The 57,671-nt window shown below is 58.2% G+C and carries 42 protein-coding genes (1 of these 42 running past the window's edge); 7 read left to right on the top strand and 35 right to left on the bottom strand.

Features of this window, described 5'->3' with window-relative positions:
* From HA630_RS16585 to HA630_RS16475, 23 genes are all read right to left on the bottom strand, one after another.
* A protein-coding gene (locus HA630_RS16585) for an STY4851/ECs_5259 family protein (RefSeq protein ID WP_166836096.1) crosses the window boundary here: on the bottom strand, positions 1–2,957 show its 5' portion. The gene continues 553 nt to the left of window position 1, outside the view; only the first 2,957 of its 3,510 coding nucleotides appear in the window; the start codon lies at positions 2,955–2,957; its stop codon lies beyond the left edge, outside the window.
* 178 nt (positions 2,958–3,135) lie between these two features.
* Positions 3,136–4,665 (bottom strand): SIR2 family protein, encoded by a 1,530-nt coding sequence (locus HA630_RS16580; protein WP_166836094.1) that lies wholly within the window; start codon positions 4,663–4,665, stop codon positions 3,136–3,138.
* Complete coding sequence (locus HA630_RS16575; protein ID WP_166836092.1) at positions 4,662–5,159, bottom strand: TIR domain-containing protein; 498 nt, start codon at positions 5,157–5,159, stop codon at positions 4,662–4,664. Before HA630_RS16575 ends, HA630_RS16580 begins: the two co-directional genes overlap by 4 nt.
* A 174-nt stretch (positions 5,160–5,333) precedes the next feature.
* Complete coding sequence (locus HA630_RS16570) at positions 5,334–7,181, bottom strand: hypothetical protein (RefSeq protein WP_166836090.1); 1,848 nt, start codon at positions 7,179–7,181, stop codon at positions 5,334–5,336.
* Complete coding sequence (locus HA630_RS16565; protein WP_243855493.1) at positions 7,178–9,559, bottom strand: AAA family ATPase; 2,382 nt, start codon at positions 9,557–9,559, stop codon at positions 7,178–7,180. The genes HA630_RS16570 and HA630_RS16565 overlap by 4 nt, the downstream gene beginning before the upstream one ends.
* 11 nt (positions 9,560–9,570) lie before the next feature.
* Entirely contained in the window at positions 9,571–11,013 is a 1,443-nt protein-coding gene (locus tag HA630_RS16560; RefSeq protein ID WP_166836088.1) for a hypothetical protein, read from the bottom strand.
* Entirely contained in the window at positions 11,003–14,350 is a 3,348-nt protein-coding gene (locus HA630_RS16555) for a DEAD/DEAH box helicase (protein ID WP_166836086.1), read from the bottom strand. The genes HA630_RS16560 and HA630_RS16555 overlap by 11 nt, the downstream gene beginning before the upstream one ends.
* A gap of 7 nt (positions 14,351–14,357) precedes the next feature.
* Positions 14,358–15,734: a protein kinase domain-containing protein gene (locus HA630_RS16550; RefSeq protein ID WP_371809270.1), complete on the bottom strand. Its 1,377-nt coding sequence runs from the start codon at positions 15,732–15,734 to the stop codon at positions 14,358–14,360.
* Between the two features lie 59 nt (positions 15,735–15,793).
* Positions 15,794–16,492: a PP2C family serine/threonine-protein phosphatase gene (locus HA630_RS16545; RefSeq protein WP_371809269.1), complete on the bottom strand. Its 699-nt coding sequence runs from the start codon at positions 16,490–16,492 to the stop codon at positions 15,794–15,796.
* A complete protein-coding gene (locus HA630_RS16540) occupies positions 16,493–17,278 on the bottom strand; it encodes a VWA domain-containing protein (protein WP_166836080.1) in 786 nt (261 codons plus the stop codon).
* Positions 17,279–17,301: 23 nt separating this feature from the next.
* Positions 17,302–17,634, bottom strand: a complete 333-nt coding sequence (locus HA630_RS16535; RefSeq protein ID WP_166836079.1) for a DUF4258 domain-containing protein — start codon at positions 17,632–17,634, stop codon at positions 17,302–17,304.
* Between the two features lie 155 nt (positions 17,635–17,789).
* Positions 17,790–19,067: a hypothetical protein gene (locus HA630_RS16530; RefSeq protein ID WP_166836077.1), complete on the bottom strand. Its 1,278-nt coding sequence runs from the start codon at positions 19,065–19,067 to the stop codon at positions 17,790–17,792.
* Between the two features lie 164 nt (positions 19,068–19,231).
* On the bottom strand, positions 19,232–20,983 hold the full coding sequence (locus HA630_RS16525; RefSeq protein WP_166836076.1) for an ATP-binding protein: 1,752 nt from the start codon (positions 20,981–20,983) through the stop codon (positions 19,232–19,234).
* Positions 20,984–21,037: 54 nt separating this feature from the next.
* Positions 21,038–22,018, bottom strand: a complete 981-nt coding sequence (locus HA630_RS16520; RefSeq protein WP_166836075.1) for a hypothetical protein — start codon at positions 22,016–22,018, stop codon at positions 21,038–21,040.
* Positions 22,015–23,706 carry an AAA family ATPase gene (locus HA630_RS16515; protein ID WP_166836073.1) on the bottom strand — a complete coding sequence of 564 codons (1,692 nt, stop codon included), beginning with the start codon at positions 23,704–23,706 and terminating at the stop codon, positions 22,015–22,017. The genes HA630_RS16520 and HA630_RS16515 overlap by 4 nt, the downstream gene beginning before the upstream one ends.
* 7 nt (positions 23,707–23,713) lie before the next feature.
* On the bottom strand, positions 23,714–24,871 hold the full coding sequence (locus tag HA630_RS16510) for a restriction endonuclease subunit S (RefSeq protein ID WP_166836072.1): 1,158 nt from the start codon (positions 24,869–24,871) through the stop codon (positions 23,714–23,716).
* Complete coding sequence (locus HA630_RS16505; protein WP_166836070.1) at positions 24,871–26,415, bottom strand: class I SAM-dependent DNA methyltransferase; 1,545 nt, start codon at positions 26,413–26,415, stop codon at positions 24,871–24,873. Before HA630_RS16505 ends, HA630_RS16510 begins: the two co-directional genes overlap by 1 nt.
* Before the next feature lie 607 nt (positions 26,416–27,022).
* On the bottom strand, positions 27,023–30,424 hold the full coding sequence (locus HA630_RS16500) for a DEAD/DEAH box helicase family protein (RefSeq protein ID WP_243855492.1): 3,402 nt from the start codon (positions 30,422–30,424) through the stop codon (positions 27,023–27,025).
* A gap of 85 nt (positions 30,425–30,509) precedes the next feature.
* A complete protein-coding gene (locus HA630_RS16495; RefSeq protein ID WP_166836067.1) occupies positions 30,510–32,042 on the bottom strand; it encodes a sigma-54 dependent transcriptional regulator in 1,533 nt (510 codons plus the stop codon).
* A 120-nt stretch (positions 32,043–32,162) separates the two neighbouring features.
* Positions 32,163–33,353 carry a DUF3322 domain-containing protein gene (locus HA630_RS16490; protein WP_166836066.1) on the bottom strand — a complete coding sequence of 397 codons (1,191 nt, stop codon included), beginning with the start codon at positions 33,351–33,353 and terminating at the stop codon, positions 32,163–32,165.
* Positions 33,350–36,745, bottom strand: a complete 3,396-nt coding sequence (locus HA630_RS16485) for an ATP-binding protein (RefSeq protein WP_166836110.1) — start codon at positions 36,743–36,745, stop codon at positions 33,350–33,352. Before HA630_RS16485 ends, HA630_RS16490 begins: the two co-directional genes overlap by 4 nt.
* Positions 36,738–37,361 (bottom strand): DUF4194 domain-containing protein, encoded by a 624-nt coding sequence (locus HA630_RS16480; protein ID WP_166836108.1) that lies wholly within the window; start codon positions 37,359–37,361, stop codon positions 36,738–36,740. The genes HA630_RS16485 and HA630_RS16480 overlap by 8 nt, the downstream gene beginning before the upstream one ends.
* A 123-nt stretch (positions 37,362–37,484) precedes the next feature.
* A complete protein-coding gene (locus tag HA630_RS16475) occupies positions 37,485–38,960 on the bottom strand; it encodes a DUF3375 domain-containing protein (protein ID WP_166836065.1) in 1,476 nt (491 codons plus the stop codon).
* 282 nt (positions 38,961–39,242) lie between these two features.
* Here HA630_RS16475 and HA630_RS16470 point away from each other — a divergent pair, with 282 nt between their 5' ends.
* From HA630_RS16470 to HA630_RS16460, 3 genes are all read left to right on the top strand, one after another.
* Positions 39,243–39,539 carry a hypothetical protein gene (locus HA630_RS16470; RefSeq protein WP_166836063.1) on the top strand — a complete coding sequence of 99 codons (297 nt, stop codon included), beginning with the start codon at positions 39,243–39,245 and terminating at the stop codon, positions 39,537–39,539.
* 12 nt (positions 39,540–39,551) lie between these two features.
* Positions 39,552–40,487: a ParB/RepB/Spo0J family partition protein gene (locus HA630_RS16465; RefSeq protein WP_166836062.1), complete on the top strand. Its 936-nt coding sequence runs from the start codon at positions 39,552–39,554 to the stop codon at positions 40,485–40,487.
* A 131-nt stretch (positions 40,488–40,618) separates the two neighbouring features.
* Positions 40,619–42,037, top strand: a complete 1,419-nt coding sequence (locus tag HA630_RS16460; protein WP_208300126.1) for a hypothetical protein — start codon at positions 40,619–40,621, stop codon at positions 42,035–42,037.
* A gap of 128 nt (positions 42,038–42,165) precedes the next feature.
* On the opposite strand, the gene HA630_RS16455 is transcribed toward HA630_RS16460, so the two are convergent.
* Genes HA630_RS16455 through HA630_RS16445 form a run of 3 tightly spaced genes read right to left on the bottom strand, consistent with a single transcriptional unit; the run spans position 42,166 to position 44,506 of the window.
* Complete coding sequence (locus HA630_RS16455; protein ID WP_166836059.1) at positions 42,166–42,825, bottom strand: hypothetical protein; 660 nt, start codon at positions 42,823–42,825, stop codon at positions 42,166–42,168.
* A gap of 37 nt (positions 42,826–42,862) precedes the next feature.
* On the bottom strand, positions 42,863–43,870 hold the full coding sequence (locus tag HA630_RS16450; RefSeq protein WP_166836057.1) for an AAA family ATPase: 1,008 nt from the start codon (positions 43,868–43,870) through the stop codon (positions 42,863–42,865).
* Between the two features lie 30 nt (positions 43,871–43,900).
* Entirely contained in the window at positions 43,901–44,506 is a 606-nt protein-coding gene (locus HA630_RS16445; protein WP_166836056.1) for a hypothetical protein, read from the bottom strand.
* A 134-nt stretch (positions 44,507–44,640) separates the two neighbouring features.
* Between HA630_RS16445 and HA630_RS16440 the strand changes: the two genes are divergently transcribed.
* A complete protein-coding gene (locus HA630_RS16440) occupies positions 44,641–44,916 on the top strand; it encodes a helix-turn-helix transcriptional regulator (RefSeq protein WP_166836054.1) in 276 nt (91 codons plus the stop codon).
* A 1,429-nt stretch (positions 44,917–46,345) separates the two neighbouring features.
* On the opposite strand, the gene HA630_RS16430 is transcribed toward HA630_RS16440, so the two are convergent.
* The gene (locus HA630_RS16430) at positions 46,346–48,088 is read right to left on the bottom strand and encodes an autotransporter outer membrane beta-barrel domain-containing protein (RefSeq protein WP_208300125.1); all 1,743 of its coding nucleotides are present in this window, start codon (positions 48,086–48,088) and stop codon (positions 46,346–46,348) included.
* Positions 48,089–48,150: 62 nt separating this feature from the next.
* On the opposite strand from HA630_RS16430, the gene HA630_RS16425 reads away from it, so the two are divergent.
* Positions 48,151–48,858: a response regulator transcription factor gene (locus HA630_RS16425; protein WP_166836050.1), complete on the top strand. Its 708-nt coding sequence runs from the start codon at positions 48,151–48,153 to the stop codon at positions 48,856–48,858.
* 52 nt (positions 48,859–48,910) lie between these two features.
* Complete coding sequence (locus HA630_RS16420) at positions 48,911–50,479, top strand: ATP-binding protein (protein WP_166836049.1); 1,569 nt, start codon at positions 48,911–48,913, stop codon at positions 50,477–50,479.
* A gap of 217 nt (positions 50,480–50,696) precedes the next feature.
* On the opposite strand, the gene HA630_RS16415 is transcribed toward HA630_RS16420, so the two are convergent.
* Together HA630_RS16415 and HA630_RS16410 are read right to left on the bottom strand one after the other, a co-directional pair.
* Complete coding sequence (locus tag HA630_RS16415; RefSeq protein WP_166836047.1) at positions 50,697–51,362, bottom strand: nucleotidyl transferase AbiEii/AbiGii toxin family protein; 666 nt, start codon at positions 51,360–51,362, stop codon at positions 50,697–50,699.
* Positions 51,359–51,841, bottom strand: a complete 483-nt coding sequence (locus HA630_RS16410) for a helix-turn-helix transcriptional regulator (protein WP_166836046.1) — start codon at positions 51,839–51,841, stop codon at positions 51,359–51,361. The genes HA630_RS16415 and HA630_RS16410 overlap by 4 nt, the downstream gene beginning before the upstream one ends.
* On the opposite strand from HA630_RS16410, the gene HA630_RS16405 reads away from it, so the two are divergent.
* Entirely contained in the window at positions 51,840–52,163 is a 324-nt protein-coding gene (locus tag HA630_RS16405) for a hypothetical protein (protein ID WP_166836045.1), read from the top strand. The two genes, HA630_RS16410 and HA630_RS16405, sit on opposite strands and share 2 nt — an antisense overlap.
* A gap of 47 nt (positions 52,164–52,210) precedes the next feature.
* Here HA630_RS16405 and HA630_RS16400 read toward each other — a convergent pair whose 3' ends face one another.
* From HA630_RS16400 to HA630_RS16375, 6 genes are all read right to left on the bottom strand, one after another.
* Positions 52,211–52,444 (bottom strand): hypothetical protein, encoded by a 234-nt coding sequence (locus tag HA630_RS16400; protein WP_208300124.1) that lies wholly within the window; start codon positions 52,442–52,444, stop codon positions 52,211–52,213.
* Positions 52,437–53,048 (bottom strand): DUF6088 family protein, encoded by a 612-nt coding sequence (locus HA630_RS16395; RefSeq protein ID WP_166836044.1) that lies wholly within the window; start codon positions 53,046–53,048, stop codon positions 52,437–52,439. Before HA630_RS16395 ends, HA630_RS16400 begins: the two co-directional genes overlap by 8 nt.
* A gap of 53 nt (positions 53,049–53,101) precedes the next feature.
* Positions 53,102–54,871, bottom strand: coding sequence for an integrase family protein (locus tag HA630_RS16390; RefSeq protein WP_166836043.1), 1,770 nt, complete (start codon positions 54,869–54,871; stop codon positions 53,102–53,104).
* Between the two features lie 515 nt (positions 54,872–55,386).
* Complete coding sequence (locus tag HA630_RS16385; RefSeq protein WP_166836041.1) at positions 55,387–56,082, bottom strand: SOS response-associated peptidase; 696 nt, start codon at positions 56,080–56,082, stop codon at positions 55,387–55,389.
* Positions 56,083–56,481: 399 nt separating this feature from the next.
* On the bottom strand, positions 56,482–57,186 hold the full coding sequence (locus tag HA630_RS16380; RefSeq protein ID WP_166836039.1) for a glutathione S-transferase: 705 nt from the start codon (positions 57,184–57,186) through the stop codon (positions 56,482–56,484).
* A 9-nt stretch (positions 57,187–57,195) separates the two neighbouring features.
* On the bottom strand, positions 57,196–57,642 hold the full coding sequence (locus HA630_RS16375) for an HIT family protein (RefSeq protein WP_166836037.1): 447 nt from the start codon (positions 57,640–57,642) through the stop codon (positions 57,196–57,198).
* Positions 57,643–57,671: the final 29 nt, after the last annotated feature.

The raw sequence follows: 57,671 nt of genomic DNA, 5'->3' as shown, positions 1-57,671 counted from the left end.
TTGTCGAAGATATCATCCACGACTTTTTCCACCACGCCTTGACTTCCAGGTCCTCCGAGCTGCTTCAACAAAGATGCAGACAGACCGTCATGAGCCTTCTGCAAAGTCGCTCGCGACGTGAATTCCCACATCACGCCCAGTTCGTCTCTCATGCGCGATATCAGCTCGTGGATATCGGCAGGGAATTTGAGTGCCGCCGTGAGGCTCGCCTCTTGGCTACGTCCTATCACGCGCCAATAGTCCAGGGTGCTCAATGGGAGATGTTTGAGGTGCTTGTAATGATGAAACACCAGCTTCCATGAGGGGTGATCCATGTCTTCCGTCATGGCAGCCACGACCTTGATCAAATCTCGTTCTCGGTCATGTGGAGTAGATAAGCTCATCGCTCTGGACAATGGACACGCGCCATCGCCAAGCGCCTGCAACGCCCCGAGTCGGTCAAAGGCAGACGTCGACCAAAGCGTCGGTCTTACCAGCAACGACGACATCTGGCTCGGGTATATAAGCCAAGGGCTGTGTCCAGCTGTCAAACCAACCATGCTCCAACGTCCCACAGGCTGTTCACCAGACAGCAGTTGCTCAAGAACCTGGGGCTCGATGGTGCTTTCAAGCAGAGGGATCGCATGCAGGACTATGCCTTCCAATTGATCGACCGACACATTGGCCAGCTGCGAATCCAGCAAGGCTAAGGACTGCTGCTCTCTTTCCAGCTCAACGTCGTAGCGGTTGATGCGCAAGGTTCTGATGATCGCTGATCCCGCAACCAAGTTGACCTCCAGGCAGGCATCAAGATAGTCGCTCTGGCAGAACAGTCCATTCAACGTCGATTCGATCTCAAAGAACCTGAGATCACCCACTCCATTCCCGTCCAAGGGAACCGCAATCTCTGCACGTCGCATTCGGTTGCCTTGGCTTTCGCCGGACAACTGCAGCTCGAGCCGATACCGCTTGGGTGCGCTAGGGTTTCGATCGAATACCTGAACATGCACTTCGCGCGCTCGCTTTAACGTCAGCGTGGTCGAGTTCGGCAATACGCTTCCGTCCGACCTAGCAAAGCGCCCCCCTGTGGCTGGAAATGGCACATCAATATGCAATACCGGCAATGCCGGTGACCATTCGGCTGTCACCGTGACGTTCACAGGGGGTTGCCCGCTAGCCTTCATGGCCAACTTGGCGACCGAGGCATCCGGCGCAAAGACAGGTGACAACGCAGAGCTGGCATGCAGAGCCATGACTCCCCAACCGTGGAGCTCGATGCTGCCGTCGCACTCCGTATCGCCAGATTTGAAAGCAAGGCGAGCATCGGGTGCGACGATTGCCATACGAAACCGCCTCTGACGCTTGCCGTCGACCAGCCACCATGCGTCTACAGGACCGCGATGAGATTTGACGTTCACCAAGCGCTCACCTTTGCGAACCGCTTGCACCCACTCTATGTCCTTGTCGGCAATCGGAAGCGGCTGCCCCTCTTCGTCCAACCGGTACAGGCGAGGCACACCCTGATAAACCGGGAACGGTGAAGAGTGACACCAGAGCCGGTTGCCCTTCCATACGAACTGTTCCTCGACTCCCGTTGGAGCGTGAGTTTGTACGGTGTACAAGTCGTCGTCGGCGAAGATTGAAACGCGTCCTACAACCTTATGTATCCACCGTGGCTCAGGCAGATCTTCCACAAGCCCGATCAGTTCGACGGATGCGTCGTCGACCGGAACTAGCCTGAAACGGTCAGGGGCCAGAACGTGCGCCGATGCATTTGCAACCTTGCAAGAGCCAACACCCACCAGGGTGAGTACCCCCTCAACCGCGTCAAAGACCCAGGGCGCAGAGTCGTCCATCGCTTCGCCGCCTGGCACTGAGGCGGGTGAGACAACATCAGCCCCCACGCTGCGCAAGGCAAACAACACCTCCTGGCACGCATCCTTGCCCAGGAAACGTCTCGGGCGCCCTGAAAGCAACACCGTGCTGTACTGAGCCCCCAGCAACTGCCTCCCCTGCCCTAACGGCAAGCGCTGATCTCCCGCCATCTCCAGTACGAATGACTGAGGGACTTTTGAAGGCGCGACTTGCAGTACAGAAGCCAGTGCATCGACCGAAATGGTGCTCGGCATGCTCAAGGACATTGACAGCGCGTAGCTGTCAGCCTCTGCCAACTTAACAAGGGTGCGCAAGACAGAGACCGGGTACGCCGTCACCATCTTGACTTGGCGTGATACCTCACGCACCAATCCCACCAGCAATGGATCAACAGACTGGTCGTCCACCGCGATGGGGAAACGCTCCCGCCATTTGGGCTCCATCTGCTCCAAAACTGCCACAGGGTTGCCCACACCCGCGAGCTTGTATTCCCCCCGCAGCGTCAAGACGGTCAACACCATCTCGGACAGCAGTCGGTACATCTCTGCGATCCGAACGTGCTGAACCATATCTTCACGATGGCTCTCGAAGTACCCGGCCAGTTGCTGCTCGCCCCAACTCAGCGACTGAGCCTTGCGTGTGGCGCTCAGCAAGAGGCGCGAAATCACCCCATCTCTACGAGCCAGCAACTGGAGCGGCAATCCACCATGAGCGACGATCGCTCCGAGGTAACGATGTCCGTCATCGCTCGGTCGATGCCCCCAGACACGAAGACCCAGTTCTACGATTACAGATCGCTCCAGCGGATCGACTCGGTAGGGAGTTTTTGTCAGCGACTCGAAGATGCTGGTCCATCGCCAAGCTCCCCCAGCGTACTCGCGCCGCCACCATTCAGAAGCGTACAGGACGAACAACGCAGACTCCGCGTTGGACTCATGTCGCCAAGGCATGCCCGCCAAAGCCTCAAAGCGTGCAGAAAAGATTGCTTTGAGTTCTAGATACTCGGCTTGTGTTGCTCGGTATCTGAAGAGCATCTGGCCATTGGCCTTGTCCATGCCGCGTGCCCGCAAAAACGCATGGAACCAATCTTTGACTTCCTGCAAGTCCCGCCTCCCTAGTGGCTTATCAATCTTCAAATGCAAAGGCCAACACGACAGTGTAAGCAGATCCACGGCCAAATCTTCACGGCGAGGTCACCGTTGCAGAAGGTGCGGTAATCCCATGAAAAACCATCGGTGTGAGAAGTAGAAGTTTTCGAAGGAGAATTTCCACATAAAGAAGTCAAGTTTTAGCGACAGTCAGAAAATGGGTGCGCTCAAGCGGGTCGAGACCATCCCGTCCACACGCAATGGCTTCTGCCCGCCTCAACAAATTCATCACGGCATCCAGTAGCTGTGATGTGGTGGCACTGACATCTCCGAGAGTTTTCAACTCTGCCGCGGCATTTAAGCTAGGCAGGTATTTTTCTGGGTTCTGGGCGGCAGCCTCCCAGACTTCCCGGGCCACATGACCAGACACGCCGATTGGAATGACCGGCTTGCCGAGCTCCAGCGCGATCTCGACCTCCTCCCTGACGCCGGGAGACGGAGTCACCTCACCTGTATCACCAGCCTTGTTGCCCGCCAACACAATCAGTGCTCCAACGCGGCAGATCATGTCCACTCGATGCTTCCTGAAAGCCGCAGACCGCGTACGTTCGGGTGCCTGACCCGGGAACGGCCGAATCAAGACGCGTTCTGCGGGCTGCGATTGGGTCGATTCATATACCCCTCTGTAGGCCCCGATGATGGTTTGCTCTGCAATCCCAACCCCGAAGCCAGAGACCAGGTTGAAGCCATTGACGATGAGCTCACGCCCAAGGGCTCGACTCAGTTCATTCAAACGCGCCTCGCCCAAGGGCGCTGCATCCGCAGCCGCCCCCGAAACGAAGACACCGCGCCGCATGACGTACGCCTCCAACGCCCGAAGCAACTCAGGAATGTGCTCGTACTCATCAACCCAGACCGTTTGGATCCCGTAGCGCTTGAGATCGCCGCTGTGCAGATCGGCCCGGCGGCGCTCATAAGAGAGTTCCTCCGCATTGCGTCGCCCTTCTGGACACACGGCCGGCGTCCGACGCGTGATCCAGAAGTGCTGCCTGCACCTCTGCTCGAGTTGCTCCCGGACCTTTGACAAGATCCGTTCGACGTTGGGGTCTGAGAAGCTGAAGCCAATGAAGAGCAAAGTCTTTTCGATGAAGTCACCTTTCAGGCTGTCTGTGAACAGCCTGCGCTTGACGTCATAGAGCTCATAGTCTTGCTTGGTCAGCACCGCTTCATGCGGGTGCGTCACGCAGCCATGCATCTTGTAGATCGTGACGTCGCGGCCTTTACGAGCCTGGGCCAGATTCTGGATGGACAGCTTGACTTCCACGCGCCGCCCTGCCGCCTCATAGGCTTGCTCCAGCAGCTGCTCGTAGTTAGTGGTCCACACCGTGTCGATGGGCAAGCGCGCCAAGACCTCATGCACTGGCGTTGGCACCGCATCCTTGGTGAAGGCTTCGATGAGCCGATCATCCAAGTTGCCCCTGCCGCCCTTGTCATTCACATGGAACTGCGCCAGCGCCAGAAGGTCATGCTCCTTGTCGATGTCCAGCTCCAGATCTTCGGCGACTTCTGTGAGCAAGCCACGCCAGTCAACGAAGCCCGCTGCGCGAGATGCGCCAGCTCCGACGAACAGGGCGCCTTCACCATTGAGGACTTTGTTGCCATAGTCCCTGATGAATTTGCGCTGATCGCGGTCGGGCGACCAAGTTTGACCGCCGCCATTCAATTGGCACCTCGAATCTCGATGGCCTTCTCGATCCACGACTCCAAGTTCTTCTTGATGTGGTCGTAGACGTCGGTGCTCGATGTGTAGGGCGGGTCATACACTTTCACGATCGAGGACAGCTTCTTGCCACCTGTACCGTACGTGATGTGATCAAACGGATTTGCGCCCTTGGATGACGTCTTACCGTCGACGCCCTTCAGCCCATGGATGTGAACCCCGAGCACACCTTTTCCAGCGTTCCAGCCTTCGATAATCTCGTGGTTGATCCACTTACGGCCAGCGGTCTCGGCACCAATCAGCACCACGATGCAACTGCGACCATGCATTTGGTCCGCGATCCACTTCTCGATCGCTTTATCGCCACCCTTGGTGACGGTTTCCCAGTCGTTGTCGGATGTCGGCTTGTTGCCCTCAATGGCCCCGATGTTGCGGACCTGAGAGACACGCCAGTTGTCTGGTTGGTAATGGAAGCTGTAGAAAACGCGTCGGGCCATGATGTTCTCGTTGAGAGTTGCTGAAGGTCCGGAACCTGAACTCAGATGCCGAACACTTCAAACAACTGCGAGATGCGTACCACCACGTTGAGAGCCATCAGCCCAGTTAAATCAATAACTTACAGCCGAATATGAACGACAAGACACAACAAAATTTGCGAAACATAAGAAACGTTACAAAGAAAGCCGAAACTCATCGGAACCAATGACCTCGAACGGGCGAGGCGCATCTCCGTATGCGTAGCTTCCTTGGCGCTCCTTGGTCGCGGCATCGAACCGCCATTTCCAACTGAAGCCACATACACACACCGCTTTGAATCCCTTGCGGTCAGCCTGAACACCACGGGAAGTCACAACGTCACCACAGACCTTGCAGGTGGCCACCAGTTCAGCAGCCTGGAGTGCCAACCACATGCTCGAGATGCCAACCTCGCTTGCCCCGGCAGATTGAATGAGCGATCGCAGTCGTGCCTGATCCTGATCGGCTACGGGCTTGAGCACGCGAAGCCCACACCCCTCAGCTGAGAACGTGCCCGGGAAAGCGGAGCACAGCGCTTGTGCAGATGCGTGCGGCCAAGGGGAAACGACCATCGGATACACGGATGCGAGCCGTGAAATGAGCCATGCCTCGATGCGAGCCTTCACTCTCTCAACAGAATAGAACTGCAACGGGTTAAGAACTGCATCCTCACCTGTACCCCACTGAGACGCATCTTCAGTAGCCGATGGCGGTGCGTAGCAGAACATGACTTGTCGTTCACTTCCATCCAGGGGCCACTGACCTTGGCCTCGCCATACCGGCGCAAAAGTCAAACGACGCTCTACATCAAGGGCGCCGGACTTCAAGTGGAGTAGGAACTCGCCTCTCGCCGATTCAGCGAGGGTAAGCGACCACTGACCAAATCTGTACTCGGCGTGCCCTCTTCCTGGTTTCAGCAGCTTTGACGAAGACAGCGCGTGCTGGATCAGCAAGCTTACATAGCGTCTGAACTGCTGATATCGCCCTTCAGCAGCTTCAATCTTCATCTTTGCAGTTCGAGCTTGATCACTGCCCACGGCATGGGCCATGGACCACAGCGGTCGCAGCCGCTTGTAATTCTGGTCATGCAGCAGAACGTTGGTTGTGCGGAGGACCTGCGGTACACGCGAGCCGCTGGGAATGGCTTGATACAAGCGGCCAAGTCGCAGCCTCATGATCTTCTTCATGAGGGTGGATAACTCTGAAAGCACATCCGAACCGGCGCTCTTGGATTGCGCATCAGTTGAGTAGGCTGTACCCCAAAGCGCGCACAAACGGTACCGAAGACGGTGATCAAGTTCCTCAGCATTGGCGATCGCAGCTGCGTCAGTCCGCCTGGCTTCCAAGGTACGAAGGCTGCGTACTCTTTGATTCAGGTGGATGTACAGCCTGTCCAAGAGACGTGCGTAGACAACGTTCTCATAGATATAAAGCTCGTCCTCACTTACCTCAGCCAGCAGGCGTCTGGGACTCACGCCCTTGAAGTCTCGTCTGTTCCAATCATCAGAGTGGGAAGCCAGTCTCACGAGAGCCCCGCTTGCAAGTCTTCTGGCTCGCGATGTCGGGGTGAGTTCCGCGTCGTAGCGCATGCTCATGCGAGGCGAGCGCTCGATGTTGAAGAGATGCGGCATGTCCTTGGCCAGTCTCTTCTCGAGTTCGGTCAGCTCAGCTTGCTCTTTGAGCTTCCCAGGCATCACTGGGGACGGCCTATCAGTCAGGCCATGTTCATCAAGCTCGTCAACAACGGCTTGCACCGCTCTGACCACGAGGTCCTGATCGGCGTCTTGCTCAGACGCAAAACCTAAAAAAACATGGCTTTCGGCGACGTCACCCTTGCGAGCCTGCAGATCACAACGGCCAGTGCCAGGGGTCCAGAGGATGTCACCGGCCTTGAGTTGGATGCTGTCGTTGAGTGTGGCATCGACCAGAATGCGATAGCGCCCCGAATCCACTTCGCGCGGAAGATCCGTCTCGCAACCTGTCACGAGATCGAAAGCCCTCATCCACCACGCTCCATGCGCCTGCGGTCACGGCCTAGTGCGTCGACACACCTTGCAGGCTCACCCTCCAGTTCGCACTCTTCCCAAAGCAGATGCAGCGCATCTTCAATTGTGCGGAGATCGTCGGGGCCCATGTCATGACGCCCGACAACTTTGCCATCGCGGAACATGCGACTGTGCAGCATGTGGTCGACCGCAACTGACTCGCTGCCGCCGGATTCCAGAACGACCGGCACGAACCGCTTGAACTGAGCCTCGAAACGATTACCCCATCCCAAATGCCATTGTTTTGACAACAGGCTAGTCAGTTCACTAGCGTTGATGAACTGCAGTAGGTTCTCTACCTGGGGCTTCCAAACTTCGACCGCTTTGCTGAAGCTCTTCTTGAGGCTGGACACGCTCCATTGAGCAGGGGATTCAGGCCGCTTCAGCGTTGCATCCTCGCCATCAAACTTATGCAACTCCATGACGAAGGCGCGGTCATGCGTCTTGTCCGCAAAGCTATTCGTGGTCTCATCCTGGTTGGCTGTGCCAATGAACCACACGTTTGGCGGAACGAGGATGTCTCGCCCACCTCGCAGAAGCGCGGGCACCATGCCTCCCGCGGGAGAGTCCATCAAGTTGATCCATCGATCAGGCTCGTTCATCTCCAAAGCAGACAGGAAGTCAGCAAAGTACTGCTCTGGCCGAGACAGGTTCATCTCATCCAGCAGAACGATGTTGAAGCGATCCTTCCACTGGGGCATCTGTGCTCGGTACAAGGCCTGGAGCGTGTTCTTCTCGTAGTACTTCTTCTCGAACGCGTTGTAGTACCCAAGCAAGTCGTTTCGATCACGCCAACCAGCCTGTACGGCAACGGTGGTGCAATGCCCCCCGACGGCCTTTGCAAAGGCCATCGCCAGACTCGTCTTGCCTGTGCCACTGATGCCCTGCAAGATGTGCAAGTGACTCATCGCCAAGCCACCCAAGAAAATTTGGATGTCTTCGGTGCTGTACTGGAGCACCTTGCCATCTCCGCCGCTGTACGCAATACGTGAACGCAGCTCTGAAACCAGTTGCGGTAGCTTGGGCACAGGATCGGTGTGAGCATCGACGGCCATGTCTCGGTCCATGAGCATCAAGGCAGGGAATGCACTCTCGCCCTCACGCTTGTCCAGCAGGCTCTCGACGTCACGACGAAGGCGATCGTTCTGCTCGTGCAGAACAGCACGACTGCGCTCCATGGCGGCCTTGGCCCGTTCCCAGTCTTCTCTTTCCGTCACGCTTCGGCGCCAATTGCTTTCTTGTGACCTCAAAGCCACCAGCTCAGCATCGAGCTCGCGAATCTTGTTGAGATACAAGTCCCTCTGAGCTTTCAGCTCGGCAGGATCATCGCTAGTCAAGCGCATGTGCGCATCTTGCAGTTCACGATCCTTCTCTCTGCATTCACTGCGCAGTTTCTCCAACTCGTCCAGGAGCGCGCGGGGATCTCCGCCAGCGCTGGAGCGCAGGTCTTCCAGCTCATCAAGCTCCGCCTGCAATCGATCAAGCTCCTCAGACTTTCTGTCTAGCCTTTGCTGAAGGCGAGTTTCGCGTTCCTTCGCTGCGCGTTGAACCAGCTCGAGTTCCTCCTGAACAGCCTCCACCGCCACGGACCGCCCCACCCTGAGCAGCTCCTCGTTCATCTTGAGGCGCTCCTCACGTTTGTCCAGCTCTGCGGACCGCCTGGCTTGCTCAACCGCCTCCTCCTGAAGCATCAAAGTGCGAGCGCTCGCCACCTCAATCAGTGCTGCAGCATCCGCTCTTGCTCGGATCAAGATCTGCTCGCGTTGGGCCTGCATCTCGACAGCCAGACGATCACGCTTATCTTCGAGGAGACCAATCTGCTCTCGAAGCAACTTGAGTGCTTCCTCTCGCTCTGAGACGAGTCCACCACGCAGAGCTGCCTCCTGCACTAGCAGTGCCTGCTCCTTACGCAGCAGCTCAGACTGCTTGGCCTCGAGCTGCGCCTGCTCATCTTGAAATGCCGATCTCAGTTCCCCTTGCTTCAGTTGTTCCTCGGACAGGTCGCTTCTCTGCGCGCTCAGTTCTTCACGTTCTTGCACCAAAGACTGACGCTCTGCTTCGATCGCCGTCCTCTGCTCGTCTAAACCGTGCAGTCTATTCTTGAGCAGAGTTCCGAAGCTTGCAAACTGTTCGATGAAGGCGCCGAGGCGCTGCTGCACTTCCGGAGGCGCACCAGTCCACAGCTCCCTGACTTCTTGCTCATTCCAATCAGGAGCAGGGATGTCCAGCAATGGAGCGGCCTGCAGTGTTGTTGCAAACAGCTTGCTGAGGACTGGCGGAGGTGCTGCTTGCCCCGTTGGCTTGCTTTGGGGAGGGAGCCGATTCTTCTTTCCCATGTCTGTACTTCTTAAAGATAGCTTTCAAATTGACGGAACCAGTTCAGGGCTGACTGCGTCAGTCGCAGTACCTCGTCCTTCTCGAGGCGATGATTCGTTGCGTGGCTGCTGTCGTTTCGCAGGTCCATCAGTGCCCAATCCAGGCCGTCGTCGGAGACCGCACGCAACGGGTGATCGATGTGCACATATGTGGACAAGAGCGCTGCCACCATCAAAGCTTTGAATGGGCGATCTCTGTCCTTTCCTGCAAGCCTGACCTGCTTCGCTGCTTGCCCGCTGAGTGCATCAACAGACGGTTGCGTGAGTGGCTTTGCCAGAGGCAACGACTGAAGCAACTGCTGGAGTTCTCTGCGTTGCCAGTGATATGGCCAGTCCCGTGTCTCTACTCGCCAGCGACCCAGCATCCACTTCAACGTGGCCTCTAAAAGTGAGCCGCACTGGTTGGCCAAATTGGCCAACTCCTCTTGGTACGGACTGGATGCTGCAGCGATGCTTTCTTGCAGCCGAATCACTCGAAGCAAGTACTCTTGCATCATCTCGTGCTCCGGCTTGGTCAAATTGGGTGCCTCTTGCATTGCCCGCGCTTTTGCAAGCAAATCCAGCTGCGCTAACCGGTCCGCTGGTGTCGCACCAGCCAGGTCGGCCTCATCTTGACGAAGCAGGTCGATGACCTTCTTTGCTAAATAGGGCTCTCTGCTCAGGGCGGGGATCAATGCTTCACGTAGGGGACGCAAGGCGGGCGTCAATCGCCATGGATCGGACACCAGCCACGGGTGCAGGTCCCTCTCTGGCGCATAGATTTCGCAGACAGCCCAAGCCCTCTTAGGCGGCGTGTCGAGCAGTTCCAATGACTGATCGGAGTACGCCACCCAATCCTCCTCGTCAACAGCGGCTGCGCGAATATCTCGGCGAAAGTCTCTCCACGCCGTTTGCAAAGACTGCAGATCGGGCACCGGGTCGTGTGCGCGAAACGGCAAACGATATGGTTTTCGCACATGACCGGTACCCCGATCATCGACGAACTCGGGGCGGTCCCTTGAGCTGCTTGACGTGGGTCGAACTTCCTCCAAGCTTCGCGCAAACCTGGGGAGCAGGCGGCCTGAAATGGCATCCCTGAACGCATACGCGACAGTCAAGGAAGATTCGGCCTCCTCGCCAGTCAATGCATCGAGGCCTCGTTCCGTGATTCGCTGCCCAACATCGACCCAGCCCCTGGGTTGCAGCTCCTGCGAGATGATGAACGCAATCAAATCTCGATCCAACTCAAGGTTTGAAGCCAGCTCACTCAAATCGCGCACGCCCGTCGCCAGTAGACCGAGGACAGCCTCTTGAAAGACATTGATGTGATGGCTGCTTTGAGGAGCCAAAACCGAGAAAACATCCAAGGGCCAGAGGATTGGCGTTGCGTTCTTTCGAACCGGGCGTCCCCACTGCAGATAAATCTCAGCTGACACGTCTGGACTCCGCTTCACACAGTTCGAGGAAATCGCACATCTCTGGCACGGCCTTCATCGCCACATCGCCGCGATACATGTCAGCGTCACCCACAGCAAGTAAGTACCGACGTTGACGACTCATGGCCACGTTCAAGCGATTGGAAGAGCGAAGGTGGCCAAACTTGGCGCTGGCTTGTTTCTCAAAGGCTTCACGCTGTGATTCGTCACCGTCGTCGACAGGTGCAGCCAACTTCACTGTGTTGCTTCGCACCGTTGACAGCAGCACCACATCGAATTCCTTCCCTTGGAAGGCATCGACTGTGCCAATTCGGAGCCGCTCGGTGCACACCGCATTCGCGGCCATTGATGGCTTGATGATCCATCCTGTCTCAGCCCTCTCTGTGATGCGATGCCTGGGTGCAGACAAGGCTTCATTGATGGCATCTCGTTGTGCCGCATAGAACGTGATCACACCAACGCTCATTTCAGGTGGCAATGTTTCCATCAGCCGTGAAACCTCCTCGGCAACTCTGATGGCCTCAACCTCCCTAAGACGACTTGACCCCTTGCGTTCTTCAGGCCCCCTTGAATGGGGCACATGAATCCATGAGCAGACAGCTCGGCCCAGCCCAGGGACATCGTCCATGAAGTCAGATTCCAGCAGCCCCGACTTCACCCGGCCAAGCCCAGGTCGCTCATAGAACTGCCTGCTGACAAAGTCACCCAATCGTGGGTGCATACGGAATTGGGTGTCCAACATGACGACGCGTGAGAAGCCATCCGAAGCCTCCCGCTTCTGAAACTGTCGCCAGAGTCGTTCGAAAAGGCTCTTCTTGTAGACGTCGCTGCTGATCTGCTCGCCTCTTTCGGCCGTGATCTCTTCCTCAATGTCTGCATCCAACAGGTGGGGTAACTGCCGTGGGTCACCCACCAACACCACTCGACGCTTGGCCAATGCCATCGGTACAAACAGATCCATGGGGTTGGCTCTCGCAGCCTCGTCAATGATGACGCTGGAGAATCGCAAGGAATCCAGGCTGTCTTCACGCCCATCTTTCAGCAAAGCCATCTGGCGGCTGGCAGACTGCTGGCAAGTTGCGCCCACGATGCTGCTGTATTGCGCCACGGCGCTGCGCACTCTGTTCGGGCTGCTGGCCAAGGCATCGACATACTTCTCCAAGACTGCGGCACGACCATGGGGGGTGGAAATCACTTTCTCCTGGATGAAGTCCTGCAACTCCTTGAGAAGTGTTTTCAAGGTATCTGATAACTGAAGACGCTCTTCATGGGTTCTCGCATCGTTTGCCAAACGATCAAGAAGTCGAGACTTCATCTCCACCAAAGAGGGGAGCATTTCATTGGGAAACACCTCTGTCGCGCAGGCTTTGTCTAGCGCTTGCAGGTCTTGCTCATCAAGCATTCCAGTGAGGGCGCTGAGCCTAACTCGCACGTTCATCAATCGAGCCCGACCGTCGTCAGCCGCTCCCTCCGGTGTCACCCGAATGGCTCGAACGGCTCTTCGCAGACCTCTCCAACGTTCGGCATCCACGCCAATTGCGGGAAAACTCACGCGCAGACTGCCCGTGAAGTCCGTTGCCTCCTCCCATCGGTCCATCCATGCGGAAGGCACTCGGATGCGTGCCACAGCGCCCAAGTCCTTAACCATTGAGGTGACACGAGCGAATGACTCGGCTCGGTGCTCGGGTGGACAACCCAGCATCAAGAGGTCGTTGATCGACTTGCCGAGGTCGCGCAACAGGCCCACCGCAGGGTTGGAAGCAAGAAGTGCGTTCAGGTGCTGCTGGACTTGTTCCGACTTGGCCTTGCGCCACCCTTCAACTGAATCTGATCGACTGAGATCTCGTCCCTTGCCCACTTTGATGGCGGGCAAGCCATACACGTCGGTCCGCTCGAGCGCGTTCTCTACTGCATCGTGCTGAAAGCTGGAGATGAGAACGTCTTGTGCAATCGACTGAATCTCGTTCAACTCCGACAAACGTCGCTCAAGGGCTGCAATCACCTGGGTCTTGCCCGTTCCCGGTGGGCCGATGATCAATGCAACATCTGGCGTATTCAATGCCACCCGGATGGCCTCCTCCTGCTTGTCTGTCGGGCGACCTGACCGGAAGCATGCGCGCGCATAGGTCGTGAGGGCCGGGAGCCTGGATGGCCTGACCATTGGTATGGGCTGATCCTGAAGCAGTGCCCTCAGACCTGGTACACCGCGACCAGATTCGATGAACTGCCGCGCCTTGATTCTGCGTGACTGCTGTGTGCGGTCTCCTGTCACCGACAGGTAAACGTACCCCCGAGAAGGCGGAGCGTCTGCACTCTCCAGTTCCAGCAAAAGTTCGCCGTCTCGCCACTTTGGCTTCGCCCTCATGGGGCTTCGCCGAGGCTGGGTACTCGCAGCCAGGTCGTTGTAATGCCCGGAGTTCCAGTCAGGCGCTTCGTCCGCGATCTCAATCTGGTCGTCGTCTTCTGCGAGCTCCCGCCATCGGCGAGCCATGGCCTGCATTGCTTCGGGGTCACCCAGTAGGCGCCATCCACCTCCTTCATCGCTGAGCGGCTCACATCGGGTGTAGGCCAAGGCCTGAATGCTTGCTGCTCGTTTGACGGTGCGTTGCCACTCGCGCTCGCCATACGTTTTCCAGAGGTCCAAGTAGGTACCAAAGGTGCTCGTGACGGTCTCAAGCCTCCCTGTGCTGTTTTCGTTGATGCACTCGACCCCCTGAGCCTGGTCGATGAATCGAATCTCACCTTCGGCGAGAACCCAGGCAATGTCTGTGCTGATCTTTCTGGTCGAAACCTTTTCGACCCACAACATTCCCTGAGCATCTTTGCTCAGGTCAAGGACGTGTTTACGGCCCAACAACTGAAAGCGTCGCTCGTCTGGGCGATCACGCATCGGCATGAATGCACGCACATTTGAACTGCCAGGCACGTCACACAAGAACTCATCCTGTAGCCATACGATCGAATCCCTCACATCCGTGGTGTCGACAACCCGCAGGATCTTCAAGCTTTCGGCGGTTCGAACATCGACGATAAACGCCATGCTGCATTCGTCCAAGATGTTCTGAGCCGGAACAACGCGGAGATACACAAAGTCTGCTTTCAGGGTGTCCAGATGCCACAGAGCGGTGTTGCTCAAGGCGTACTGAAGCAACGCCCCAGACTCAGGAACCAGATCCAACTCGACGGTCCGATCATCTTGTCGGAGTAACACTTGATCGCCTTGCGCCCTGACAGTCACCTCTTCATGGCGTCGCCAGTCTTTTGTCTTGAAGTCGCGCTGTTTGACACGCGCCATCAAAAGTTCTGAGGTGAGAAATGGCGTTTCGTTGAGTTTCATCTCACGCTCACCATTTGAAGTTCCATGCGTCGTGCATGTCTTTCAACTCGCCGACATGCAGCGCATGAGCGAGTTCACGAGGAGGCAAGTTGACGCGCCCTTTGATTCGTGTCGGCGACTTGTGGCCTGCCATTTGCAGATAGAGCGCTTTCTCACCAGTGGGCGTGATGCAAAGCTCATGGCCCTTGAGCACCATTTCTGCAATGACGGCGCTGTCCTCATAACTGGCAGAGCCGGGTGAGGCATTGCGCAGCTGAACCGGCTGCTGTCCTACAACTTGATAACGTTCAGATTTGATCCAACGATCCTTGTTCACACTGCCCTCGGGCAGTTGATCCAGGGGGCAGAACACGAAGTGATGCAAGCGAATCGCTTGCTGAGATGAAGCGGAGCTCTCACAAAATGGGCACTCACCTGTGTCTGACCAGAGGATTGAATTCCCACAACCGCCAGCGCTTGACTCGCAAACAGTCTGCTGGGCAAGGGCAGATTCAAATGCTTCAGCCCACTCCGTCATTAATGGTCGAGCCTCGGGTGTCTTTACACCGCCTCGGAAGCAGCGGTCAAAAAGTTGGGTCAACTCCGGGGTACAGACGGTAGACCGGCTGAGTCCCAACGCTGTGCTGTTCCGTGTATCTGCCGGGTGATCTATCCATGGCAGCTCTCCGCGCAGAGCAGCTGACTCCAGCTCTGGATCTGCGTCCACCATGTCGCCGCTCTTGAACGGGTGGAGCAACGACAGCAACTGGAACGCGATCACCGCAAAGCTCCAGATGTCGGTGTAGGTGCTGATGCCAGCATCCTCTCGAACCAACTCCGGTGCGCCGTAGTCAGGGGTGTAGAGCTGCAGGGTGCTGTCGCGAACCGCGTAGGTCAGGTTGTCACAGTCGATCAACCAGACCTGGGCATGCTCCACCGACTGGGATACGAATACGTTCTTCGGTGAGAGATCACCATGAGCCAGGCCCAGTCCATGGAGCTTGGCCAGCACACGCGCCAGCCGTGCCAGCACAGCCAACCTTCGCTTCAAGCCACCGGACGTTAGGAACCCATCCAGTCCACGCCCTTCCAGCATGGCATTTTGAGCCTCAATCAGCAAGTCTTCCAGGGGCACCAACCCGTCCATCAGCTCCATCAAGTAGCCCACTCTGGGCTTCAAGACCAAAGCCTTGGGCATCGCAAAAGGCAGGTCAAAGTCTTCGATCGGCAAGCGCTTCACAGCAGCGATTTGCTCTGCCCAGACCTTGGCGCGCGGGTCCGCGCTCGGCCACTTGCACAGCTTGACGAGCCATCTCGGTTGACCCTTGATGGTGACGACAGCCCCTTGACCGCCTTCGGCAATCTTCTTCTCAAGCACATGGATGCGCCCGAGGTCGTCCTGCACAGACTGCGCTTTCTGCCCAGCCCTGGTGCCCCCCAACTTCGCCGTGTCTGCCATGACAGTTAACCTCTGAAAATCATTGACATCGTCTTGTCGTCTGTGTGACCCGGAGTCGCCCAATGGGTCATCTCATGCTTCAACCACGCGCGAGCGCCTCTGCGGGTACGTGCAGCCACTTCCCGATAAACAGCTTCGGCAAACCCTCCGATCCGATGGGCGTCAATGTCATCGGACACGCCATCGGTCATCAACAGCACGAAGTCTCTCGGGTGGCGCAACTGCACCGAGCCTGTCGTCCAAGCGGACCACGATTGATCCACGCCAAGCGCCTGTGTCTGGTTGCCAAACCCAGTGCGTTCTGGTGTGATGGCCCGAACGGTGCCCTGGCTCTTGGCTACGATCAGCCCGTCGCCCATCTGCAGGTAGCGAACCGCCCCGTGTGCATCACACGCGGCCACGAGTAGCGTGGTGGCGTAAGCCGCAGGCTCAGGTGAATCCACGCGCGCCAACCAGCGTTGATAGATGGCCCTCACCACGTCCCGGTCCGGCAGCTTCCAAGCATCAATTCCACGAAACACCGCTTGTGCGCTCTGTACTGCCAACCTTGAGCCGACTCCACTGAATGGCTTGCTGCCCAAGCCGTCAGCGACTGCCGCGATCCATCCGCCCCGCCACCCGCGCACACTTAGTGCGTCTTGGCTGGGCTGGCATGCCTGCAAATGCCCTGGGCCTGTGACTGATGCCCCAACTGCCCGCAACACTTACAGCGCGTCCAGGTCAAGGTCATCAGAGAGATCGCTGCCCAAGTCCAAAGCCAAGGGCTGGTCTGGGCTTGTGCTGGTTGAACGAGCGACCACACTCATCGTCACGGCCTTAAAGAACTTCACGATGTCGCGGGCACCATCGGCCTCGAATACGGAGGTTTCGCGGTCATTGACAAACTGGCCCAGCATGGCTCGGTCGGCGTCAGCCCCAATAGCCATCGCAAAGCGGCTTGCTTTTTGCGCCCGCTCGCTGCCCTTCAGCGCGGCCAGTGGCTCTTCCCAATCGTCTGTGGGCGCGCCATCAGAGACCAAAACCAGCACAGGCCGATAAGAGCGTGCAGGGACTTTCTCTTTGTCTTCCAGGAGTTGACGGGCCATTTCAAACGCGCTCCCCATTGGGGTACGTCCTTGTGCGCGAAAGGCCTCCACGCCGGCAATTCGATCTGCAGCCACCAAGGGGAGGTGCTCTTTGGCTGCTTCGCCGCCGAATGTGATCAACCCGACTTGTATCTCTGCCCGCAGCTTGGACTCCTCGCCGAAGCTCAAAATCATACTTTTGAGGGCGTTGTTAAGGATGTCGATCTTGCCGTCCTCGGACATGCTGCCGCTCACGTCGGCCAGCACTATGACCGGCAAGGGACGAGGCTGCGGTATGGCGAATGCCTTCAGCTTCGTGGCCGGCGCCGCCTTTGTATGCAGCAGAGCGTCATGTTCTTTGTTTCGAATGACTGTCGCTTGATGAAAGCGACTTGCGATGTCTTCTTCGTAGCTGGCCCAACCCATGGGTACTCTCCTGTTTACTGATGTCAATTCTGAGGGCGATGCCTGGCACAACCTGCCTGGTGGCGGATGCTTTTGAAGTCGGCATTCTTGTAAGCAGTAATCACCCGCCCGTCTGCGGCGACCACCACATGCACGTCTTGCAGTGCGGAGAAGTTGAAGCCCAAGGGTGCAAAGTGCTTAACCTCTCGGCGACCCATGACATGGTGCTGCGCGGCTTTGATTTTGACCTTTCGACCAAATTGGATGACGGTTTGAATGTCGATGTCACTCAGGCCGCGTTGCTGCATCCGCTTGCGAGCATGCTGAGTGAGTGGGACTTCAAATGTCGTTTCTCGGGGCTGAAGTTGTTGTGGCATCGTCTTCTCCTGGTTGCCACAACAGACATGCCAGATCCGGACCAAGCCTAGAAGACGATGTTTTCTCAACAAAAACAAAGACTTGCTTTGATGTTGCCAACAAACCATGGCCATTACATGATAAGAATTTTTATGTTTCTGAAGATTTATACCCATCAAATCACCTCCAGCATCCGAACCTCGCCAAGGCGACCGTTTTCTAGCGCCACGACAAATGACACTGAGCGGTCGTGCTTGAGGAGCAGGTTGGCAGAACGATTGAGCACGTCGTTACTGGCTTTGTGATGCTGCTCCAGAACCATCCCCGTGATCACAGATTGCTGACGGATAGATTCCTTGCGCTCGTACAAGGTGGAGCCCAAGTTGAAGAACGCCTTCACTTTTGCCAGATCGGTGTCAAGCGCCTGATTGCGCATGGCGTTCAGCTTGCTGAGCTCACCGATGCCTTCCTCAATGCTGCTCTTACGTGCCGCTTTGAAGCTGGGCTCACCTGGGTAGACCGACCAGACATACCAGGCTAGAACGCGGGTCTGGAGGCAGAGTGAGATTTCGTCAGCCAGTGCTTCAAGACTCTTATGCTTGGCCTTTAGGTCTGCGGTCAGCTGCTCGGTGCCCACTGTCTCGGTGTGCTTCACGTCCTCAGAGGCTCGCGCTCTGAACTCTGCAACCAAGTGCTCGTAGGCCGCAAGCAGCTCGCGCTCACAGGTTTCCAGTTGATTTCTCAACGCTTCGGGCAATTCGTCCGCGCGGATTGCCTCGGTGGCCTGCCGCAGGTAGTTATGGGTGCCGACGATGACGCCTTGTCGCGCCGCAGACAGGGACGCTTGAATGCGATCGATGCCCTTGGTTATGGTGTCCAGCTTAGAACTGATGTCCGCTAGGTGCTTCTGAGCAACGATCACCGAGGCGACCTGCCAAACCGCGCCGGCATTGACGATGCTTGTAAGGCGACTTGGGTCGAGCAGGACGGCGTTTTCCTTGATGCCTTTGGCGCCCATGGAGAAGGCTCGGTAACCTTCTCCTGTGCTGGACCGCACGAGGTCGCCATTGATGACCACCTCCATGTACTTGCGACCACTGCTTAGCTCATTTTTTGTCAGAAGTGCTGGAGCCGCTTGCAGAACAGAGTTCAGCCGCCCCGCAACGCTTCCTTGGAGCTGGGCTGGCAAGGCTTTGGCAAAGCGTTGCTCATCCATCAGCGGAGCAATGCGCAGTGCAGGTTGACTGGGGTCGCTGCCAATCAGAAGTTCGTGGGTCGCCTCGACCTCAACCTTTGCGGGCAATGCGGTGACTCGAGTTGTCTCTGCGCCGGACACGGCGGTTGAGTGCTCGCGTGCAGATGAGTCGGGTCTGTTCCTCCTCAGCACGAACGCTGCGACGACGATAGCGGCACAGATCATCGCGCCGAGCATCAAAACCTGGATGTTTGTCATTTTTTCTCCCTGATGACTAATCCTTGATTGCCATCATCATGTCAAATGTTTCAATATGTTGCGCCCCCCGGATGCAAACCCTTCAAACGCGGGAATAGGGGTAGTTCGCCGGCGCCCCACATTGATCACCGCCTCAGATATGCGAAGGCGCCGGTCCCGAGTAGCTATCGCTGCACGGATAGCTGCCATTCGATGGCACGACGGGCTGAAGCGATGACGTCAAGAAACGTGACGGCTTCAACCTCGGCTTCCCTCTGAGATGAAGGGAAGTCGGATGAACGTCGGCCCCCCATGAGCAGCACCCTGATCGGCTTGGCCATATGTTTGGCCAGCTCATGTCGGTAGCTGATCGCTTGGATGTAGTCATCGTGATTCAGCCCGTGTGACGGGCGCTTAAACTCGATCAGAAGGCACGAGCCATGCAAGTCTTCATTGAGCAAAAGGTCTGGGCGGTCAGCAGCCTTTGCTCCCTCGTACTTTCGACCAAGCGCATCCTCTATGGTGCGTTTGAGCGTCTGATTCGAACGGAACAGGGTGTAGGTGATGCCAAGGATCCAAAGATTGCGTTCAATGGCCTTATGCATCTCGCTTTCACGCGTCTCGGGGTTGCGGGCCAAGGCCTCCAGTTCATCGAGAAACTGCATGCGTGCCTTGGCTTGGGTCACCAGGATGGCCATGTCGGCCATACCAAATTCGTCGAGAGCCGCAGAGATGGTCGCAACATCCTTTCGGGCTGCATCGTGTATGTGCGACAGGACGGCACCGTACTCTGCATGCTCCATCGCATCCAGCAGCACATGAACATACTGCTCCAGCTTTCCTGGCTCCTCACCATAGAAGCGCTCAAGGATGCGACGCACAGCCTTGTCTGCGAACTCGCGCCGATGCTCCGGCATGGCCGCCAACCGGTCTTTGATGGCCCGATTGATTCGCGCTTGTGCCAGTTGGATTTCGCGGCTGTATCGCTCTTTGTACGCAGCGATCAAGATGGGCTGTATCTGCTCGGTGACAGCCGCAAGCAGGTTGCTGTTCTCGATCACACTGTCCCAGCCAGCCGTGACATGTTCGCGTAGGCCGTCAGCCTGAACCTCGCCGTAGAGCTTGGATTTCAGTTTCTGAGGGAAGTCCTCTCGCTCGTCCAAACCAAAGAAAGATGGCTTTCCAACCACCTTGCCGTCAACACGCAAGACGATGCCGGCTTGCCGTTGCGCCGACCGTTCGTCAGCAATTGCAAATCGAAGTTGAACTGGGCCTACCCCAGCGACCTCCAAGCTCTCGTCGGTGTAGCTACCTGCGACATCATCGACGCCAAGCAGCTTCCCATCAACATGAACGGAGAAGTCGGCCGCTCGCCCGTACTCGAAAATGAGCACTTGCCGCATCTTGCCGGCATCAGGGAATGTCAACTCGCCATGCAAGGAGCGGAGTATGATGGTCGTGCCGTGCATTTCGGGCTCGCACGGCTCGGTATCTATCTGAATGGGCAGATGCTCGATGTCTTCAACGTCGGCGAGATCCTTCAGCCGCAGCGTGAAGCGGCTGAGGGTTCCCCGCGTTCGGGTTTCAAGTGTCATCTCAGCCGCCGCCATCAGGCCAGCGAACTTCCCGATGCCCTTGCGCCCTTTGACCAGACGCTGTTTGCCAGCAGTCCGTTCACCGCGGTGTTCGCGACGGTCGCGGGCGATGGCCAGGTAGTGCGATTCCAGCTCCGCTCGGGTCATGCCTGTGCCGTCATCGGCAATGACGATGGGCGAGTCTGTCATTGGCGCAGGCAGCGAGATCGAAACGTTCTCAGCGTCTGCATCCCATGCGTTGTCGACGAGCTCTTTCAGGGCTTTCTCGGTTGATGGGTATTCCTGGCTGAGCAGCCGGGCCAACCTCGAATCAACTTGAAAGCGTGCAGTCTTCGCTGCCATTCTCACCCTCCTCCCGAATCTAGTTACCGATAAAGCAAATCCACCAACGGTGCGTCAGTCTTTTCCCCCTTCGACGAGCACGACCTCGCCGACTACCGAAAGCCCATCGCCCTTGACATACTGACGCCAACGAGTCCGGTACTGCCCCGCGTACATTGGCGTGATGTCGTCAAAAACGCGTTCACCAAGTTCTTGCGCTCCGTAGGGAATGATTGCCCCGCCAACATCGGTGAGAAGGAAGCGGTTGTGGACTTGATCTCCACCCTCGAACTGTGCGATGCATACGAACTTGACGGCAATGCCTTTCGGTAGATTAGCGCCAAGGTGCTGCTTGGCCTTTCTACAGCGATCGTCTGCCACACGGCGCAGTTGCTCCTCCAACGAGATGCCCGCCGCCGGTTGTTCACGATCGCCAACGCCGGTCATCACGGTTATCTCTGGCCGAGGGCGGCCTGGGGATCTCAAGTCCAAGGCTCGCTGAACAAGCATGCCCAGCACTTCTGGATAGCCCGCTTTCTCCGCCCTAAAATAGGGATCCACAAGAACAATCTTGGAGGCTGCTCGGAGGAATGGTGCCAGTTGAGTGGCTAGCGCCTCCGCAGTCTTGGTTGTTACATCAATGGTCGGAAGATACCAGCGTTCATTCCGAAGGTCCTGGACCACTGCAGGAGTAATGACTGCGTCATGTCCTGGAATCGCGTCGCTAGTCAGGATGGCATGGAAGGGTTCTATGCCGTGTGCTTCCACAGCTTGACTCACCCAAGGGGCCCTGTCAGCTACCTGGCCTCGATTCACTCTTGGTCGCATGGACGCAAGCAGCGCATCCAGCCGATTTCTAGCATCAAGGTAATCGGGGTCACTAGCATCCCACCCAAACTTCTCAAGCAACGCGCCGGTCGCAAAACCGTCCCAGTTGCTCGGGAAGTCCGCAACGACACGTCGATGATCTAGGCCGAACTGCGGTGCCAACCCCACGTCATTGGCGATGACCCAAGAAGCCAACAGAGACGGATCAACGGCGTACTCGTAAATCACTTGGGTTCCCCGCGACGTGCAGCCTCCAACTTGGCCCGCATGGCGGCCGGCAGGACTTCCACTGCTCGCTCTGAAAAGAAACCCTGCGGCCAAGGGGAGTCAAACTTTCCATCAGCCGTTAAGCCGATTTGGCAAGCCGTGACCGTACCTTCATCGCTCCGGTCCAAATAGACGAAGCTGACGTCGTCCGGCTTGATCCGTGTTGCGCCATCGGGTAGTTCTCCTGCAGCTTGTTCGCGCATCCGTCGCTGGAGCCTCATCACCAAGTGCTCGCTGTGCGTCTCGATGAGGAACGACAGCCCTTGGTTCATCGCACCGTCGATGAACAGGTCGCCCAGTCCAACCTGCACGGCAGGGTGGATGTGCAACTCGGGCTGCTCGATGCAGACCACGCTGGCCGAGCCGTCTTGTGCCGCCACGACCACCGGCAGCACCTGAGAAATGCCGACGCCCACGTCTTGCGGCTGCAAGGTCAGCCCAGCACCGTCCACCAGTTGCGCGCGCTTGCGGATGGGGCCTATGGGCTGCGGCACGGGCTGATTTGGATTGAACTCCTGGTAGGCCCTGCGGGTAACGGCGTAGCCCGTGCCCAGCTTGGCGGGTGACTGCATCCACTCGCTCACACGCTCCACGAGGTCCTGGCTACCGGTCACAAGCGTCTCCCAGGCTGCCATGCCATCGGACCAAGCCGAGTCGCTCTTGGTGAGCGACACATCAAAGCCGCGCGGAGGAATGCGTCGCAGCGGTCCGATGTAGCGCATCTGGCGCAACTGATCTCGCAAGAGCAAGGCGGGGCCGACCGTGAGCCACGACAGGAACGCGGTGAACTCGCGCACCATGTAAACGTTCTGCGCACCCCTTGCACCTGGAGCAGGGATGTAGAGCATTTGATCCAGGCGCGGTAACGCCCCACGGAACCCAGTGAGCCAGGCACGTAAGCCATCTCCCGGGCGTTCCATGCCGGCCTCTTTGACCATGTCGAATACAGACGACAGAACAGAAACTTTGCCGGGTGGCGTATTCGGCTGTTTGGCGCTTTGTTCGCCATCTGTCTTGCCAAGATCCTCGGCGCTTACGAAGTTTTCCAACTCCGATAGCAACTGATCGCCATCCGGCCCCTCCACCATGAAAATGGAATTGGCATGATTGATGCGCATCTGTGCATCGCGACCGTCAGCGCTCGCAGCAATCTTGAGGCACCACTCGCCGTTTGCGTCGATTTCATAGCCCTGCACAACGGGTTGTTCGCGCTGCCCGTTCCACCCGACCCGCAGCCGAACGCCCACGGTCTGTACTTCACGTCGGATGTTCTGGAGGGTTTCATACATCCACCAGACATCTTTGTCGCTGGTCTGCCAGTCTTCGAACGCATCGGGTACGAGCTCCGGAATGGAGCTCGCGCCAAGCTCCATCTCAATGGCGATCTCGATCTGCTTTTGATCATCGTGGCCATGGACGAGGCTCAGGAACCCGCCAAGGTCTATTGCCTCGCCGCCTTGCAGGGTCCGATCAGCATTGACGTTCTGCCGCTCAAGGATCTCGCCAACATAGTGCAGAGCCTGAAGCACGCTGCTCTTCCCTGCGCTGTTGGCACCAAAGAGCATGGTGATGGGACGAAGCTCTATGCGGACTTCGTTGGAGAATCCCTTGAAGTTCGACAGGGTCAGGGACTTGATGATGGATGTCATTGCTTCTTCAAAGTAAGGAGTTCAGCAACGCTTGCTCCAGCGCCCGATTTAGCTTTTGCCCCTCATCGAGCGCCAAACGTTGCGCCTTGCGAATCGCTTCAACCTTGTCGACTGCAGCAGCGAACCGTTCTACCCGGTCTCTGGGTGGCACCGGAATCTGAAGCTCGCGCAAGATGGCAAGGTTGATGTTCTTCTGCGCAGACGCCGGTGCGTTGGCTTCCAGTGTTTGCTGCAGGAAGGAAAGCCAAAACCGAACGTACTCGACGGTCGGGCGGTCTGCCGCGCTGAAGCCAACGACGCTGTCGGGAAAGCAGGCCGGGAACAGCAAGATCCCTGTCTTCGCGATGTTGGCGGCGATGGTGATGCACAGCGTTCCTGTCGGCCATAGCTTGCTCTGCCTCAGCCCCTTATCGGAGTAGGTGCTTGTGAAGGTGCGAATGTAGCCGTCGCAGTTGGCAACATCGCCCGTTTGAATGAGCGGGTAGTCGCCACCAAGAAGGCTTGGATCGTTGCGTGGACGATGCTTCGATACGCCTCGATCCAATGTGCCGAGTGATTCCAGCGGCTGGGTGGGCCATCCTTGAGAGTTGGTGACTGGGTCACCAAACAAGTCGACGAACGTCGCTCTGAGAAACTCATCCGCCAGCCTGATAGCTTCTTGGCGCTTGCTGCGTAGGCTGTCGGCCTTGTCGAGGATTAGGGCAATGCGCTGCTGCTCAACAAGACCAGGCGGGGAGAAAGGTTGCGACTTGATCACCCTGTCAGAAACAGCTGGATAGGTCGCCCCTGTAGCTTGCTGGACAAGTCGCCGTACGGTCGATTCGGACGAAATCCAATGGAAGAGGAAGCGTTTGTCCAACCGCTCCTGGTTTGGCCGAAGTACGCAAAATCCGGTCGATGCAATCGCTCCGTCCAGAGTATCTGGGACTAGCGCAACTGTGTTCAGGTTTGGCCGCACCGTGGACACAATTACATCCCCTGCTGCAAGCACTTGGCGAGCGCGACTGGGTGCGGCATCGGGAGTCAACACCTGAGGAGTCACGATTTTTCGCTGACCTCGATCGACGGCTGCGATGTCAACGTAGGCGAACTCAGCTTCACCAAACATCACTGCCGGATCTGCGTTCAGTACAGGCAGTACAAACGACTGGACGGTAGTTGACATCAAATCAAACCTTCCAGGGCGTCGATATCGGACTGGATCTCAGCCTCCAATAGGCGCAGCTTGTTCAGCAGTTCTCTTGGAGCTTGGTGCTGTTGGTTCTCGTGGACGCGCTGTCTGTATCGATTGATCGAAAGGTCAAAGCCCTCAGATCGGATGTCATCGGAAGCGATCTGAAATGCCTTTGCGGTGCGATCGTTGAAGTTTCCCGTTCCCACGCACCATTCTCGATACTTCGCCAGCACATCTGGGAGGTCGCCCTTGCCATCGCCAATTTCCGTCCGTTTATCATCTAAGGTGCGTCCGTCCGACTGCACGTCGTAGAAGAAAACTTTCTCAGTCTTGCCACCCTTGGCAAAGATGATGATGGCGGTGGAGACACCTGCATAGGGCTTGAAAACGCCAGAAGGCAACGAGATCACTGCCTCCAACTGGTTGTTCTCAATCAGGTGCTGGCGCAACTGCACATGGGCCTTGCTGGAACCGAACAGCACACCGTCGGGCACGATGGTGGCGCTGCGGCCGCCAACCTTCAGCATGCGCAGGATGAGTGCGATAAACAGCAGTTCGGTCTTCTTGGTCTTGACGACGCGCAGCAGGTCCGGTGCGACGTCCTGCTCGTCCAAGCTGCCCTTAAACGGTGGGTTGGCCAGTACGAGGTCAAAGGCGCCCTTGGAACCCTTGGGGTGGCGCTCCTCGAAACTCTGGCTCAGCGTGTCCTGGTAGTGCACATCGGGCTCGCCTACGCCGTGCATCACCAGGTTCATGCTGGCAATGCGCAGCATGGTGGCGTCGAAATCGTAGGCATGGAACATGTCGCTGTCCACATGCGCGCGGTGGCCTTCTTGAACGAGCATGTCGCCGCTGTAGGTGATGTGCTCCTCACCGTCCACCAGCTCCACATGCTTGCCCGCCTCGCTGGTGTGCTCGCGCAGCAGGTAGTCATAGGCCTCGACCAAGAAGCCGGCTGTGCCGCAGGAGGGGTCGCAGATGCGATCGGTGGGCTGGGGCTGCATCAGCTCCACCATCAGGCGGATGATGTGCCGCGGTGTGCGGAACTGGCCGTTGATGCCGGCGGTGGTGAGCTTGCTGAGCAGGTACTCGTAGAGGTCACCCTTGGTGTCGCCGCGCTCCAGGGGCAGGTCGCCCACGGCCGCCACGGCCTTGGTGAGCAGGGTCTCCTTCTGAATCATCAGCTGCGCGTCCTTCATGAAGGACGCAAACATGCTGTTGGCGCCGGTACTGCGCTCAGCCAGGCGGCGGAAGTGCGGGAACACGCGGTCGCGCACCTGGGGCAGCATCTTCTCGCTGCCGTAGTGGCGCCAGGTTTCCCAGCGGCAGTCCTGCTCGTCGTCACCAAAGCGGCGGGAGAAAGGCTGGTTTGTGAGCGATGCGCGCTTCTCGTCGGCGCGCTCCTTCATGTCCAGCAAGCGGCTGTACATCAGGAAGGTGATCTGCTCGATCACCGTCAGCGGGTTGGTGATGCCGCCGGTCCAGAAGTCGGTCCAGAGGCTGTCGATGCGGCTCTTGAGGGGCCCTGTGATCATGATTTTCCTATTCTGTTTAACTTGTATCTGTGTGTACTGACCACTCAGGGGACTAGCATGTATTGGCCATCGGTGAAGCCGGCCACAGTGGGTTCAAGGCGCTGGTTCCAGAGTTGGGGGCGCCAACGGGCGATCCATTCCGCCTCCAGGCCTTGGGCGAGGATTGCGGCATCCCAGTGGCGCGTAGTGGCCGGCAGACGGCTGCGAAGCTCGTCCACGGAGGCAGACCACAGCATGCAGGGGCCACGGCCAGCATCTAGTTCGGCTATGACGTGGTTGCGGCTAGACGCGTGGTGGATGTGACCCCGTCGGTACCACCGACTGCCCACAGGGGTAGAAGCCTCGTGCTTGCCGATATAGCGGACGATGCTCTCCGAGTCGGTCACCATATAAACGCAAGGCCCTTTGACTTTGCGTAGGCGTGTGGCGTCCGTCCAGGCGGATTCGATGACGCGTTTATGTTCACCTCGGTATTCAAAGGTCTGGCCTTTTGGTGCACGACTGAGTTCAAGCGTGGGGACAAGACCAAGAGCGGAAGGATCACGAAGCATGCGTTAATTCTTTTGAACGGGTTCTATACGAGGAGCTGGCCACGATAAAGGCGCTGTCATGCAGATTGCCCCAGGTTCAGTGGTTCGCCAAAGCTGCGCACCAGCGCCACCAGCTCATCAAGTTGGGTTTGATTGGGGAAGACGCCGCCCAGACCCTCGGCATGGAGGCTGTTGAACGGCGCGTCGAACAATTTCGTCACTGCAATGGCGCCGAACTGGCGGATGTGGTCCTTCAACATAGCCAAGAAGCGCAGCTGCTGGCTGGTCAGCGCATGACTCTGAGCGAAAGCGGTGAACTTAGCATCCACGGCCTCATGGTCCAGGCCCACAATGGCACGAAGAATATGAGCGAGTGGCACTGCCGTGTCGGGGTAAAACTCGCGCAGCGTGGCCAGGTCCACGTTCGGGTTGCGAGTGTGCAGCAAGCTGTTGAGCTGGCCCAACTCTTCCTGCGTTATGGGCTCACCTCTGCGGACCTTCTGCAGCACGGGGTCCGTCGCGAAAAGCGGCTCCAACGCAGCTTGCACCGCCTTGCGATAGATGATGAAGTCGACCGACTTGACGTTGGTGGAGCGGCGCTCAACCCGGTACTCGGCTTCGTCTTCACGCACGTCCAGCACGGTTGTGGGCATGGGTGGAGGCTTGATTGGCTCCTCGGCAAGGGCAACAATGCCGCGCAGTGCTTCGCGCATGGCGTCCAGTTGGACGAAGGTGGGCTGCTGCCAGAAGGCGTCGGAGCGCAGGGTCTTGAGCTCGTTGGCCTTAGCGCGCACGGGGTTCAGGTGTGGCGGCAACCGGTCCAGCCATTCGAGGATCTCTTCACGCTGGGGGTTGGGCTTGCCAGGTTCTGCAATCGCTGCGGCCTGGGCCTTGGACAGCACCAGGTCCCAGCGCAGGGCATCGCCCTGGCCGCGCACGTCCAGCGCGCTCATCAGGGGTGCCACGGTGTCCGTCAGCAGTTGGCGGGTGACAGGGGCGAACTGGTGGAGGAGCTTGGCATCGCGGGCTTGCTGCACGGCCTGCCAATTTTCGCGGACGGCAATCGCGCCATCGGGCAGCGCGGCAGCGTCTTGCAGCAGTTGCTGGGCCAGGTGATCGAAGGCCTGCAGGTCTGACCGCGCCAGGGCCAGAACTGCCAACTCGATGCGGGCCTCGTAGCGCCGTTGCGTGAGTGGCTTCGGGATGTTGGGCTCGACCTCATCGACGTTCAGGTCGTGGAAGGCGAAGTTACCCCAATGGTCGAAAATCAGGAATTCGCTCTTGTCCTTGCCCAGGCCGAAAAGGTCTTTACAAAGGCGCGTGCCGCGGCCGATCATCTGCCAGAACTTGACCTTGCTCTTAACCGGCTTGGCGAAGACGAGGTTGACCACCTCGGGCACGTCGATGCCGGTATCCAACATATCCACCGAGATGGCGATCCGCAGATCACCTTTCGGCTCCTTGAACTGGTCGATCAGGTCCTCGGCCCGTGGCTCCTTGGAATGGATGACGCGGCAGAACTTGCCAGCAAACTGCGGGTACATCTCGTCGAAAAGTTCTGCCAGAAGCCGGGCATGGTCGATGTTGCGAGCGAAGACGATGGTTTTGCCGGGCAGCTGTCCGTCAACGTCCCGCAGACCGTTGTCCATCAGGTTGCGCAGAATGACGCGGTTGGTGTCCTTGTTGAACACGGCCGCATCGATCTCCTGGGCGTCGAAGTCCAGAGTGTTCGGGTCGACGCCCTGGTCTTCCAGCTGGGCGATCTGTTCGTCGGTCAGGTGGACGGCCTTGATGCCTTCGCGCAGGAACTTGGTGGTGTGCGCGACCACGCGGAACGGCACCAGGTTACGGTCGGCAATGGCCTGCTCCAGCGGGTAGTTGGCCGTTGGTAGCTTGTAATCGCAGCCGAAGAGCCGGCAGGTGCTGCGACTGACCATTTCCACGGGCGTTGCCGTCAGACCCACCTGGATGGCGTCGAAGTACTTGAAGAGGTCGCCGTACAGGTTGTAGATAGACCGGTGCGATTCGTCCGCGATGATCAGGTCGAAGAAGCCTACATCGAAGGCCTCGTAGTCGTTAATCAGGCCCTGGTAGATGCCGATGTAGATGCGCGCATCCATCTTGCCGACATCGTTGGCTTGCCCGATCACGTAGATGGGCTCCTGAACGAAGTCGTTGAAGGCGTTCTTGGCCTGCTTGCGCAGCTCCTTGCGGTCACACAGGAATAGCACGCGCTTCACCCAGCGGGCGTCGATCAGTAGCTTGGCCAATGCAATGGCCACGCGCGTCTTGCCCGTGCCGGTGGCCTGTACCACCAGCGCTCGGCGGTGGCGCTTCGTGAAGCGCTCAGCCACGCGCGTGATGCTTTCAATTTGGTACAGCCGGCCGGCGATATTGGCGTCCGGGCGCACCTCGGTCAGCAGATCCAACTTCTCGCGACGCTGGAAACCGACACGGTACTGCAGAGTGTCCTTGGAGAAGAAGCCAAAGACCGAGCGTGGCGGGTAGCCACTGGCGTCGTCCCACACCCAGATGTCGTGGCCATTGGTGTAAAAGATCATCGGCCGCTGGCCGTGCACCTTTTCGAGGGCGTCCGCGTACAGCTTGGCTTGCTCCTGCCCCGCACGGGCATCGACCTGAGTCTTCTTAGCCTCGACGACGGCGAGCGGCTTACCGTTGTCGTCCCAAAGCACATAGTCGCAGTAGCCCTTGCCGGTTTGAGTGGGCTGATGCGGAACCTCGACTTCCTGGCCAACCGATTCGCTCGACGCCGTGCCCGCCGGCACTTCCCAGCCGGCCATGCGCAGGTCGCGGTCGATCAGCCACTTGCGGGTTTTGTCTTCACTGAACTTCAGCTGGTTGGCGGTAGCGGTGGATGCCTGGCCGGCCTGTTGCAGTTCCAGTTCGGTCGGCGGTTTCACGAGTTGTGCTGCCGGGGCGGACGCGCGATCTGCGGCGCGCAGCGCGGCAAGCTCTTCCAGCGCTTTCCGAAGACGCTCTTCCTTGAGGCTGTTTTCTTCGGCCAGGGCCCTCGCCTTGCGCTTAAACTCAGCTTTGCTGTCGATGCCTTCTACAGGCGGCTGCTTGAACTCTGCAAAGTCATTGACTTGCCCGCCCAAGAAGCTCACATGCAGCCAACGGGCAAGTTGCCAAGCCTCCTGGACGCAGCGGACAGCGTCAGCTGCCTCAACGTCCTCGCCGTGTGCGCCACGATTGCCCAGGCGCCGCAACAGGTGCAACTTGTCGAGAACCAGAGGTTGGGCCACGTCGCGAAAGCTGGCGTTGTGAAGCAGATCCACGAAGTTAGACTGCGGAACGCGCTGCAGCTTAAGCTTGTCGTAGACCCGATCGACCAGGCGCTCCGCGAAGTTACGCAGCTTGACCAACGCACTCTCGGGGTCGCTGTGGGCGTAGTGCTCCGCGTACCCACCCATGTTGGCGAGCTCGGGGTACACCGCGCGTAGCGGCTCGAAGTTCAATGATCGAAGGTCTTGCATCCACAACTGGACGGCTCTCGCGTTGGGCTCCATGCCAACCCATCTGCGAAATCCGTGCCAAGCCTCACTAAGTTATTTCCTTTGGCTGATCCAAACCCAGTCGCTTCATCCAATTGCCGAGCGTCTGGTAGTTGTCAAAGCCCAGCAGCTTAGCCGCCCCGGTCTTTTTTTGATGCGACTTCACCATAGCCTGAGCAATAAGGTCGCGAGCCATATCATCCAAAAGCTCTTTCAAATCAACACCTTGTCCAATTTTTGGTCTAACGACAGCATCCACCTTCGTCATCACCGGCAGGAGCGCGGCCTCGATATCGCGTGCGCTAATTTCTGGGCCGGTGGACCATATCGCCGCTCGCAAAAGTGTGTGGTAGAGCTCGCGCACATTGCCAGGCCAGGAGTGTTGAGAAAGAATTTTTCTTGCCTCAACAGAAATTTCTTTATGTTGCGACTCGGGACGCCCCCTTGCATCCGTATTGATCAGCGTCAGGAAATGGGCGACCAAAGCGTCTATATCCCCCACACGCTCACGCAGCGGGGGCAACCTGAGGATGCCAACCGCGAGGCGGTGAAAAAGGTCTTCCCGAAATTTGCCTGCGGTAATGTCAGCGCCGAGGTCTCTGTGCGTCGCCGCGATGATTCGCGTGTTGATTTTGACCGAGCCGGACTGGCCCAACGGGGTAACCTCGCTCGACTGAAGAACACGTAGCAAACGAACTTGTGTATCTAGGGGCAGATCTCCGACCTCGTCGAGAAACAGGGTGCCGCCCGAGGCCTCCTGGAAATGCCCCTTCCGATCCGACGTCGCACCCGTGAAGGCCCCCTTCTTGTGTCCGAAAAGCTCGGAGTTGGCCAACTCCGGAGGAATGGCACCGCAGTTGACGGCAATGAAAGGTTTGCCAGCCCGTTGACTGGCCGCGTGGATGGCTTCCGCAAACAGCTCTTTGCCGGTTCCGGTTTCTCCCAACACCAACACGGGCACCTCATGCGCAGCCATTCGACGCGCAAGCGAAATTTGCTCTGCTACTAGCGAGCTCTGGTGAATAATCTTGCTGAACTCCGGCGCTTGGGTCTTGGCTGCGCCGGCCAAACGCTCTACCCGCTCCCCGCTACGGCGAAGGTATTCGGGCAAAAAGTCGCTGGCCAAGTCGAAGAAGAAGTCGACGTTCTCCAGCCCTCGCTCCCTTGAGGTCTGAATCAGCTTGGCCGGAAAACGCGTCTTGGCCAAGATGATCCAAATCGCCGCCATGGCTGGCGTACCTGGACTTAGATGGAAGGTTAGCTCAATACCCCCACGAGGCAATCCAGCACTGCTCAAATGACTACTGACCTGGGTGTAGATCTCACCGTAATCGATCGGACTGGACAAATCAACCTGATAGAGATCCACCGATTCGCCAGGATAACCCGTGCGCTCTTCGAGCCACTGGCAGTAGCGCTTACTGCGCTCGAAGTCGTAGTTCGTCAGGAGATAAACACGGTCGTACTTTTGCTCACCAAGAAGTGACGTCGCGATCGGGCCGACATCTGTGCCATGGTGCCCCTCTGCGCACTCATGGTCGGTCTTGCCGATCCAAGCAACTAACCACTTCTTAATTTTCATACTTACATGATAAAGGTTTCGGGGAATACATAAGAATTCTTGTTCAAACCAAAGTACGACCCCGACTTTGTAGCGGATAACGACAGCCAGAGTCAAAGCGACTCGCCGACTTTACGCTCTTCAAGACGAAGACTTGGGCAGGGCGTCCAATACTCGGCAGAGGGTGTTGAAGCTAACTCTCTCCTGTTCCAGCCGCAACCTGGGCTGCAGACTTCCACTGCGCAACTCGCCATACAGGGAAGCTTCTTCCTCCGTCAGGCGGGTTAACGTCTGCTCCAAGGGTTCAGGCTCTTCCCCCCAGTGCTCACGGTGCGCCATCAAGGTTTCCCGATCCATCAGGAAAGACACGACATGGGGAAAGTGACTGCGCAACCGATCCAGGATGGCGAAACCGTGAGTGTCGATGTCGCCCCAGTAATGCACACCGCAGCGGTTCAACCAGGTCGCAGGGGCCAGCGCGTCCCAACCGTAACCCGCGCCAAACACCACGAGGGCCTTCGCAACCGGCGGAAACGCCAGGAAGTTGGTCTCGTTCTCGGTGATGAACACCCGCTGCACCGGGAGCGCCAACTGGGCAAAGCGGTCGGAGTCCAGGGTGATATCGCTGTAACCGTGGCACCCGGGCAACTGCGGCAGGCTGGCATCCAGCAACCGGAAACGGATGCGCAGCGGCTTGTCCAGAAACCCGTAGCGGCGGTTGAACTGCGAAACGCCGGTGGCAGCTACATCGATGGCGTCAGAAGGCAAGGCCAGGTCCAGCCATTCGGTCAATACACCCCGGTTCGCTTCGATGAACTTGGTGTCCACGCCCGGAATATCCACCTGGCGCAGATACACCCCAGGCCTGGGGTGCGCCTGCAACCAGGCGACGACCGCTAGCAAGCGGCTCCACCTGTCCGACAGCTCCAGGGCATGCAACGGCCGCTTGAGCAGCCACGGCAACAGGGCTGGCTGCGTGGCCTGGGTTTGCTGCCACAGTTGCTGGAAACGCTCAGCCAACCGGACTTTGCCCAGCATGGCCAAGGCATCGGGCAGTGTGTCCACCCAGGCCGCGCTGGGCAGGCGCTGCGTGCCTTGCACACGGTGATTCCATTCCCGCCAGTCCAGACGCATATGGTGCGTGTCGGCCAGGTTCCGTGCCCACTCCCGCACCGCATCGAAACGGTCGGACACGTCTGCGGCCGTCGGCGTTTTGAGTGTCAGGCGCAGGGGCCATTCGACAGCTGGCGACACCATCGCGCGCAGCAACTCGCCGCGGTCCCACAAACGTTGCACCTGGGTGCGCAAATCGGTGGAGTTGCTCCAGGTCATGCCGCGCTCACTCCAGCCATACTCCCCGCCCCAACCTCCGCTTTCTGTGCCCGATATTCCTCGATCGTCAGACACCGCAGCCGCGAATCGCGCCCCCCTTCGTTGTGCACAAAGCCGACGCTGGACACGTACGGCTCGATGATGTGGATCTTCTGCAGCGGGGTGACAATGAGCAGTTGCAGGTTGAGCTGCTGGAACAGGCGCAAACCGTACTGGGCCGATTCATCAGAACCCCTGCCGAAAGCCTCGTCGATGACCACAAAGCGGAACGAGCGGGAACGCACCGCGCCCCACTCCAACCCGAACTGGTAGGCCAGGCTCGCTGCCAGCACGGTGTAGGCCAGTTTTTCTTTCTGGCCACCAGACTTGCCGCCAGAGTCCGAATAGTGCTCGTGTTCCACATCGTCCGCCGTCCACCGCTCGCTGGCCGAGAACAGGAACCAGTTGCGCACGTCGGTGACCTTGGCCGACCAGCGACGGTCCACCTCGGACAGCCCTTCCCGGCCCCGAAACCGGTCGATGATGCTTTTGACCTGCAGAAACTTGGCTTCAGAGTACTGTTCGTCAGCCGAGCCGGTGAGCGCGCCTTCGGTACAGGCTCGCAAGTCCTGTTGAAAGTCGCGGATTTCCGCATCGGGGCTGGGCTGCGCCATCAGCAGGATGTACCGCCCCGGGTTGTATTCGATACCGTGCAAAGACTGGTTGATCGCGTCCACCCGAGTTTTGATGGTCTCGCGTTCGCGCGCGAGCTGTCCGTTGAAGTTGGCGATCTCGCGGATGGTGTTCTCGTTGAGCAGCTCCTTGAATCGGGCCTCAAAACGCGGCAGATCGTCGCTTTGCAAGGTGCCGAGCAGACGCTGGTACTCGCCCAGGGCGGCCAGGTCTGCGTCCATCTCCACCGTCTCGGCCTTGAATTCATCCTTGAACGCGACCATGGCCTTGATGACCTTGTCGCGCAGTCGGTTCAGGCGTTGGTCGTCGGCATCGATGCGGGCTTGCAACCACTGGCGCACGTCCTGCTCGCGGTTGTCGCAAGCTTCCACCGTCAGCTGGTGCTCGCCCAGGGCCTGAGCACGCCACAACTCAAGGCGCTGGACCTGAACTTCCAACAGGGGCTGCGCATCCCAGAGGGCCTGCACCTGTGCGCGCAATTCTTCCGCCGTTTCGTGTTTGGATTGCACACCCCCACGGTCGGCACGGGCGGCATTGAGTTGGCCCTCAACTTCGCAGAGTTGGCCACGGACCGCGTCCAGTTGGCGGGACAGTTCCTGCAACTGGTTTGACGCGGCCTCCAGACGCTGCCGCTCCTCGGTCAGGTGGGCAATCTCGCGGGCCAGCGCCTCCCAGTCGATGTCCTGGTATCGGGTGAATTCTTCCAGCTTGGCCACGGCTTGCAGGCGAGCTTGCAGTTCTTCGCGTGCGCCTCTCACATCGTCCAGCCCCTGGGCCAGCGTCACCAACTGCTCTTCCAGTGATTTGGCCTGGGCACCCAGCACTTTCAACTTGTCGGTGTTGCTCCAGCCCAGTACGTAGCGGCTGCGGTCACCAATGCGGTGGCGGTCGTCTTTTTCATGACGCCCGCTGGGGTCTTTCACCTGCCCCGCCCGTGTGACGGCCCGGGCCTCACGGCGGAACTGTTCGGCACTGTCGCAGCAGGCCACGTCGAAACGCTGGCGCAAGGCCTGCTCCAGCCAATCCACATGGGGCGAATCCGGCTTGACCGACAGCTTGCGCACCAAGGACTGCGGGTGCAATGTGGCACCGGGCGTGGCCTTTTGCGGACGCACATGGAAATACACCAGCCGTGCATTGAGGTGCTGGCGGTCGACCCATTCGGACACCTGGTGGTAGTGCTCGTCCGGCACCAGCAGAGACAGGCCAAAATTCCGCAGCAACCGCTCTGCTGCACCTTCCCAGTCGCGTTCGTCCTCGCACACCTGGATCAATTCGCCAGCAAACGGTAGATCGTCTTCGGCCAAGCCCAAGGCCAGACACAGCGCTTCGCGTATGCGCACTTGCGTGGCGTCGATGTTGCTTTTGCGGCGCTTCAGGCTGTCAATTTCTTCGCTGATAGCAGTGTGCTGTTCGCGCACTTTTTGGGCCTGGACGTAGTCCTCGCGTTCGCGGTTTTCCAGATCGGTGATGCGGGTGCGCAGCGATTCGGCATTCTTGCCGACCGTGTGGTGCTGGGCCAGAAAGGCCTCTTCGTTTTCGGGGTACGATGCTTCGATCTGGCGCAGCAGTTCGCCATAACGTTGGGCTTTTTGCTGCCGCTGGCTCTTTTCCTGCTCGGCACGCCGGATGGCATCGGCCAGCTGCTCCAGGCGGTCGCCGCCGTTGTCGCGGATGCTGCGCTCCAACTGGGCCACCTCGGCCCGCCCTTTGCTCTGCTCGCCCTCCAACCGTTGGATCAGGTTGTCCAGCCGCGTGGCATCTTGCGTCAAGATCTCCAGCCGGCGATCCAGCAGGCCCCCCTTCAGGCTGGCAAAGTACGGCCGTAAGGCATCGCGGTCCTGCCGCAATTCGTTGATTTGCGCGGTGAGCGTTGCGTGACGCTGACCGTCGTCCACCAGCGGTGCCAGGAGCGCCACCTGCCGCTTGGCTTTGAGCACCGACTGGTGGGCGCGGTCAAGGTCGTCGAAATGGCGAATCAGAGCCTCGATGCGAGTACCCACATCGAAGGGCTCCAGCATGTGGTGGCGCACGAAGTCGGTGAGGTTGCCCACCGACTTCATCGACACCGTCTGGTGAAACAGCTCCAGGGCCTGCTCGTGCTCGATGCCAAAGCGCCGACGGAACCACGCCGCATAAGGAGGGTAGCCGTCGAACAGTTCGGCCCCTGCCTTGCGCAACTGTTTGCGCAAGCCGGCGATGTCGGAACCAAAGCTCCCGAAATCTTCCGCGATGCCCAACACCCGCTCGGCCGCCACAAACAGGCGGGCAGGCTGGGCTTGCGGGTCTTTGAACCAGAACACCTGGGCCAAGGTAACCGACTGGTCGTAACCCTCGTTGCGGAACACCCCCAGCACAACGGTGTAACTGCTGGCATCGCGCAGGGCCACCGGCTTGGCGTGGCCAGTGACCTCATTGCGTTCGCTCTTGTAATGCCCAAGCACATAAGAGCGCAAATTGCGCTCGCGGGACTCAGCACCAGCGGCCTTGTTGTAGGCGACCCGGTGCGCGGGCACCAGCAAGGTGGTCAACGCGTCCACCAGCGTGGACTTGCCCGAACCGATGTCGCCGGTCAACAAGCCGTTGCGACCATCTAGGTCGTAGCGCCAGACGCGCCGATCAAACGTGCCCCAGTTGAGCACCTCCAGCCGCTGCAGCCGAAAGCCGACCCGGCTGTCGTCCGCCACGAAATCCAGGCCCAGGGAATCGGATTCAGACATCGCCTGCCCCCTTCCCGTCATCGCGGTCCTGTGCGGCCCCTGAGAGCGCGGTGCGATAGACCTCCAGCCGGGCGTCGAAATCGGCCAGCCACTGGGCATCCACATAAGCTTTGAGGATGCGGCGCACCTCGTACATGGCGGGGTCGCTGGCTACCGGCTTGGTCGAGGCAGCTGCAGGCTTCAAACGCCGCAGAAAGCCCAGATCCACCACCTTGCCCAGTGTGCTGTCCACCTGGTCGATCAAGCGGACCTCGTTGGTGCCGCTGGGCAGAAACACCCGCATCAGTTCCACCAGGTCGTCGCGCGACAACACCAGCCGTGTGCCGCCACCTCCGGCATCGAATTCGGCCAGTCGCTTGCGCAGCAGGGCCAACATCAAGCTCACCGGATAAGACAAGGGGCGACGGGCGACCAGGCGTGGCATGCGCACGGCCACCTCGCCCTCTTCAGGGTCGGGTCGGCTTTTGAGGAAGGCATAGCCTTCGGCCTCGTCCAACACCAGATCCAGCAGCAACACGGCGGCATGCTCGCGCACGCGGGACTGCAAACGCAGCAAACTGGCCCATTGCGGCTCGTCGTCTTCGCGGTAGAGCACGCCTTTGAGCAGTTGCACCATGAGTTGTGACAGCTCGGGTACCGCGGGCAATGCCTGCGGCTCCACTGGCCTGTGCTCACCGACGCCGTCGGTACCTTCGTCCCATGCATCTTCCAAAGTCTGCTCCCTTTACATTCTTGTGTTTCAGCGGCTGAAGATCACCCGGGGCAATCGGGCCTGGCGCTCCACCGGCTCGCCCTGCCCGTCGCAAGCCACCCAGCGGATAGGCTCCTGCACCGATTCGTCGACCACCGCCTTCCAACTGTCGCCCAAGGCGCCGCTGGCCGCGTCCTTGTGGGCCAACTCCAGATAGGCAACCAGCTCGGCCAAGCCCTGCTGCAAGGGCGTCGCCTGCAACAGCGCCTGCAAGGTGATCTGTCCCTGGCCACGCAAGGCGTGTTGTATGGCGGTGCCCAGACGGGCCTTGTCCACCACGGTCTGGTCAAACAGGCGGGCCGTGTCCAGTTCGTCGTTACCGGCCAGCAGTTCTACCGACGCCAGGCGGGGTTTGGGCGCAGGGGTGAACAACGGGCGTTCCAAAGGCAAGGTGATGTCGGCCGCCATGTCATCGATCTCAATGAGCGGCTCGCGCGGCGGCGCTTCGCGGACCGCCAGGGCCTTGCTTTCGATGCCGTGCAGCAGGTCCAGGATGCGGCGGTTTTCCAGAAAGGCACGGTCGTCCAGAAACCGCCGCAGCTGTTGCGACAGTTGGGCCACCGTGCGTTGGGTGTGTTCACCTGCCTCCAGCCAGTCGTGATGTACCCGACGCAGGCGTGGCTCGGGTTTCAGGGCGGCCACCGGTGGCAGGCTCAGCACCTCGTCCAGGCGCTGGGACAACTCATCCTGCCGGCGGCTGGACATGAGAAAGTCCCAGAATGCACGGAAGCTGCGCCCTTGGTCGGAGTCGCCAATGGCGTCGCGCTCGCCCATGATCTCGTCCAGCAAGGCGCCCTTGCTGCCCTCCCACAGGGCGATTTTTTCGCGGACCTTGCGGTCGAGCTGTCGGAAGTTGAACTCCACCTCGCGGAAGTCGGCCAACAGTTCGCGCGCCAGTTGCTGAAATTGCTGGAAGCGGTCTTTCACCGCCGTTTCGTCCAGCAGGGCCACGTCGCCCGCCAACACGCGCTGTATTTCGGTGTCGATCTCATCGCGCTTGCGTTGCAACTCGGCCACGCGCTTGATGGGGTCGGCTTCGGTGCCGGCGCTGATTTGCTCCAGCAAGGAGAACAAGGTCAGCAGACGCGATTCGGTGCCGACGAAGGCGCGTTCGGTCAGAGAAGTGAGCCAGGCAATGGCTTTTTCTGTCGCAGGGGTGAGGTCAAACTGGGCTTCGTCGGTGCCGGGCTTGTAAAACTTGCGCAACCAGCCTTTGTCGGGGGAAGCCCAGTCGTTCAAATAGTCTTGAGCGCGCTTGGGGTAGGCATCGGCACCCAATTGTTCGCGCAGGGCGAACAGCTCGTCTTCCAGCGCCTCCGCGAGGTCTGCTTCGGGCATGGTCCGCACGTTGGGCAGTACAAAAACGCGATGCAAAAAGCTGGCCACCAGGGGAGCATGGGGTGAGGCCAGCAGCCGCCAGGCGGGGTGGCGGTCGCGCAGGGTGGCGAGGGTCAGGTGGTCCACGGCGCCAGTCGTTCAGCGTCTCGACCACGATTTGCTCGAACAGGTAACTGCTCCGTACTCACTGCTGCTTGCCCTCCTTTGCAAGGGCACAGTGTACGAAAACCTCCGACAGCACGCCCCTGGACGAAGGGTCAAAATAATCGGCCGAAAACGGGCCGCTTAAAAAATTTTCCCGAAAAACTGCTTCAGAATGACTCTTGCGCAGGAGACGTCTGAAAAGACAAACGCCTCGATGGGGATCGAGGCGCCTGCTGTGCAGCGGTTGAGTGCCGCACGGTTTTCGTGGAAGAAAACACCGTTATGGTACTCCAGATCCCCCTCACTTCACGAGGGCGGAGCAGAACCGCTGCGATCCACAACGCCAGCGGAGTCTGCCATGAACATCAATCAATAGCCGCAGGGGTTCAGTCCCCAAAAGCCCTGACCTTTGTCAATGGCCAGGAAGAGCTTCGCTCGCACGTACAAACATCGTCCTGTTCTTTGGACGCCGACATCAAGCGCGTGCTTGAACATCTACTGCAGCCTGAATACCTGATTTTGCTGATAGCGGTATGCCTGGCTGATCGATTTTTCTTTTGATCTGGAGCCCACATGAACAACCCCAAACACGATGGCATTGACCAACCTACACAAGGAGTCATGATGTACATTGACCCAGCGTCCATCCGACGACCTGAATTCAATCGCTCTTCGGCCTCCTTCTGCGACTCGGATTACGAAGCACTTCTGACATCCATCAAAGCAGCCGGGGGAAACACGTCAGCCATTGAAGTGATCAAATCGAATGAGGCTGGCTACACCTACGAACTCATTAGCGGAGAACGTCGACTTCAGTGCTGCGTCGACCTCGAAATCCCAGTGTTTGCAGCAATCATTGCCACAGCCAATGCGAAAGACATTCTCAAGAAGCGCATTCTTGAAAATTGTTATCGTAAGAAACACAGTCCCGTTGAGTTGGGAATGATTTGCAACGATGCAATCGAGAAGCAGATCGTTCGAAACGTCAGTGACTTTTCGATGCAGATGGGACTTGACAAATCCCAAGTTCACAAAGCGATGAGGTCGACAACAATTCATAAAGAAGTACGGGTTGTATTCGATGTCGCGGGAGGAATGACATACGCGATGGTAGACACCTTGCTCAAGCTGAACCACGAGCACGAGTCGGAACTTTTGCAAGCAGCACAAATTATCAAGGACAGTGGTGGCGCCTTGAAGGCCAGTGAATTATTCGGTCGAATCAAGCACCAAGTCGCCGAACTGTTGGCCAAAGAGGAAGAACAACTAGGCTCTAAAAAGCCAAAAGTGGAACGATTCCACTCAAGCCAACCGAAGCCGATTTCAAAAGATGAGCGTAAGGTTGGAACGCTGATTCACGCAACAGACGGCCACCTCAGAATCACCATAAACCAAGAGTTGGATAAGCGGACCGCCGAAGCAATTCACGACGCAGTGACAAAGGAGCTCTCTCGCAGGAGAAATCGGAAGGCATCCGAGCAAGACTCTCAAAATGCCAAAGAGGTGTGATCATGAAGAGACCGAACTCCGAAAGGAATGCGGTGAACGCTGATCCGCGGACACACGAACGACAACAGACGACGAATCTTCAACGTCATCGAAACGGTATTCACGTCATCGAAAATAGGACATTTCCGAACGTGTCCCCTGAATACATTTCCAGACGTTCGGAAATGTCCCCCGGTGCCGCGAATGCGGCGCCGGGTCGGTGTAGCGATTCAGCCCGCGATCAGGCTGTTGCAACTGGCATGACAGGCGGCGGAAGTGCGGGAGCACTTTCGCAGTCTGGCGTGTCGGTTGCTGCAGCCGAAGCAAAGTCACAGAAAACGTCTGTGACTGACCATGGCGCTGAATCGCGTCATATGCCACTGAGCGATGACGAAAGTAAACACGATGACGCGATGGACAACGTCGTCGGCATGTCGAAATCGGAACCGGACGGAAGCACAGAAACCGTCCAGGCAGCGGATCTTTACGAGCACGAAATCATCGAGAAAGCGAGGCAATTCGTTGCCGAAGCCCATGCCGCAAGCGCGAAAGAAACCGGCGGCAAGCCCCTCAGAAAGTCGACAATCGAGGCGTATGCGAAGTACGTCTCAGCCTACCAAAATCGAGGAGATCCAAGCGAAGGGGTTGACGAGTTCGTCGCCCGCAGGTCAGCGAATTCGAACTCGTTTTATGTGATTCGAGCGGCGTTGAAACATGACTCTGCCGTGCGAATGCAAACTTTTCTCGCCGAGTTCGAACAAGCCGAAGTTGATGCAAGGGCTTCGCTGCTAGCAAAAATCTATGACGCAATCACAGACTACAGTGCACTGAGCAATACCAAGAGAAAAGATGCGTTGCAGGATCTGGGCATCAAGCGGAGAAAAGCTCGAAGCAAGAAAGAAGATCTTGGAAAGTTTCCAGAATCGCTTTTAGAGCAGTTTCTCGAGATCAACCGAAGTTCAGAGAGCTATCGGATACTCGGCTCGATTCAATGCTTGACGGGCTGCCGTCCGGAAGAACTCAAAAATGGAGTCACGATCAGGGCACTGAAGCAATCGGTTGAGTTTTCTTTCAAAGGAGCCAAGACCGGAAAGAACAAGGGACAAGAGAGGCGTAAGTTTGAGATCGATACAGCATTCTTGCCAGCCTGGCTGCGCGAGACATTTTCAAGTGCAAGTGGTGAAACGTTTCAATTGAAATCAACAGATGCCTTTAGAATGCACTACAGCCGGATCAGCTCAGCACTGGTTGATGACAGCGGCAAGCCCACGCACCATCGCCTCCCACTTTCGCCGTATATTTTTCGTCACTTATTGGTGACAGAGATGCGCGAGTCCGGGTGGACCGATTCTGAAATAGCACCGGTCATCGGGGATCAGTCAGGAGATACCGTCAGATATCATTACGGCACCTTTATTCCAGCAAAAAAGCGTGGAACACTTCGGTCGAAAGTGATCAAGTCCTCAGTTGATGCATCCCAAATCGATAAAGTTCGACCGCCGACGAAAACTACCGAAACACTTTATGAGTTCAAGAATCGAATTGGCAAGAAGATCAAGCCTTTGGGTTGACTGCTTAACGTCAAAATTTCAGATTTTTACGCATTGAGGTTGACGGGGTTGGGGTGATCACATGGTCAGGTTGATTTGAAATGGGGTGACCCAGGGTAGTTTCACAGCCCTGGGTCTTTTCAGTCCAATCATTTGCTACGACTACTCCAGTAGCTTGATATCAGGAAATCCTGGAGTTGCTCCAGCGTGCGGTGACTCGGCCACTGACGCGGTACAGAGCCAAGTCCATGGTGTCCATGTCTACGTCCATGAGTCGCATCATGGCGAATAGTGTTCAAAAAAGTGCGCAACTCCTTGCCAAGTCGTTGTCCGCTGCGAATCACACTGTCACAACTCGAACAACGTGACAAAGTGGACTTCGGGTGCTTCTTGCCACCGCACGTCTGGCAAATGTTCGCCGTCCTTTCTTGGAGCCTGCGCGCGATGCCGCGGATGACCTTGTCGGACAGAGGGTGCCGGTAGCATTTGATCTCTCCATAGAAGTCAAACACGGGTTGCCGCGTCACCCTAATCTTTGCGCAAGGCCCTGAAAAATCAAACTCAAGCTGCGCGATCGCGCTGTCACGCAGGGCCGCCTTTGCGCTGCGGTTGGAACTGAGTGCGGAATTCAGGCTGACGATGCATTCCGTGACTGCGGCTCGCCAAGCCGCAGGACAGCGTTCTATCGTTTCGCAGAGAAACGAGCGGTGGCCGGTGTAGACCCAGGACGGCTCGAGTTCGAAGGACTCTGCCTGCTGGCAAAGCGTGGATTCGGCCGCTTCAATGGCGCGCAATTTTGCAAATGACATGGTGTTCTCCTTGTTGGTGAGTGATGGATAAAAGCAATCAGAGGAAGCCAATGCGTTGCTGACGTGCATTGCGACGCCGTGGCAAATCGCAAAGCTGGACCTTGCTGCTGTTGCGCAGCGCCGCGGCGCCCAGGCATTCACGCAGCGTCTGGCGCAGGTCCCGGGGCGACTCGGCATCCAGGGCCTCGACGACGTCATCCGTCAGAATGGGTTCGAAATTCGCCCCCCAGGGCTGCCCAAGCAGCTCTTTGAGGAACACCCGTCGCGCCAGCTTTGCGATTTGTTCCTGCGTCGGTGCCGGGACCTCAACAACCCGAAAACGACTCAGAAGTGCTTCATTGATCTGCTTCACGTTATTTGCCGTGGCCACATACGAGACCCATTCCAAATTCAAACCCACGCGAAACCCGTCATCCACGAAGTGCTTTGCAGAGTGAGGCTCCAGCAAAGAGAACAGTGCCCCCAGCGGATCAGAGTTCCGGTCGCTGGGCGCTTTGTCGATCTCGTCGAGCAGCACCAGTGGCTGCAGCGCCGGGGTGCCGACGACGGCAGCTTCTATGGCTTGTTTGACAAGCCAGCCCGGTCCGCCGCCAGAGTACTGCTCGTCGAGCCCTCCGAGGGCGAAGGACGCTGTGCTGTGCGATAGCGAAAACTCCCAAAACCCGGTGAACAGTGCTTCTTCAATACGTCGCACCAAATAGGTTTTGCCCACGCCAGGTGGTCCCAGCAAAAGCAAGTGATGCGGCACGAACGGCGCGCCGGGCAGCAGGTGCGACAGCACAAGGTGCTTACGCAACACATCGAACACTGCCTTGGCGTGTTCAAAATCACGCTCAAGTTCGTTCAGCGCCTCAATCGGTGGCGGAGCGGGGCGCAGCATCGTCTGCGGACATGACCGAAGCCGTTGGAGGTAGACCGTCGCCGAGCTCGATTTGTCGAACTTGTTTCGACCGGCCAATGCGCGATCAACTTCAGCGGGGTCGTAAAAATCGAATTCAAACCCGCTTTTGGGCAGAGGGTGGTCAAACAAGTCTTCTTGTTGCATTGTTCTCTCCTTTTGATGTGCATCACTGGTTCACTTCAAGCAGCCGAGGGCCTGATGGCAGCGCTCTCGGATTTCCCATATTTCTGAAGGCACACCGCCGGGGCCGAAATGGCGGCCCGGATGGGCTGTGTCGAAGTACGAGAAAACAACATCGGCTTCGTCGGCTTTGCGCACAAGGAAGGGGCGCAGCTTCTTCAGCACGTTGTATGCATGCGCTCCGTCATACACGAGCAGGTGAATCGGACGGGTGTAGCTGTCACGATGCTTGAGCCGGCCAAGCCGACCGCTCTCCCCGACTCGCTCTTGAAACGTGCGCAGGGTTTCCAGGCAGTTCTGGGGAATCTGAACTCTCAAACGGAAGTTGAACCCATTGCCGCAATCTCGGAAAGCTTTGGCCAAGGTGATGCTGCCCTCGCCGTCGAAGAGCCCAGCCGCGTTGGAGAGGTCGAGCAGCTTGAGAACGATCTGGACGTACCGTTTCGGCAGGTACTGCCGGACCAATTCCGCTGCCAGCGGAGACTTGTTCCAAGCAAGATATTTCAGCTCGTCGTGGTTGAACGTGGCGAGCGTTCGCTTGAGTTTTGCGGGTTTGCGACGGCATATCGCATGAGTGTTGTTCTTTCTTTGGTGGCTCATGATTGGCTCCTGTTTGCTCGATGCATGTAGTGTAAACACTCTTTAACGAAAGTATGGGCTTCTCAATGGTTAAAATTTTTTTGTAGCGCGAACGCAACATTTACAGAAGTATTGGCTCTGTGTAGGATCCCCAGATGATCAGATTCAAAATCAAAGAGCTCGTAGAAAAGAAGAGTTTCAAAGACGGTGTTCGTATCCGGTTGGAGGACGTCGCGGTAGCTACCGGTATACATCGGGTCACTCTGACGAACATATCGAGTCCTCGCGGTGCAAACACCACGACGGACAACCTGGACAGGATGTGTCACTACTTTGGTTGCAGGCTGGATGAGCTCGTCGAGTACATCCCCTCAGAGCCGCCACCTCCCAGGAAAAAGCCCACGAAGAAGGGCGAGTCCTCTGACGAATAGCGAGGGCGGAGAGCGATAAGGTAGAAGCGGTAGAGGCATGTTTGAACGCAATCGCCACCCTTGAGGTAGAGTGACGATCGCATGGGAACTGCCTGGTTTCGTTTAGGTTTGTATGATTCCCGTCCGCGGTTGGAGCCGACAGTTTTGCCTCAGCCTGGCAAGGGCGGGGGTCGTACGAACCTCGATGGAGGAAACCGCGGATCCCGAGACTGAACGCTGGGGCCACTCCGGCGCAACCGATTGATGAGTTCTTTGGCAACAGGCTGGATCAAAACCTCCGCCCTAGGCCCGTAGCACACCAGCAACAAATTCAAGACCTTTCTCGCCGCCAACTCGGATGAGGCGAACAAGTTCTGCCTGGCAGGCCCTTCACTTCGCTGTTGATTGCTGCTTCCAGGGCGCACGGCCACGGATCAGTTTGGTGCAGCTGCTCGTGACGTTCACTGTGCATAGCCTGCTCAGCTTTGTTGGTTGGGCTTACGGTGCACTCCGGTACCATACAGCACGACCAATCCGGCAGTCTCTTCTGCAGCGGGAGCGGTCTTTCAATCCGTCGTTATTAACTTTGGCCACCGCTCGACCCAGCAACATTGATGATCAAAATCGTCTATGACGTTAACTTTCGGTCTTTGGCCATCAGGAAATCTGTCGACGTAACGCTGAACGACTTCGACTGGCACGATTGGATCAAGTCGCCCTACCCAATGTACTTGTGGAATGAGGCGCAGGCGGCTCCACTCTTCAGCAGGATTCAGAGATCCCACCAGAGGGCTCAGATGCATCAGCCGAGCCCAGTGCTCAATATCTAGGTTGCCTGCAATCGTGACCACGTCTTGAACATCGGTACGTCGAGCAGCAAGCAATAGAGCCATTACAGCGCCACCGCTGTATCCGACCAGACGCAGTGAATCTGCCGAGGAGGATCTCTTGATATGGTCGAGCGCCGCTGACGACCATTTAACGGCTTGGGAACTGTAACGGTGGGTGGTCCATACACTTACCGTGCAATCCTCACGCGCCTGAGTATTCACGTACTGGCATGGACGGGCAAGGTACGCCGCAGGCCCGGGATCCTGAATAGCTAGTTGGAGTGCAAGTGGCCGGAATGGCGTTGGGTCTGGGGAGGGAAGTGCCGGGCTTAACCAAGCCAGTCCGTCTCCCTCGATATACACCGTCAGCGCCTCACCTTTGGGTGAGCGAGCTTTCATCGCAACCTGGACCGGTTCGTCTAACGCAGGTTGGCTAGGCCACAGCCAGCCGCGCTCCAAAGCAAGGCTTCTTGCAGCCTCGATTCGGCTCTCTACGGAGGGAACCCCGCTACCAAATGGATGTTTACCGCCGGTGCATCCAGACGACATCGCCAAGACAAGAAAGACCCCGACCGGTAGCAGGGGCCGGAGCCTGTACACCTTATGCTGCGCCCAATGGATCAGAAACTCCAGCGAGCCTTTACAGAGGCGGTTGCGTTGTGGAAACCAGCACGTTTCTCGACATCCAGGCGAGACGTGACTTCGGCACCTGCCGATGTCGTGTGGACAAAACCGAGACCAGCTTTCAGCGTCCATGGATCGGGCCGGATGCCATTCGTAACAAAGCCCAAAGTCGGAGCACCTGCAAACGAAGCCGTGATGCTGGAGCCCTTCGCGTGGAAATCATAGCCAATGCCCGCGTTGACAGACAGAAGGGTTGAAGACGACAACTGATGATTGAACTTGACATCACCGCCAAGGACAAGCTGAGTTGTAGTTCTGGCATTGACGTTGAGGTTCAACAATCCCGCCCCTGTTTCGGCGTAAGCATCATCGCGCAGGCGCGTGTAGTCAAGTCTGATGGATGGCACATAAGCTGTTTTTTCGCTCAGTGTGCGTACCGTTCCCCAACCAACGCCTGCATGGAAGGATGTCGTGTTGTAGCTCGATTGGGCAACTGTATTGGTGAATGCAATGGTACGGGTACCTTTGTTAGTGTTGCGACCATAATCGAACTGGAAGTTGATTTCAGAGCCGTTGCCCAACGCACGGCTGCCGTAACCAATCAACTGGTACAGATTCACCGCCGCACTGCTGGGGGCGACAGCGGAGCGGCCATCAATGCTGCTCTTGGCCCAAGCAAAAGCCAACCCAACGTTGGTGTGATCAGACAATGCGCCATCAAGCCCCATGGCCATGCCACCAGTACTGGCCTTGAAGCCGGCAATTGACCCCTGATCTGATTGTCGTGCCCATGAGCCGAACGGCTTGATCCAGAAATGGCGGTCACCCAAGAAGGCGTCACCGGCAGAAAGTCCGCGATTGCCGTCCAGGCGAGCCAAAATTATCCGGTTGATGCTTGCCAGTGCACTCGTGGTTGCCAGTTGTGAACTGCCCACCAAAAGCGGCAGAGTCTGAGAGGCTGCATCTGAAACGGCTTGATCACCGGTAAGACCTGCACCGGTGAACAATGCAAGCAAGTCAGGGGTCGCATCGATAATGCGAGCCGCGCCGTAAGCCGGCGAGTTGGTGAGGTTGCTTGAAGATGTGAAGACGCTGAGCGCTGGCGGGGGGGGTACGTAAGGATTGCCTCCAACCCCCACGCCACCTGGGCCGATCACGTAGTACCAAACATCCCCAGTAATGGACGTTCCTGCGTTGTATGTGGTGGTAACAATGTAGTAGTTGGTCCCGGCTGTGAGCGACTGCGATACCTGGGAGCACCAGCTTGGAGAGCCACATGTACCGGCGTTCGTCAGGCCCAGACCAGCTTGGGCTCCTCCGCTATCATCGTTGAGCACCAACGCGTTCTGAGACGGGTTAGTGGGGTCATAACTTCCACCGTAGACGATGATGACCGTATCGAAGTTAGCTTTGCTCGTGCCGAAGGTATATGTGCCACTCGTGCTCGGATTGAAGTACTGCGAGTTGTAGTTGTATGTCTGTGCCCCAGGAGATGCGAGCTGCGTTAAATCATACAAACTCCCATCGTTTATCTGGAAAGAGCCTGTTGTACCAGAGGCAGAGAACTCCGTTGTAATCTGCGCCATCGAAAGTGACGCCAAGCACATTGTTGCCAAAGCAACAGCGGTTTTGTGTGATTTGAATGTTTGAAGCATGCTTATCCAACGAGGCAGATGAGTTTGAGAAATCTGCTGTATGGTTCCAAGAACAAGAAACAAAAAGCTCTCAAAACCTCTCATTCACGAGAGGCTTGAACTGCTAGGCTTGATCTATGTCAGATACCATACAACCACCCTCGTCCTTGTCCACTGTTGCCGTGGTGGAGGATGAGAGTGTCCTGCGCGAGGAGTTGACGTTTCAGCTTCAACATCGGGGCTTCAACGTGGTTTCGTTCGGGGATGCATCCGGCCTTTATCGACACATGGCTACTCAGCCCCTCGCCGTAGCGATACTGGATGTGGGCCTGCCTGGCGAAGATGGGCTCAGCATAGGCACACTGCTGCGCACTCACAACCCACAAATTGGCATCGTTTACTTGACGGCTCGCAGCCAGCGGGAAGACAAATTGGCTGGCTGGAACGCAGGGGCGGACGCATTCTTGATCAAACCTGTGGACATGGACGAGTTGGACTTGCTGTTGCGTCGGTTGATTGCGCGACAAATCGCATTAGCCCCGGCACAGGCACCCCACTCACACACCAAACAAGCGGCGCAAGAACACGAAACCTGGAAGCTCAACAACGCCAAGGCCATGCTGGTGGCCCCCGATGGCAGCCGAGTGAAGCTGACGTTGACCGAGCTACAAATACTGACCGAACTTGTAACCAAGAAGGGAAGACCCTGTAAACACGCCGAGTTGGCGCGAGCCATAGGGCTGCAGCCAGACGAGTGGGATCGTCACCGGCTGGAGGTGATCGTGAGTCGGCTGCGGCTAAAGGTGGAGCGAGAGACCGGACTGGAAGCCCCGCTACGCACCCTGCGAGGCACAGGATATGCGTGGGCGGCGTGAAGACACCGCGTGGCGCTGGGTGAGTCAATGTGCTGTGCTGTTGTGCCTTTGCATGTGCATCAGTGCCCAGGCAGGGCAGCTGAATTTCACACCTCAAGAACAGGCCTACCTGTCCCAAAAACGCACCGTCACCATGTGCGTAGATCCCGACTGGGCGCCTTTTGAGCGACTTGACGAGAACGGCACACACGTCGGGATCGCTGCTGACCTAATTCAACTGGTAGTGCAACGCACGGGACTGGACATCAAGCCGCTGCCTGTTCGTACGTGGGACGAGAGCCTTGCCGCATCCAAAGATGGGCGTTGCCAGATCATGAGTTTTTTGAACCAGACGCCCGAGCGTGAGAGATGGCTGCGCTTCACCTCACCCATCTTTCTAGATCCTAACGTCTTGATCACTCGTGAGGAGCATCCTTACATACCTGACCTGGCAGCCCTCAGCAACCACACGATTGCGCTGCCCAGAGGCACGATGGTGGAAGAACGTCTGCGGCAGGACTTCCCATTGCTCAAAGTGTTGACGACTGACAGTGAGCGAGAGGCTGTAGAGCTGGTGTCGGACAGGAAAGTGGACCTTACGATGCGCTCGCTGATTGTGGCTGCATACACCATCAAGCAAGAGGGCCTGTTCAACCTGAAAATTGCTGGTCAAGTGCCGCAGTACACCAACCAGCTGCGTATTGGTGTGTTGAAGGATGAGACCCATCTGCTGAGCGTGTTGGACAAGGCCGTCAGTTCCATCTCGGCACAGGAACGGGAACTGATCTCAAACAAACATGCAGCAATACAGGTACAAAAGGGCGTGGACTACACGCTGGCATGGAAAGTGGCGCTGTTTGCGATAGTCGTTCTGAGCGCGGTTGGATTCTGGCAGTACAAGCTACGTCAGCTGGAACGCGCCCGTACCGCTTTAGCGGAGGCAACCGCCGACCAAGCGTTGCAAAGCCAGCGCGAACAAAGCCAGTTGACTGCCTTGATTTCTCATGAAGTGCGAACAGCTTTGTCGGTCATTGACGCGTCAGCGAATTCATTGCTGCTGGTCATGAACACAAACGATGAAGCAAGTCTTTTACGGATTTCGCGTATCCGCGAAGGAGTACAACGCCTACTGAATTTGAGTGAACAGTTTCTGGCAAAAGACCGCTTGGAACGTGGGACGCTGAAGCCCAAGCTGGAAACCGTCGATGTTCTGGAGCTGTGCGAGTCCATATCCCGGACTTTAGATGGCAAGCAACGCGTGGTGATTTTCAATGAGGGGGACACCCATTTGCTGGCTGACCCCGCGCTGCTTCAAGTCGCGCTGCACAATCTGGTGAGCAACGCCTTGCGCTATAGCCCCGAAGGCTCACCCGTTCGGTTGGAGATTCTGGACCAAAAAACTGCACTACTGATCCGGATTACGAATTCAGGAGTAGGTATTCCAACTGATGAACAGGTGACGATTTTTTCCAGCTATGTGCGCGGCACCACTGGACAGGGAAAGCCTGGCGCGGGCCTCGGTCTGTATCTTGTTAGGCGAGTAGCCGAGTTGCATCACGGGGCAATAACACTTGTAGCCAGTGACAACTCTGGGACAACGTTTGAGCTGACTCTGCCGCGATCGGAAAACACCACGCCCTGACCGCATCGCTCAGTCATCGACCGCTGTGCATTGGATTTCTGTGATCATTCGCAATGCGAGAAGTCCGCCAACGGACGGTCGATTGATCAGGCCAGATAGTTTAGTGAATGCAGCACTAGTACCCCTTCATTTGGAGGCGTACCTGTCCTCGGGCTGCGACTATCCCGAATGACCGGAAGCGGTGATTGGCCAGCAAATCTGACTGACGGCAATCAGCCTACAGCGACCTTAGAAACTCATTAGCCGATTGTTGTGCCTGCTCGTACGTGACCTGGTAGTCCAGCCGGTCAATCGCATCGAACTGCAGTTTCAGCACCGCCTTGCGCTGCTCGACCTGACTGAGAAACGCCTCGCGGTGGCGGACCAGATATTGGCTGGCACTTTCCAGTGCCTTGGGCTCCCGTTCAATCACCAAGGCCAGGTCAAACAGGTCTCGCGCCGTCGCGCGATCCCCTCGGTGCCAGAGCTTCTTGGCTACGATTTCCGCAGAGGTCTCCACCCTCACCTGCCGCCCCAGCAACTGCCAAAGTTCGAATGGCTCTGTGGTGAGGTTCGGCGAGGCCACAAAGTCGATCTCACCCTCGGGCCGCAGCAGCTTGATATACCCTGGCCCTTCGACGTAGTCCTGTGTCACGGACTCGGCCACATCACTCAGGCGCGGTGACACGAAACCCAGGTACTGTGGATCGGGCACAAAGATATCAATGTCCTTGCTCACCCGATGGCGGTGGCGAAGCATCAACACCGTGCCGCCCCCGAATGTCCAGACGGGATCACTGATGCCGTGCTTGGTGATTTCGTCGATCAGGGCATAGGCATGGCGCAGGAGTTCTTGCCAGATGCCCGTGGGCAAGTCAGAAGGCGTGTGATCACCGGTGCTCATGCCCACACCGCCCTTGGCGATTGCAAGTCATGGGCCCACTGCAGCAGATGTTTCCACAGTGTCTTTGCGGGGCAATGGGTATGGCGAGCCACCTCTTCCACAGCACCCACGATGAGGGGCAACGGAGTTTCATCCAGAAGAGTGGCGACCAGGGGCCTGATGTTGGCCGGCAGTTGCCCCTCCACCAGCGCAGCGGCCAACGCTTCGGGTGTGAGCCCTTCTTTGTAGCTCACGCTGGCCGTGCGGCTGGCCAGCGCCAGCGCGTTATCTTTTGACGGACGCTCTGCGGCATCCAGGGTCAGCCCCAGCAGGTCCAACAGCACGATGAGTTTGGCAGCACCCAGGTCCACGATGGTGCCGGTTTCCAACTGATTGATCGTGGCGCGCGACAGGCCGCTGAGGCGGGCGAGCCTGGCCTGCGACAGGCCCAGCACCTGCCGACGCTGTTTGACGAGTTGACCGATGGACATCAGATTCATGGGTGAATTGAAGCACACGCAACCATTTTTTGTCAAATATATTCGACTATTTTTAAGCAAATTCCACTCATTCCCTTTGAAACCAGCCTACGGCAACCGTTGTCACAGCCCATTTACAACGGCCCCTCGCCCGCTACCTCAAGTCGTCAACCGTCAGCCCATGGAGCGCCAAGGTCTGCAAGATCTCTTCAATCACTGCCGTCCGTTCAGCTTCAACGTCACGCTCTGCTTCGGCAAAGAACGCCCCAGCCTTGGACAGCAGGGTTTGAAACCGCTCATCGCTCAATGGTGTCTTATCCGCAGCAGAATTGGCGCGTGTTGAAGTGACTGCACCACCTCGTTCGTTGCGATGCTTTGAGCGAACCCACATCATGCGCACCTCTGTTGTATCGGCCCTCCCAGGGCACTCAGCGAAGTGCCGCTCTTGAACGCCATGGGTTTACGGCAAGGCAAGCGAAACAAAGGGTCCAGCACCAGACACAGCCAGATGTCTTTTTTTAGGATCTCGGCCCGCCGTCCCATGACGACCGCCAGGCTCTGCAGCAGTTCGCCCTGCTCCCGAACGTCGAGGCCAAAGTAGTGTTCCTGGCGACCATCAGCCATGTGCGGTCACCCCTTCCTCGTAACGCATCAGTGCATCAACCATCCAGCCCGGCATGGCCGACTTCGCTTGACGCAAAGCCTCGAATTCCGCCTTAGGCAACTTGCGGGCCATGTGGGCAAAAGTGCCTGGCGTGACTTGCCCGCGACCCAGATACCACAGTGCCGACAGGGCCTGGCCAGCCGGCCGACCGGCCAGCACCAGTTTGCGTGCTGCCACATGTTGGAGCCGTACGTGCAACTTGCCCAGACGCACGTTGTGCGACGAACCCGTGGTGTAGAACACCGGCTGGGCGGGAACTTGCGTGCTCAGGCCAAAGCGACGCGCCGCTTCAGCCCCATGCACTTCGATGGACGCGCCCTCCGCTGCCGCCACGGCCTTTGCCACGGCTTCGGGCGCAGGCATTCTGGACAGGCCGAAGCGGCTGGGCTGAGACACCGTATAGACGCCGCGACCGATGCGCTCCAGCACACCCGCCTTGGTCAGGCGTGACAGCACCTGGTCAATCGACGCACGCGGCCCCATGCCCGCCAACAAGGCGGGCGTGAACGGCTGACCGACAGGCAGCTGGGTCAGCCGTTCACGAATGGCTTGGGAGATGTTCATGGCGGGTCTCTGATGTCAGGTCATCTATCTAAATATCTGAAAAACAGCAATTCTCAGTCCTCAGCACCCAGCCCTACCAATCCCTTGCAGGGCCCGTTCACCTTCAGGTTGATCGAATCTGGCAGCCGACTGCCAAGTTCATAACGTGCTTTTGCAATCGCGCCTTGGACGTAGGCATGAAGCGTGTGCAGCGCTTCTTGCTTTTCAGTGAAGTATTCGTAGAGGTTGTAGTGCTCGTCCTGAACGCCACCGAGCCCGTGACTGAACAGGTGCGCGCTGGCCTTGCCATCCAGCTTTTTGCTGGCCAGGTAGGTTACAAAAGTGCGCCGGATGTCACGCACGTCGAAGTCCTTCTTGATGACACCACGCGTCAACATTTCGAGTTTGATGGACAGCAGCAAGTCGCTCACCGCATCGGTGGACAGTACCTTGCTTCCGTTGGTCGTGAACAGATACGGGGTGTCGCGCTCTTTGGCGTGTGACTCGCCGATCTTGATCAAGTCTTTGGCAGGTCCCACCAAAGGCACCAAGTGCGCCCGCGCCTGGGTCCTTTTGCCTTTGGGGTCCCACAACATCAAGGACTCGCAATCCTCATCGAGATCCTCCGTCGTTGCGCGCAACACTTGAGCCAGGCGCTGCCCGCCAAGCCAGACCACCAATTGGAGCGCGCGCGAGGTGGCCGATGGCACCAAATCCAGACACAGCATGAAAAAGCCCAGCTCAAGTGACGTGAGCGAGCGCCGGCGTGCCTGGATGGCCCCGGGAATGGCCGTGATGTGCTGCAGGGGGTTGACCTGGACGAGCGATTTCCGCCGGCGCTCTCGCGGCACCGTCGATTTGGTTTTACTCTCGATGTGGTTGTTGTAGGCCGTACGCAGCATCGAGCGCAGCCGCTCGGCTTCGCGCTTCTGATTTTTGGTCTCTCCTGAGCGATTGGGATCGAATTTGTTTGTCCGCCCGTCGTATTGTTGAGAATCCGCCCGCTCCAGCGCCAGAGCCTGGTCTATACCTCGCTTGCGTGACGGTCGCACATAGACCCCATAGATCAGGTCGGCCATTTCTTCGGATGTGACTTCGTGGGCCGGCTTCTCCGCTAACGCGGGGTGGGGCACTTCGACGTGCCTTTTGAACGCCGACTTGTAGTCGCGCACCGTGGTCATGGAGCCACGGCTCGCAAGGGCTTCCAGGTACTGCTCAAAGAGCTCCTTCAACGTGGGCGCCCAGACTGCGGGCACCGGTGAAGGGTCCTGAGGTGCAGGTTCGGGTTCAGGGGCAACAGCCAGCAACGGTTCGTCTGCAGGCTGATTCACGGCCGCCTCCGGCACACTTACCGGAACAGCAGACGGCGATGCCTTGGGACGGGCGCGAGACCGCTCCAGAACAGCGCGCTCTTGCAGAACAGGCACCTCCTGTGCGCGCGGGGCACTTTCACAGGCTGCCGCCGCTGCTTGCTGAGCATGGACAACGAGGGACTGAACACGAGCGTGGCTGGCCCGAAAATCCTGGGCAATGCCCAGCAGTTGCTCCCGGGTCGGGCTGCCTGCAATCACCGCCTGATTGAAGGCCGCGTGGATTTGACGCGCCAGTTGCAGGGACATGTGGTCAGGCTCACCCTGGCTGAAACGGCCAAACGCCAGCAAGCTGGGCAACGATTGCCGGCGAAACCGAGCGATCCAGGACTTTTCGCCAGTGGGGTACACGCGCACACACAAGGTTGCGCCGCCATGCGGCACCTCGTCGCGACGCGACAGGGAGATTAACTCGGGGCGTTCCCCCCTGGCTTTGAGACGGCGGATGTCCGCATCGGTGGCGTAGTTGGGCATGGCAGCGACTGAAACAAGCTCGAATCCCCCGCCCCAACCAGAAGGTTGTCGTGGGCGGGCTCCTCGAGTCGCTGTTCACATCCGCTGACGTCATGGCCGCAATGTCCAGAAGGCACAGCCAGGCGCTTTGACACCAGGGCTTGTGCTACCACTTCGGACTTTTCGTGCTACCACTTGGCTGCCGGAGGCGCAGCCAGAACGTTGACTCACGCATGTCACTTTACCCAAAAATCGAGGGTAGCAGCGCTTCAAGTCGTTGTTTTTGATGGAATTTTTCGAGTTTGTCTGAAAAGACTATTTTTCAGACATGAGGAAGCCTCAAAACTCGGCGTGCCTGTTAATCCGTAGGTCCCTGGTTCGAGCCCAGGTCGGGGAGCCAAACACAACAAAGGCTTGCAAGCGATTGCAGGCCTTTTGTCTTTTCAGCCGTGACAGGAACGTGACATCGCCATCACGTTTCCGCTCACCCGACCCCGTTCGATCCGGGTCGCCGCAGACAACCAGTTTTTACTGGGTCAATACGTCTTCTCGATGGGGTTGGCAGTAAGCCCCTCGGCCGGATACGCCCGCATGAATTCGCGCGCTTTCTCTGGCTGGGTGGCGTTCAGCCAGGCGCCGTACGCACCGTCGTTCAAGATCGCCAGCATGCGTTTTTCGCTGCCGGCATGCCCGTAACGGCGCATCAACGCGTGGCTGTTGGCGTTCACCGTGAGCAGGCAAAAACTGACGATCACCTCGCCCGCCGCACCGGTCCAGGTCTCCCACAGGCCGGCGGCGCCCATGGGTTTGCCGTCGACCCGAGCGATCCGCGTGGGCACGGCTTTGCCGCTGCGCCAGTCGTCCTGGTGAAAGGCCATCATGGGCACGATGCAACGCTGCGCACCCAGCCAGGTACCGCGAAAGTTGTTGGACGTGCTCACGGTCTCCGCGCGCGCGTTGACCAGCTTGGTCGAACGCAGTTTGGCATCCGAAGCGGACTTCACCCAGGGCGGGACCAAGCCGAACTGCCCCACGACGAGTTCGCGTCCGTTCGCGCCTGGAGACGCGTGCTCAACACCTTCGACCGAAGGCGGTACCGGTGGATTGCGGATGAAAACGCCTGGGCGGCGAGGCCAAACCTTGAGACCCACTGTGGCGTCGCTGGGCGCGTCAACTTCAAAAATGTCCCGGTACAGGTGGTCGGGACACAGGCATTCGTATTGGGAACTCATGGTGCCAATGGTAAGCCGAGCGGTTCGGCGTTGTGTCGACATCACCGACAGCCTCGCAGACCGCCCCTGGCACGGGGCTGCCGCCGGTGCGGTTGGCACCGGCTGAAGCTCATTGCGCGGCCTCACTGATCGCACCAGTCACACGCGTGTGAGGTGCACACGCAACCGAAGCCCTACGGGACGGCCCATGCGCCTCAAGCACCGGACTCGACACAAGCGATGCCCCGAATGCACAGCAAGAACGGGGCGAACTGCCTGTCGGCCACCATCCACCCCACCTGGCTCACCCGCTCCGGGGCCAGTGGCGCAGCCGGCTGCGGGAGGCGCCGCCCATGATGCGGCCACCGATCGGTCGCCAGCCCTGACAGGACTCCGGCGACGAGAAAAACACCTCCACGCTCATGCGGCCGGGGTAAAGCGCGGGAATGGGCCATCGGCGGCGGCCACCACCGCTGCCAAGGCCGGCCGCTTCTGCATGCAAGCCGCGAACAGCGCACTCCCCGTCCACCCCTGTAGCCATGCCCTGACCCTGGGCAGCGGCAAACCCTCGAACCACCCGGGGTCCACCGCCGCGAACTGCCGCACGAACGGGAAGATGCCAATGTCGGTCGCGCAGGGCGTTGGGCCACCGATGAACGGGTGGTCCCTGAGCCGGACTTCCAGCGGCCACAGGAACACGTCCAATGCCTGCTGGCGGTGGAACTGCTGCAGCGCGGGCTTGTCTTCGGGGCCGACCTGCCCATAGCGCTCAGGGTACTTGTAACGGTCGAGGTGGTGCTTGAAGTCGCGATCGTTGCGTTGCAAGAGCGCCTGGTGCTCTGGGGTGCTGGCTTGGTGCCACCAGAACTGCGCGTCGCCCATGGCATCCGGATGGTTCAGTGCCCACCCGACGATGTCCCAGCTCTGCTCCAACACCCGGCCGCCCGGCAGCACCAGAACGGGCACCGTGCCCTTGGGGGAGGCGGCCAGCAGGGCGGGCGGTTTGTGGCGCAGCGCAATCTCGTGGGCATCAAACGGGATGCCGGCGATGAGCAGCGCCATCCTGGCCCGCATGGCGTACGGACAGCGTCGGTAGGTGTAAAGCAGGGGCCGGTCGCTTGCCATGCATTGCCGTCAAAGGGGACCCAAGTGTTGCCGAAGCCGGGCGGCGTAGGCTTCCAGGGTTGGCCACCCCGGTTCTTTCCTGGGCCAGGTCAAGGCGATGCCATCGTTCGCGTGGCGCGGCACGACGTGCAGGTGCACGTGGAACACCGTCTGGTCGCCCTCCTTGCCGTTGGCCTGCAAAAGGGTGATGCCGGGCGGGTCGAAGGTCTGCTGGACCGCATGCGCCATGCGGTGCGCCGTTCGCATCAAGGCGGCCGCCTCGTCGGGGGTGCAGTCGAGCAAGGTGGCGGCGTGGCGTTTCAAGGCCACCAGCAGGTGTCCGGGGTTGACCTGGCCGAGGTCCATGAAGGCCAGGGTCTGCGCGTCTTCGTAGACGCGGGCGCTGGGAATGTCGCCGGCCACGAGTTTGCAGAAAATGCAGACGCCGGGCGGCGACGGGTCGATGAACTTGGGCATGCAGGCATCATACAAAGTGACGGTTTCCG

The organism is Aquabacterium sp. A08 (assembly GCF_011742065.1).
This window is presented reverse-complemented; position numbering and strand designations above follow the sequence as displayed.

Excerpts from the sequence above, each read along its gene's own strand:
- HA630_RS16575 (WP_166836092.1), bottom strand. The coding sequence starts at position 5,159 with ATGGCCCGACGCGTTTTCTACAGCTTCCATTACCAACCAGACAACTGG.
- HA630_RS16570 (WP_166836090.1), bottom strand. The coding sequence starts at position 7,181 with ATGAGGGCTTTCGATCTCGTGACAGGTTGCGAGACGGATCTTCCGCGC.
- HA630_RS16565 (WP_243855493.1), bottom strand. The coding sequence starts at position 9,559 with ATGGGAAAGAAGAATCGGCTCCCTCCCCAAAGCAAGCCAACGGGGCAA.
- HA630_RS16555 (WP_166836086.1), bottom strand. The coding sequence starts at position 14,350 with ATGAAACTCAACGAAACGCCATTTCTCACCTCAGAACTTTTGATGGCG.
- HA630_RS16540 (WP_166836080.1), bottom strand. The coding sequence starts at position 17,278 with ATGGGTTGGGCCAGCTACGAAGAAGACATCGCAAGTCGCTTTCATCAA.
- HA630_RS16535 (WP_166836079.1), bottom strand. The coding sequence starts at position 17,634 with ATGCCACAACAACTTCAGCCCCGAGAAACGACATTTGAAGTCCCACTC.
- HA630_RS16530 (WP_166836077.1), bottom strand. The coding sequence starts at position 19,067 with ATGACAAACATCCAGGTTTTGATGCTCGGCGCGATGATCTGTGCCGCT.
- HA630_RS16525 (WP_166836076.1), bottom strand. The coding sequence starts at position 20,983 with ATGGCAGCGAAGACTGCACGCTTTCAAGTTGATTCGAGGTTGGCCCGG.
- HA630_RS16515 (WP_166836073.1), bottom strand. The coding sequence starts at position 23,706 with ATGACATCCATCATCAAGTCCCTGACCCTGTCGAACTTCAAGGGATTC.
- HA630_RS16510 (WP_166836072.1), bottom strand. The coding sequence starts at position 24,871 with ATGTCAACTACCGTCCAGTCGTTTGTACTGCCTGTACTGAACGCAGAT.
- HA630_RS16505 (WP_166836070.1), bottom strand. The coding sequence starts at position 26,415 with ATGATCACAGGGCCCCTCAAGAGCCGCATCGACAGCCTCTGGACCGAC.
- HA630_RS16495 (WP_166836067.1), bottom strand. The coding sequence starts at position 32,042 with ATGAAAATTAAGAAGTGGTTAGTTGCTTGGATCGGCAAGACCGACCAT.
- HA630_RS16490 (WP_166836066.1), bottom strand. The coding sequence starts at position 33,353 with ATGACCTGGAGCAACTCCACCGATTTGCGCACCCAGGTGCAACGTTTG.
- HA630_RS16485 (WP_166836110.1), bottom strand. The coding sequence starts at position 36,745 with ATGTCTGAATCCGATTCCCTGGGCCTGGATTTCGTGGCGGACGACAGC.
- HA630_RS16480 (WP_166836108.1), bottom strand. The coding sequence starts at position 37,361 with ATGGTGCAACTGCTCAAAGGCGTGCTCTACCGCGAAGACGACGAGCCG.
- HA630_RS16465 (WP_166836062.1), top strand. The coding sequence starts at position 39,552 with ATGAACAACCCCAAACACGATGGCATTGACCAACCTACACAAGGAGTC.
- HA630_RS16455 (WP_166836059.1), bottom strand. The coding sequence starts at position 42,825 with ATGTCATTTGCAAAATTGCGCGCCATTGAAGCGGCCGAATCCACGCTT.
- HA630_RS16450 (WP_166836057.1), bottom strand. The coding sequence starts at position 43,870 with ATGCAACAAGAAGACTTGTTTGACCACCCTCTGCCCAAAAGCGGGTTT.
- HA630_RS16445 (WP_166836056.1), bottom strand. The coding sequence starts at position 44,506 with ATGAGCCACCAAAGAAAGAACAACACTCATGCGATATGCCGTCGCAAA.
- HA630_RS16440 (WP_166836054.1), top strand. The coding sequence starts at position 44,641 with ATGATCAGATTCAAAATCAAAGAGCTCGTAGAAAAGAAGAGTTTCAAA.
- HA630_RS16430 (WP_208300125.1), bottom strand. The coding sequence starts at position 48,088 with ATGAGAGGTTTTGAGAGCTTTTTGTTTCTTGTTCTTGGAACCATACAG.
- HA630_RS16420 (WP_166836049.1), top strand. The coding sequence starts at position 48,911 with ATGTGCATCAGTGCCCAGGCAGGGCAGCTGAATTTCACACCTCAAGAA.
- HA630_RS16415 (WP_166836047.1), bottom strand. The coding sequence starts at position 51,362 with ATGAGCACCGGTGATCACACGCCTTCTGACTTGCCCACGGGCATCTGG.
- HA630_RS16405 (WP_166836045.1), top strand. The coding sequence starts at position 51,840 with ATGGGTGAATTGAAGCACACGCAACCATTTTTTGTCAAATATATTCGA.
- HA630_RS16410 (WP_166836046.1), bottom strand. The coding sequence starts at position 51,841 with ATGAATCTGATGTCCATCGGTCAACTCGTCAAACAGCGTCGGCAGGTG.
- HA630_RS16400 (WP_208300124.1), bottom strand. The coding sequence starts at position 52,444 with ATGGCTGATGGTCGCCAGGAACACTACTTTGGCCTCGACGTTCGGGAG.
- HA630_RS16395 (WP_166836044.1), bottom strand. The coding sequence starts at position 53,048 with ATGAACATCTCCCAAGCCATTCGTGAACGGCTGACCCAGCTGCCTGTC.
- HA630_RS16390 (WP_166836043.1), bottom strand. The coding sequence starts at position 54,871 with ATGCCCAACTACGCCACCGATGCGGACATCCGCCGTCTCAAAGCCAGG.
- HA630_RS16385 (WP_166836041.1), bottom strand. The coding sequence starts at position 56,082 with ATGAGTTCCCAATACGAATGCCTGTGTCCCGACCACCTGTACCGGGAC.
- HA630_RS16380 (WP_166836039.1), bottom strand. The coding sequence starts at position 57,186 with ATGGCAAGCGACCGGCCCCTGCTTTACACCTACCGACGCTGTCCGTAC.
- HA630_RS16375 (WP_166836037.1), bottom strand. The coding sequence starts at position 57,642 with ATGCCCAAGTTCATCGACCCGTCGCCGCCCGGCGTCTGCATTTTCTGC.